Genomic DNA, 57671 nt, shown 5'->3' with positions numbered 1-57671 from the left:
ATCTGTGAGAACTTGATCTATTAATGGACCAATAAAATCCCAAATTTCCGGCCAGTATTCAGCGCCTTTTTGACCTAAAATATCAGGGTGTTTTCCTTCGTTTCCAAGACTTGGACGATACGCATCATTATAAAAACAAATATGCTCAGGCCCCCAAAATAAAAACATTGGGAATCGTGAATGCAAAATGATGCCTAAAGTCGTTCGAAGACTTTGAGGCCAGGTTTCAACTGCTCCAACGGGAGTTTTGCTCCAATCTTTGGCACGCGTCAGGGCACCCATTTCGCCTCCGTTTGAAAGAAAATCGTAGTTAGTATTGTTCATTAAAATTTGTTTTTTTGCGCTTTGTTGAAAACTAAATTTTATGTAATAAATATAGCACTTTTGTATGTTATGCGCTTTGAAAAATTAAAATTAATTAAAATATTCAGCATTAGAATTAGTCTTTTTTGAATGAGCTAATCTTAAAATCTATAGAGTTAATTTTATTTGCAGGCTATGATGAAATTTGATAAACATAGATTAGCATAAATGTTATTCAAATTTAAAGTCATGAAAAAAGAGCAAAAACACGAAACCGACTATATTCAGAAATATCAAGATGAAGGCTACACCGCAAATTTTTTATTTGATAACGGTGGCCTGATAGATTCTGATACAAAATATGCATATCAACCAGACGAAATCTACATTGTTGCGCACCACCGATACGAGGGAATGAGCAATCCAGATGATATGTCAATTTTGTACATAATTGAAACAAAAGATCATGTTAAAGGAACCCATTTAATAGGATATGGCCCTACAGCGGATTTAGACGAAGCCGAATTTTTTAAAGATATTCCGAAAAAGAATTATTCAAAAAACGCTGACATCAGCGAACTTACTTAAGATAAAATAAATAGGTATTTTTATTTTGCTGAGGAGCAGTTGTTCCAGATTTATCTGGGGCAGCTGTTTTTTTTTAAAGACGCTAAGTTTCTAAGATTCTGAGTTACTAAGTTTTTTAAACCTTTGCGAAACAATGGTTTTCACGTTTGCTAAATGACTTAGCATCTCAGAATCTTAGAAACTTAGAATCTTGTAAATAAAAATTATGAAATATCTGACTGAAATTGTGTAAGGGTTTGATTTACAATTAATACGAAATTTGGATTATACAAAATGAGAAATATTATAAACTCATTTTTATAAAACAAATTAAGTACTGACTGCTTTATTAAAACCAAACCAAAATGAAAAAACTATACATAAACAATGGTGAATTTGATACTGTTTTTAATGATCTTAAAGACAGTTTTAATGGCACGTTAAGTGCACAAAACAATGAATATAATTTAGATATTCAATCAAAATGGACAAAAGGCTCTATAAAAGGAACTCGCTTTGACGACAAAATTTTATTTATGCACTTTGATTTGGTTTTTCATCAGGATGTAAGTTTAAGTATCGAAGCATTTCAGTCGGCTCCAGTGTTTTTTGTTTACTGTGAAAACGGAAAAGTATGTCACAGTTTTGGAGCAAATGGAGAAAAGAAAATTTTAAGTAAAAACCAATCGGCAGTTTTAAACAATTCGTCTGTAATTAATAGTGTTTTGTATTTTGAAAGCCATAAACGCATTCAGTTTACTTTGTTAGGAATGCCAACGCTGGAGAATAAAACTACACCATTAGTTTCGCAGGTAAAACAGCATTTTACAAACGATTCTGGCAACTATATTTATATCGGAAAAGAGAATTCAAGAATTTCAAAAAAGATTCACCAATTCAAAACAATGCCTGAAAAAGGAGTTGTTGGCACACTTCTTAAAAAAAGCATTTTAAATCATATTGTTGAAATGGAATTAGAGCAACACGCTTTCAACTATTTGTCAACATTTGATCCTATCGTTGATTTTGCAGAAAGACAATTCGCAGAAATAAAACGAATTTCGACCATGAGTTTTTCTGATGTAATGGCATCAGTAAAACTTTTCAGAGCCAGACACCATTGGTCATTTAAACTTTATAACCAAAAATTAGCTAGCTGAGAAGCAACATATATTTATCTTGAGATACTAAGATGCTAAGATTCTGAGGTTCTGAGTTTTTTACTTAGGGTCTCAGGATTTTTTTTTTTGGTCTAATATCTTAGAACCTTAGTCCCTTAGTCCCTCAGAACCTTAGCCCCTCAAACTACTCTTTTTCATAATAAATAATAAAATAAACCATAATCAGATTAAGGCAAAGCGAAACACTATTGGTAATGATGATAGGAAGATCTTTTTTCAAAACGCCATAAATAATCCAGACCACAATCCCGAAAGTCAGAATTCCGAAAGTTTTAAGGGAAATATCCTTTACCTTTTTGGTTTTCCAAACTTTTAAAATCTGCGGAATTGTAGAAAATGTGATACACGCTCCAGCAAATAATCCTATAATGTCGATGTAGTTCATTTTTTTTAAGGTTCTGAGGTTCTGAGATGCTAAGGGACTAAGTTTTTTTTAACGATAATTATTGCGTACTTTTTGTCATTTCGACTGAAAGGAGAAATCGCACTAGAAACTCGACAACGATTGGCGATTCTCTTTGTAGACTTGCGAGTGTGATTTCTCCTTTCAGTCGAAATGACAAAAAACAGCGCAAACTCGTTTAATCCGTAAAATCTGCGGGCAAAATTAAATCACCCACCAACCAATTCCCCGCCATTAATATGAATAAATTGCCCCGTAATATAACTGCTGTCTTCGCAGGCGAGAAACACATATGCAGGCGCAACTTCTGAGGGTTGTCCCGCTCGTCCCATGGGGTTGTCTTTTCCAAAATCTGAAATTTTGTCAAAACTTGCTACAATCAGCGGTGTCCAAATAGGGCCTGGTGCTACGCCATTTACTCGAATTTTTCTTTTTGCAAGCATTGTTGATAATGATCGTGTAAAACTTACAATCGCACCTTTCGTACTTGCATAATCAGCCAAATGATCGCTTCCGCGATACGCTGTTACAGAGCTTGTGTTGATAATCGCATCGTTTCCATTCAAAAAAGGCAAAACCGCTTTTGTGATATAGAAATACGGATAAATATTGGTTTCAAAAGTCTTTTTAAGCTGTGTTGCCGTAATTTTCTCTAATTCGCTTTGCGGAAACTGAACCGCCGCATTATTGACTAAAACATTAATTTTTTTAAATGTGCTGACGCATTGTTTTACGGCACTTTTACAGAATTTCTCGTCCTTTAAATCGCCACTTATAAGTAAACATTGTTGCCCTTCTTTTTCGATTAATTCTTTTGTAAGCAACGCGTCTTTATCTTCTTTTAGATAAACGATGGCAATATTCGCACCTTCTCGGGCAAAATGAACCGCCACGCTTCGGCCAATACCGCTGTCACCGCCTGTTATAAAAGCAACTTTGTCAAAAAGCTTGCCGCTTCCTGTATAATTTTTACGAATTATTTCGGGTTCCGGATGCATTAGGTATTCATTTCCCGGAAGTTCTTGTTTTTGTTCTGGAAATGTTTTTGTCTTTTTCATAACATTTTGATTTGTAGTAATTTATTTCTAATATAGTTCTGTTTTAACCAAAAAATTGACTGAAATAGTTTTAAGATTGCCTCAAAAACGCTCATTTCTTAAACATGGGAATTATATAACGAATTGTATTTTGGATGAAAACTAGTTTTAACTTTTCTTTATAAATTTGAAGGTTGAGCCAAAGCTGTCCAAAATAGGATCAGATGTTTTGTACGACTTTTGCCTAATTAACATTTCAGACCAAAACAAATTCATAACGCTATTACCCCACACAGCATGGTATTAATTGTAGACGATATAAAGGCAAATATTATTGCCTTAAAAAAAACATTAGAGCTGCATAATATTGATGTCGATACTGCTGAGTCGGGGGAAGAAGCCCTGAGGAAAATCCTAAAAACAAACTATTGCCTCATTATTATGGATGTTCAAATGCCGGGACTTGACGGCTTTGAAGTGGTAAAAATCCTTTCGGGAAATAAACGAACAAAAGATATTCCGGTTATTTTCCTTTCTGCTTTAAATATCGAAAAAAAATATATTTTCAAGGGTTATGAAACTGGGGCTGTGGAATATATCACAAAACCAGTGGATACCGATTTGCTAATGCTGAAGGTCAAAACCTTCATCAAAATCTACGAACAGCAAAATGAATTGAAAGGCATTAAAGATCTTCTTTCAAAAGAAATAAAAATCAGAAAAGAAGCCCAAGACAATCTTGAAATTAAAATTGCCGAAAGAACAAGAGAACTAGTTCTGAAAAATGAAGAATTGGAGATGAAAAACCACGAACTCCAGCAGTTTGCTTGGGTGGTTTCGCACGATTTGAACGAACCAATCAGGAAAATCCAAATTTTTATAAAAATCATTAAGGATCTTTATTTGACTGCAGATGCAAAAGCAATTGATTACGTGGATCGTACAATAAAATCGGCGGAGCGAATGCAGACTTTGATTACGGATCTTTTGGCGTATTCGCGTTTATCGGCTCAGGTAAAACCAGAGAGTACCGATTTGAATGTAGTTTTGCAGGAAGTACTTTCAGATTTTGATTATTTGATTGACCGAAAAAATGCAACCATCAAAACATCAGAATTGCCAACAATCGACAGTATTCCGAGTCAGTTGCGCCAAGTGTTTCAAAATTTGATTGGAAATGCGATTAAATTCTCCGGAGCAAATGAGCCTCCGCTAATCGAAATCACTTCAGAATTAATTTCGGAAAAATCTATTGACAGTCCGACTTCGCCAAATGGAAAATATTGCAGAATTACGGTAAAAGACAACGGAATTGGTTTTGATGAAATTTACTTGGATCGGATATTTATTATTTTCCAAAGCCTAAATGACCGCCAGACGTATGAAGGAACCGGAATTGGACTGGCAATCGCAAAAAAAATCATAGAAAAACACAACGGATTAATCACTGCTAGAAGCGAAGTAGGCAAAGGTGCGAGCTTTATTATTGTACTTCCTTTAAAATATGAATAAAACAGTATCAACAAATATGAAGAATAATTTTAAAAGAAATCTGCTGATCAGTTCTTTAGTTTCGTTAATAGTACTTACAATCAGCTCTGTTGCGTCGTTTATCAGCATTAAAAGTTTGCTGAACAGTAATTTCTGGGTCAATCATACTCAGGAAGTAATTTATAATCTAAACGAAGGTTCGGCAATTATTACAGAGGCGCAAACTAGCATGCGCGGTTACTTGATTACTGGCGATGAACAGTTTGTGGACCGATACAACGAATCTGAAATTAAATCCAATGCCTATTTTGATAAATTGGACGAACTTACAGTTGATAATCCTTCGCAGCAGCAATCATTAAAGGAATTGCGTGTCATGCGTACCAATTTTTTCAAATATTTGAACAATCAGATAGTCAAAAAACGTCTGGGAAAAAACACAATGGTTTTTGATTTGAACGAAGGCCGACAGATGATGAATGAACTGCGTGCGGTGATCAAGAAAGTCGAAACAACCGAACAAGGACTTTTGGCAGAACGAAATTCAAATTCAGACAAATACGGAACTTACAGCTTGATATTGATTGTTGTGGCGTTTTTTATTGCGTTTATTATCTCAATAGTTTTCTTGATCCGTATTCTGAAAGATTATAACGAACGTTTGGGCTTGCAGCTTGAATTAGAGAAAAAAGACCGCGAAACAGCACAGCGAATTGAAGCGATTAGTACAATTGCAACCAATATTTCTAACGGAAATTATGACATTCGTGTTGATGACACAAAAGCCGATGCGCTTGGAAGCGTAGGAGAATCATTGAACACAATGGGCGTAAATCTTAAAAGCTCATTTGAGTTGTTGTCGCAAAAAGAGTGGCTTCAAACCGGTATTGCCGACTTAAATAATGCAATGCTTGGCGAAAAACCGATGCATAAATTATCAAAAGATATTATTGAGTTTTTATGCAATTATACCAACAGCAGCGCGGGTGTGATGTATGTGATCGAAGGCGAGGAGCTTGCCATTACTGCTGGTTATAGTTATATTCCGAGTAAAAACAGGGAGTTCATCAAAAAAGGTGAAGGTCTTATTGGTCAGGCAATTGCTTCCGGAAAAATATTGGAATTAAAAACCTTGACGCCAGATGATATTCAGATTGATTATGCTCTTGGTCAAATTAAACCGACTCATATTGTAGCGTTGCCTTTGTATGATAATAAAATTGAAGGTGCAGTTGAATTGGCAAGTATTTATGGATTCTCAGAATTGCATTTGGAGTTTCTGAAAACCGTTGCAAACAATATCGGAATTGCGATTCGATCAACGCAAAACAGAAAACGAGTTTTGGAACTTCTGGAAGAAACAAAATCACAGTCGGAAGAACTGCAAGTGCAACATAGTGAATTGGAAGCTATTAATGCCGAATTAGAAGCGCAGACCGAAAAACTTCAAGCTTCTGAAGAAGAACTTCGCGTGCAACAGGAAGAATTGGAACAAACCAATGAAGAATTGTCTGAAAGAAGTGTTTTATTGGAAGAAAAAAACAACGAAATTCAGAAAAAATCAGAGGCTTTAGAGCTAACAACACGTTATAAATCAGAGTTTTTGGCGAATATGTCTCATGAATTGAGAACGCCTTTAAATTCAATTCTTCTTTTAAGCCGATTATTGTCTGAAAACAATAATAAAAGCATGAACAATGAAGAAATTGAATTTGCAAAAGTGATTCAGAGTTCTGGAAATAGTTTATTAGGCTTGATTGACGAAATTTTGGATTTATCTAAAATTGAAGCCGGTAAAATGGAATTGGAATTTTTAGATGTTTCGACAAAAGAAATTACAGACACGCTTTGGAACTTGTTTAATTTGGTTGCGAAAGAAAAAGGAATTGAATTTGAAATTATTGCAAAAGAAGCGCCAATTGTCATCAAAACAGATAAAATGCGTTTGGAACAAATTCTGAAAAACTTGATTTCAAATGCAATCAAATTTACAGAGAAAGGAAAAGTAAGTCTGGAAATTAAGATTAATACAGACGACGACAAAATAATCTGTTTTATAGTAAAAGATACTGGAATCGGAATTCCGATAGAAAAACAGCCACTTGTTTTTGAAGCTTTCCAACAGGCCGACGGCTCAACTAAGCGCAAATATGGCGGAACAGGTTTGGGATTGTCAATCAGCAGGGAATTAGCAAAATTACTAAGAGGAGAAATTATTCTGCATAGTAAAGTAAATGAAGGAAGTTCGTTTACGTTATGTCTGCCCGTTTTCGGATCGGCGTACAATAAAGTGAATGTAGAGAAAATTCCACCAACAGAATTTACGGAAATTGAACCTGAAACCGAATCGGCTCCAGCAAAAAAATACATAAGCACAATAATTCCGGAAGAAATCGACGATGACAGAAACTCGATTAAAGTAGGCGACAAGGTAATTTTGATTGTTGAAGATGATGTCAATTTTGCAAAATCTCTTTTGAGTTTTACACGTCAAAAAGGCTATAAAGGCGTTGTTGCCGTTCGTGGTGATTATGCTTTGAATTTTACGGTGCTTTACAAACCAGTTGGTATTTTGCTGGATATCGAACTTCCGATAAAAAGCGGCTGGGAAGTTTTGGAAGAATTAAAAAATCATTCTGAAACGAAACATATTCCGGTGCATATTATGTCTTCGCACAAATTAAAACAGGAAAGTTTATTAAAAGGAGCAGTTGATTTCTTAGACAAACCAGTAGCTTTTGAGAAAATTCCTGATGTGTTTTTACGAATCGAGTATATCATAAATAAAGAAGCACAAAAGGTTTTAATTATCGAAGATAACCCAAAACATGCTAAGGCTTTGGCGTATTTCTTGGAAACCTACAATATCAATTCAGAAATCAAGAGCGAAGTTTCAGAAGGACTTCAAGCTTTAAACAAAACCGAAGTTGACTGTGTGATTCTTGACATGGGAATTCCGGACAAACAAGCGTATCAAATTCTGGATGGCGTAAAGAAAAATCCGGGCTTGGAGAACTTGCCGGTAATTGTATTTACGGGAAAAAGCTTATCGCTTAAAGAAGAAGTAAAAATTAAAAAGTATGCCGATTCAATTATCGTAAAAACGGCACATTCGTATCAAAGAATGCTTGACGAAGTTTCGCTTTTCCTTCATTTGGTCGAAGATAAAAAAGAAGGAAACGATAAAAAAGAGGGACATAAAAAGCTAAATTTACTGAACAATATTCTGCATGATAAAAAAGTGCTGATTGTAGATGATGATGTTCGAAATATTTATTCGTTGACAAAAGCTTTAGAAGTCTTTAAAATGAATATCATAACGGCTTTTGACGGAAATGAAGCAATAAAGATTTTAAACGAAAATCCAGATACAGACATTGTTTTATTGGATATGATGATGCCGAATATGGACGGTTATGAAACGGCCGAAAAAATACGATCAAACCCGAAACATCTGAATTTGCCGTTGATCGCCGTAACCGCAAAAGCAATGACCGGAGATAGGGAAAAATGCATTAAAGCCGGCGCATCAGATTATATTACAAAACCAGTCGATGTTGACCAGCTGTTGTCGTTGTTGCGCGTTTGGCTGTATGATAAAGTTTAAAATAAATGGTTTCAATAGAAACCTGACAGGTTTTAAAAACCTGTCAGGTTTAATAAATAGTATTAAATGAGTAAAAAACGACTTTTAATTGTTGATGACGATTCGAGGAATATTTTCGCATTAGAACATACTTTGCGTGTCAAATCATATGATTGTTTGTCTTGTACAAGTGCCGAGGATGCTTTAAAGCTGTTAAAATCAGACGAAAAAGTTGACGCAGTATTGCTAGATATGATGATGCCCGAAATGGATGGTTATGATGCAATTCCGCTAATAAAGGCGATACCGTCGCGAGAATCTCTTTTTGTTATTGCCGTAACCGCACAGGCAATGACAGGAGACAAAGAAAAATGTTTAGAGGCTGGAGCAGATGATTATATCTCAAAACCAGTAGATGTTGATAAGTTGCTGCTTATTTTGAGCAGAATTTGAGTAAAATTTGAATGAAGTATGATTGAGGATATTGAATTAGAAACGCTTATCAACGAGGTTTACGAATATTATGGTTTTGATTTTGGAAGCTATTCCAGAGCTTCATTAAAAAGACGCGTCAATAGAGTTTTTCATTTAGACGGGTTTACGCATTTTCATGAATTTCTTTCAAAAGTTCGTTCTGATCCAGAATATTACAAAAGAATGGTAGATGAAATTACGGTCAACGTAACAGAAATGTTTCGTGATCCGGCATTTTACAGTGTTTTGCGAAATCAAATTTTGCCGCTTTTAGGAACAAAACCTTTCATTAGATTATGGCACGCAGGATGCTCGACTGGCGAAGAAGTATATTCAATGGCCATAATGCTTAAAGAGGCTGGTTTGCTTCATAAATCTCTAATTTATGCGACAGACATTAATGCGACCGTTTTAGAGACAGCCAAAAAAGGAATTTTCCCGCTCCGAATGATGAAAGAGTATTCGCAAAATTATCGCGATGCAGGCGGGCAAGAAGACTTTTCGAGTTATTATACCGCAAATTATGGCATTGCAAAATTCAACGGAGATTTAGCAGAGAAAATGGTCTTTTCGCAGCATAATCTGGTTTCAGATACTTCGTTCAACGAGTTTGATATGATTTTGTGTCGTAATGTTTTGATTTACTTTGATGCCGATTTACAAAAACGCGTCATTAATTTATTCGACGAAAGTTTAGCTGTTCTAGGCTTCTTGGCTTTAGGAACAAAAGAAACCATTAAATATTCTGTCGCTCCAAACAAATACAAACAATTGGATAAAGATAAAATATGGAGGAAATTAAAATAATATCAGATTGTAAAGTAGTCATCGTTGGAGGATCTGCAGGAAGTCTGAATGCTTTAATGCAGATTTTGCCAGAACTTATCAAACTCAATGATTTTGCATTGGTAATTGTCCTTCATAGAAAAAGTACTGACGATCAAACGTTAGAAGATTTAATTACATTAAAATCCAACATACAAGTTAAACCTGTTGAAGACAAATTCCCTCTTTTACCAGGTTTTATCTACATCGCGCCGTCAAATTATCATTTATTATTTGAGAAAGAAGGGATTTTGGCATTAGATACTTCTGAAAAAATAAACTACAGCCGTCCAAGTATTGATGTGTCTTTCGAATCGGCAGCAGAGGTGTATGGATCTTCTTTAATCGGCATTTTATTATCGGGCTCAAATTCTGATGGAACTGAAGGTTTGAAAGCAATAAAAGCAGCGGGAGGAACAATTGTGGCTCAAAATCCGCTTTCAGCAGATATGCCTTTCATGCCTAATAATGCAATTTTATATTCTGATCCCGATTTTATTTTGAATACACAGGAAATACTTCATTTTATTGCTTCAATAAATACGAAATAGATCATAATCTGAGTTCGATTATTTTTTTTATCCCGCTAGGGATTAAATATTGGTAGAAAAAAATATCACAGTTTTGTTTTGTCCCATAGGGACTATATATTTAATGCCATTTTTATTTATTTATGCAAAATATAGTCCCTACGGGACAAATGAGCATTCGGTAAAACTAATTTCTACCAACATTTAATCCCTAGCGGGATAAAAAAACAGCTCCAGTGAGTTTTTACAATTTTAAGCAAATTTGATGCCCAACTTGTAGGTATTATTTCAACTCAAACACCTACAAGGTTTTGAAAACCTTGCAGGAATTTAAGTCTTAATTTTTAGGTTGCGGTTTTTCATCTTCCGGAAGAATAATTTTATTCAGTTCCGCTTCCTTTTCCGCTTTTTTTCTTGCTGCTTTTCCTTTTCCAATAGGCAATCCAGCCGTAATGTACCAAGAACGGTTGAATTGATTATTTGGTCCGTCGCCTTTCATTACTTGCACTAAACCATAATAATATTGAACTGTAAAATTCATTCCGTTTCCAACGTTTAAATGATATCCCACACCAGCGGCAAGTCCGGCATCAATAACGCGAACTTGATCGCGAATGTTTCTTTTGTAGATGATATCGTCTTTGTCGTATTCATTTTTGAACTCGTCAAACGCTTTGGCCAACAAACCAAATTGCGGTCCAGCTTTTACGTAAATATTATTTTTGAATTGATATTTAACCAAAATCGGAACATTGAAATAACGTATTTCACGGTTTACGCTTCCGCCGGCAAAAGTATTGTCCAAATTAGCATCGCCCGTAGGATAAACAGGAATTCCCTGCGCACCCATAGGAGATTTTACAATAACTCCAGTATTAAGCATCCAAGCCGGATTTTTTTTTGATTTGAGGTCAAAATAAAAGCCAAGGTTAAAACCGGGATTTGTTCCCGAGGAATCCATATTTGAAATAGTAGAAAAATTTACTCCTCCTTCCAGACCAAATTCCAAAAACTCAGAGTTTAACTTATCTCCAAAAATCAAGGAAATCAAAACTTGCGATTGGGCTGAACTGATAGAAAAGAAAATAAAAACGATTAATAAAATCTTTTTCATAGAATGGATGGATTACAGTCCAAATCGATATTGTAAACTTCCTAGCACTTGCGTACGGCTTCCTAAGAAACCACATTCTGCGCGAAACATAAAATGTCTATTGAATTGATATTGAGACCCAACAATGAAGTTCCACATGTCTTTTGGTCTTTTTTGAAGTGAATACTGAACAGATGAGTCACTAGCTGTGCTCAATGCTCCGTCCAGCGTTGCAAGGAAAGTTCCTGCACGATCTAAGGCTCTGTCTGCAGTCGTATGTTTAGCAATATTTACAGGATTTTTTTGTTCTGCCGGACTCAAGCTATCCCACCAGTTGTCAACTTTTGTTTGATTTTCAGCTACTTTTTGCAAACCGCTGTCCACTTTTGCTTGTGCGGTGCTTAGATCAATAAAATCAGATAAAGGCAAATCTCCATTTGTATCTCCAGAAATATGAACTCTAAATGCTCCAACCCAAACAGCAATATTTTGTTCTGATTTATTGAATTTGAAAGTTTTACCTAACCTCGGACCAAAAATATAGGAGAATGCAGGTTTATCCAGTGAACTGATATCTGTCCAAGCCATGTTCATATCGAGAGCAAACCAACCTCCGCCAATACCAATTGTCGGTGTCATACCAATACCAAAAGTAGTGGCGTTAAAATTTGCCTGTGTGCTGAAATTTGCAACTTCTGACCAGTTGTTATTGGCATCTGGAATCCAAATTCCGGCGTTTATTTTTGTGGATGTATTTGCTTTTCCAAAAATTCCATAAATATTTAGAAAGGGAAGCAGCCAAACATCTGGACGAACCGTAAGTGCGCCAGCTTCTACACTTGATTTGTCAAATCGAACAATTTCATCCAAGTTGTATTGCGGACCATGATTGAAACCAATATTCAAATCATTAATTACGATTTGGGATTCCTGCCAGAAATAATTAACAGAAACTCCAGCAGAATAGGGAAGTTTATATCCTTTTTGAGCTACTTTTTCTCCCCAGATCGGTAATGCATAAGGGTATTTCTCTACTTTAAGACTATCTTTTAATTCGGCATTTTTTTTTCCTACAATTTTGTCGGTATAAACCTGTCCAAAAATCTGCATGCTGAATAATAATAAAAAGGCTGATATTAGTGTGGTATTACATTTCATCGATTAGAGTGTTTTTAATGTTAATTAATTGAACTGCGAAAAAATATGTACTAATGCTATTTTGAAATCTTTTTATCTGTATGCTAAATAGGTTTTATTATAATTGGAGGTTAGGGCTTAATAATGTGTTAATTAATGTTAAAGTTAACGAAATTTTCTTACCTCTAACATTTTTTTTTGTGAAACTATAAATTCGATTAAAAATAAATTTATCACCGTTCACTATGCAGGCTAAAGTGTCAATAAGCATACAGATAACACTAGTGTTTAAATCTGTTTTTTATCTGTTTCCATCTGCGTTATTCGTATTCTATTTTAGTCAGTTTTACATTTTTAGCAATATCGATGATTTACATTTTAAAAAATAAATGCTAATTTTACAAGCATGAAATGGATTGCAGCAATCTTATCAATTTATTTGATGGCACTTTCAAATATGCCTTGTGCAGATATGGAAGTGAGCAGTGCTATGCATAAAACTGCCCAATTTTCATCTGAGGCAAATCATACTCATGACAAAGACAATGATTTATGTTCTCCATTTTGTGCCTGCAATTGCTGTGGAGCACAGGTTTTAAGTTACCAGCCTCCAGTAGTTTTCGAATTCTCTAAAGCTTGCAACAAAATAACTGCAGCTTTGCCAACTTATAATTCTGTTTTTATTTCCGATTTCTACGGAAGTATTTGGCAACCTCCTCAAATAGTATAATGACACTTGCCCGATAACTTCGGAGCGAGTTAACGACTTGTGGATTTTCCACAAAACTAGCAGACAAATTCTTGTCTCATTTTTCATGTCATTATATATTTCAAATGCTAGATAAAATCATTCAATTTAGTATACGAAACAAATTCGTTATACTATTATTTACCCTCGTTTTAATAGCTTGGGGAAGCTATTCGCTTAAAAATTTGCCACTTGATGCATTGCCAGATGTTACAAATAATCAAGTTCAGATTATTACAACAGCGCCAACATTAGCAAGTCAGGAAGTGGAGCAGTTGATTACCTATCCGCTGGAACGCGCTGTAAAAACAGTTCCAAATATTATAGAACTGCGAAGTATTTCCCGTTTCGGATTATCGGTTGTTACCGTTGTTTTTGAAGACAACGTTGATATTTACTGGGCGCGCGAACAAATTTTTCAGCGTTTAAAACAAGCCGAAGAAAACATTCCAGATTATGTAAATTCTCCCGAATTAGCACCAATTACAACGGGTTTAGGCGAAATTTATCAATATGATGTTTACGCCAAAAAAGGCTATGAAAACAAATACAGCGCAATCGAATTACGAACCATTCAAGATTGGATTATTATTCCGCAATTACAAGGAATTCGTGGTGTTGCTGATGTTAGTACTTGGGGCGGAAAACTAAAACAATTCGAAATCGCTGTTAACCCAAACATGTTGAACAGTCTTGGCGTGACCATTACAGAAATCTTTAACGCCTTAGAAAAAAACAATCAAAACACAGGTGGCGCTTATATTGAAAAAGAGCAATACACGTATTTTATCCGAGGTGTCGGAATGGCAAAAGGCGTAAAAGATCTTGAAAATGTAGTGGTAAAAAACCGAAATGGTTCGCCAGTTTTGGTTCGCAATGTAGCACAAGTCCGTGAAGGCGTTGCGTTGCGTTACGGCGCTTCTACAAAAGATGGTAAAGGCGAAATCGTTTCGGGTTTGGTTTTGATGCTGAAAGGTGAAAACTCCAACGCTGTTGTAGATCGAATTCACGAAAAAATGGCTCAAATCAACAAAAGTCTTCCCGAAGGCGTTGTTGCCGAAGCTTTTATCGATAGAGGAAAACTCGTTGATAATTCCATAAAAACCGTAACCAAGAATCTTTTGGAAGGCGCATTAATTGTGATTTTTGTGCTGATTTTATTCTTAGGAAATCTTCGTGCTGGGTTAATCGTAGCATCTGTTATTCCGCTGGCAATGTTGTTTGCCGTTATTTTGATGAATGCCTTTGGCGTAAGTGGCAACTTAATGAGCCTCGGGGCAATAGATTTTGGAATCATTGTCGATGGCGCCGTAATCATTGTTGAAGCAACCATGCATCATCTTCAAAAAGTTAAAAATAAAAAAGAGCTCACACAGAAGGAAATGGACGAAGAAGTCTATAATTCGGCTTCAAAAATTAGAAATAGTGCCGCTTTTGGAGAAATTATTATTCTGATTGTTTATCTGCCAATTCTGGCTTTGATTGGTACAGAAGGAAAAATGTTCAAACCAATGGCAATGACGGTTGGTTTTGCGATTATTGGCGCGTTTATTCTTTCATTGACGTACATTCCGATGATGAGTGCTTTGTTTCTTTCGAAAAAAACAGAACATAAATCTAATTTTAGCGACCGAATGATTGCTTGGCTGGAAAGTCATTATACGCCTCTTTTGAATAAAGCGCTAGAACTTAGAAAAGTATTTCTTTCTGTTGCCCTTGGATTATTTGCTTTGGCATTTATTATTTTCCAAAATATGGGAGGCGAATTTATTCCGACAATCGAAGAAGGAGATTTGGCCATCAACGCAAGTATTATGACAGGAAGTTCGCTTACGCAGATGGTAGAAACCGCCACAAAATATGAACAAATTCTGAAAGCTAAATTTCCGGAAATCAAAACCATTGTAACCAAAATTGGAAGTGGAGAAATTCCCACAGATCCGATGCCGATTGAAAGTGGCGATTTGATTATTGTTTTAAAAGACAAAAAAGAATGGAAAGGAAAATACCATAATTGGGAAGATTTGGCAAATGCGATGAAAGAAGAAATGGAAGTGATTCCGGGTGCTAACATTGAGATTTCACAGCCAATTCAAATGCGTTTTAATGAATTAATGACCGGAAGCCGATCGGATATTGCGATTAAGATTTTTGGCGATGATTTAGAGATTTTGGATGCAAAAGCCACAGAACTTATTTCTAAAATAAAAGGAATTGAAGGAATTGGAGATTTAAAGGCAGATAAAGTGACGGGATTGCCTCAAATTACAATCAAATACGACTACGATAAAATCGCGCTTTACGGACTCAATATTTCAGATATAAATCAAATTATCCGCTCATCTTTTGCAGGAGAAAGCGCCGGAAAAATTTATGATGAAAGCAAAAGATTTGATGTTGTTGTACGAATGGATGAAAACAATCGCGGTGATATTACAGATGTGAGCAATTTGTTTATTCCGCTTCCAAATGGCCAACAGGTGCCACTTTCTCAAGTGGCTTCTGTTGAATACGAACAAGGTCCCGTGCAGGTCATCCGCGAAGACGGAAAACGCAGAATTACTGTTGGGCTAAATGTTCGCGGACGAGATATTAAAAGTGTTGTTGAGGAAATTCAGCAAAAACTTGATAAAAACTTTAAACTTCCTTCGGGTTATTATGTGACTTACGGCGGACAGTTTGAGAATTTGATTGAAGCGACACAAAGACTTTCGGTTGCGCTGCCAATCGCTTTGGGGCTCATTTTGATATTGCTGCATTTTACTTTTAAAAGCATCAAACAGGCGTTATTGATTTTTACAGCGATTCCGTTGTCAGCAATTGGAGGTGTTTTTGCGCTTTCGCTGAGAGGAATGCCGTTTAGTATTTCGGCCGGAATTGGTTTTATTGCATTGTTCGGAATTGCGGTTTTAAACGGAATCGTTTTGATTTCTTATTTCAATCAATTAAAAACCGAAGGGATTTTAGAGCCATTGCAAAGAGTTTTAATCGGAACTAAAACAAGATTGCGTCCTGTTTTAATGACGGCGTCTGTGGCTTCGTTAGGATTTTTGCCAATGGCGTTATCGACAAGCGGCGGGGCAGAAGTACAGAAGCCTTTAGCAACGGTTGTTATAGGCGGATTAGTCTCAGCGACTTTATTGACGTTAATCGTTTTACCGATTTTGTATTTAATGCTGGAACGTGGATTTAACCGCAAAGATTTTAACCGCAAAGAGCGCTAAGGTTTACGCAAAGGACACAAAGAAAAATTTAAAAGAATGAAAAATTTACTATATAATTTAATAAAAATAACCTTTGCGAACTTCGCGCTTCCTTTGCGAACTTTGCGGTTAATTACGTTTCTATTGGCAAGCACAGCAACATTTGCACAGCAATCTATCAGCCTGGAAAAAGCTATAGAACTAGCCAAAACAAACAACATAGACTTAAAAATTGCCGATAAAGAAATTGAAAAACAAACACTTTTGAAAAAAGCCGCTTTTCAGCCCGATCCGCTTCAGGTGCAATATCAAGGTGGCCAGTTTAATAGTGCCGATTTTGACCATAACGTTTCCGTGCAGCAATTTTTTCCGTTAGGAAATATCACAAAAGCCAATAGACAATTGCAGGAAGAATTGGCAAAACTGGCAGAAAAACGTAAAGCTTTATCGTCATATGAATTGGAGAAAGCGGTGACATTGGCGTATTATCAATATTTATATGGAGTTTCAATTCAAAAGTTGAACTCCGAATTAAATGAGATTTACACCAAATTTCTAAAAAATGCCGAACTCCGTTTTAAAACTGGAGAAAGCGGAAATATAGAAGTGATTAGCGCCAAAGCAAAAGTGAAAGAAATTGAAACTCAAAAGGCACAATTACAATACGATTTGGCAATTTACCAGAAACAGCTGCAGTTTTTTGTTCAGACGGATGAAAATATAATTCCGGATGAAACCGTTTCCTTGAAGTTTCAATTCACCGAAAGTCAGAATACAAAAGCGGAAGTTTTAATGACCGATTTTTATCAGCAGCAAATTTCGGTTTATCAAAAAGAAGCCGGAACGTTTAAAGCTTTGCGTACGCCAAAAGTAGGCTTGGGTTATTTTGCCCAAACCATCAATACTGAATCACTTTTTCAGGGTTTTACAGCAGGATTGCAGATTCCGCTTTTCGGGGGCGTGAATACAACGAAAGCAAAAGCGGCTGAAATCAGTATTTCGCAGTCGGAAATGGCATTAAATAAGAATAAAATTATTCTGAATCTGCAAAAAGAAGAACTGCAGAACAACTTCCAAAAACAACAGAAAAACTTGGAATATTATCAAAACGAAGGCCAGCAATACGCCAATCAGATTATTGAAACCGCACAAAAAAGTTATGCAAATGGCGATATGAGTTATTGGTCGTACATCAGTTTTTTGAATCAGGCAATTGATATTAAAAAACAATACGCAGAAGCCACGCACAGCTATAATCAAAGCGCCATCGAATTGCAATTTCCAACCATCAAAAACAATTAATCATGAAAAATATATTTAAAAGTTTAGCCGAGTATTTAACCGCAAAGCACGCAAAGACAAAGCGTAAAGTTCGCAAGGGAATTAAACTTAGCGTCCTTTGCGTAATCTTTGCGCTCTTTGCGGTTAATTTAAGCTGCAATGAAAAGAAAACAGAAGAAACTCATGAAGAAGAAAAATCAAGTACAGAAGTTTCTTTAACCGAATCACAGTACAAAACCGTTGGAATTGAAACAGGATTTGTTGAAAATCGAAATCTTAATAAAATCATTAAAGCAAATGGTTATACGACAGTTCCTCCGCAAAACTCCGCTGAAGTTTCGACATTAATTGGCGGTACAGTAAAAGATATTTTTGTTTTGGAAGGGACTTATGTCAATAAAGGGAAAGTTTTGGCAACGATTCAAAATCTGGAAGTAATTGAAATGCAGGAAGAATATCAGTCGGCAATCGCAAATGTGGAATATCTGCAATTAGAATACAATCGCCAGAAAACTTTGAGTGATGAAAACGTAAATCCGCGAAAGACATTTCAGGAAGTAAAAGCAAAATTAGCGGCTGAAAGAGCTCGTGCGCAAGCAGCAAAAAACAAATTAGATGCTTTGCATGTTGCGGCTAAAGGAGGTTCGTCTTTAGTTCCAATCGTTTCACCAATAAATGGTTACGTAGGGAAAATCAATATTGCCAAAGGCGCTTTTGCAAATACTGGAATTTCGCTGTTTGAAGTCGTTGATAACAGTCAGATGCATTTGGATTTAAATGTTTACGAAAAAGATCTGGGTTCAATTTCAATTGGTCAAGTAATTGATTTTGTATTGACAAATCAGTCTAATAAATCGATCAAAGGAAAGATTTTCGGAATCAATAAATCTTTTTCAAACGAAAGCAAAACCGTTGCCGTGCATGCTAAAATTGATCCTGTCGACGCAAAAGGCTTGATTCCGGGAATGTATGTTTCGGCAAATATCAATATTACAAACGCGACAGTTCCGGCGCTTCCAAAAGATGCCGTTGTGAAAAATGCCGACAAATATTTTGTTTTTGCCGAGGAAGAAAAACAGACAAATGAGAAAACAAAAGAAAAGGAAATTCATTTTAAGGCGATTGAAGTAATTCCCGGCACAACCGATTTGGGTTTTACCGAAGTCAAATTTGTGAATGAAAAGGAACAAAATGCTAAAATCGTTATCAAAGGCGCTTTTTATTTATTGTCTGCACTGAAAGGCGGAGGAGAGCATGAGCATTGATTTTTTTAGGTGCTAAGGAGCTGCGGTTTTGAGGGACTGAGGTTTTTCTCATTTTATGTCATTTCGACGGAGGAGAAATCTCCGCAAGTAACTCCGTTCCTAAAATCCAATCTTTGTAGAGCTTCTCGTGGAGATTTCTCCTTCGTCGAAATGACAAATAGTACGTTTAATAATTATTTTAATAAAAAACTTTACTACAAAAGCCGTAAATTTAGAACATTATTTAGACAAAGTTTAAACTTGTAACTTGAAACAAACAAAACTTGAAACTTTCCCATGATACATCAAGATATAGAAGTAAAAAATATAAAAACGAAACCAAAAGCTTCCTGCGCTTGTTCGCATGATGATGAACCCACTCACGCAGAAAGCAATGGACACGACCATGATGGGCACGATCATGAGCACAATACCGATGGCAGTTTGTTTAAATTATTCCTGCCGTCGATTATTTCGTTTGTTTTGCTTTTGATTGGGATTGGGTTTGATAATTATTTTCCGCAGAATTGGTTTACCGGTCTTGTTAGAATTGCTTGGTATGTGATTGCGTATCTTCCGGTTGGACTTCCGGTTTTGAGAGAAGCGTATGAAAGCATCAGAAAAGGCGATATTTTCTCTGAATTTTTCTTAATGTGTATTGCTACAATCGGAGCATTTGGGATTGGTGAATATCCAGAAGGCGTGGCGGTTATGCTGTTTTATACGATTGGAGAAACTTTTCAGGGAATGGCAGTTAAACGAGCAAAATCAAGCATAAAAAGTCTGTTAGATCAGCGTCCTGATGAGGTAAATATTATAGAAAATAATACCACAACAAGAGTAAAGGCGAAAGATGTCAAAATTGGAGCTATTATTCAGTTGAAAGCTGGTGAAAAACTAGGTTTGGATGGCGAATTATTATCGGATTCGGCTTCGTTCAACACAGCAGCTTTAACTGGTGAAAGTACACCAAGCACAAAGAGAAAAGGCGAAACTGTTCTTGCCGGAATGATAAACGGAACTACGATTGCCGAAGTAAAAGTAACAACTGCTTATAACGACAGCAAATTGTCAAAAATTCTGGAATTGGTTCAAAATGCCACGACAAAAAAAGCGCCAGCCGAATTATTCATTCGAAAGTTTGCCAAGATTTATACACCAATTGTCGTTTATCTGGCAATCGCAATTTGTCTGCTGCCAATGTTTTTTGTTGAGCATTATGTTTTTGCCGATTGGCTTTACAGAGCATTGGTCTTTTTAGTGATTTCTTGTCCTTGTGCCTTGGTTATCAGTATTCCACTTGGTTATTTTGGAGGAATAGGAGCGGCGAGCAGAAACGGAATTCTGTTCAAAGGAAGTAATTTTTTAGACAGTATTTCTACGATTCAAAATGTTGTGGTTGATAAAACAGGAACCATGACCGAAGGGGTTTTTAAAGTGCAAGAGGTTGTTATTAAACCTGATTTCGATAAAGAAGAAATTCTGAAACTGGTAAATGTTTTAGAAAGCAACAGCACGCATCCTGTTGCAACAGCAATTCATAATTATGCTGGACCAACAGATTCGTCGATCGAATTGAAAAATATTGAAGAAATTTCCGGACATGGCTTAAAAGCTTCTTTGAATGAAAAAGAACTTCATGTTGGGAATTTCAAACTTTTAGATAAATACGGGATTTCGTATGATATTGACCCGTCTGCTATTGTTTATACCACAATTGCAATTGCATACGACAAAAAATTCGCGGGTTATTTAACGATTGCTGACGAAATTAAAGAAGATGCGCAAGAAACCGTTTCAAAATTAAAATCATTGGGAGTAAAAGTTACAATGTTAAGCGGCGACAAGTTGAATGTTGTGCAGTTTGTTGCTGATAAATTGGGTATTTCGAAAGTTTTTGGAGATTTGCTTCCGGAAGATAAAGTCAATAAAGTAAACGAAATCAAAGCAAAAAATGAAACTGTAGCTTTTGTGGGTGACGGTGTAAATGATGCGCCTGTAATTGCCTTAAGTACGGTTGGAATTGCGATGGGAGGACTTGGAAGTGACGCTGCAATCGAAACTGCCGATGTTGTGATTCAAGATGATAAACCAAGCAAAATTGCGATGGCGATCAATATTGGTAAACAAACCAAAAAGATTGTTTGGCAGAATATAACTTTAGCTTTTGCTGTAAAAGCATTTGTGTTAATTCTTGGCGCCGGCGGACTCGCAACTATGTGGGAAGCTGTTTTTGCCGATGTTGGCGTAGCTTTACTGGCAATTTTAAATGCAGTCCGAATTCAGAAGATGAAGTTTTAGAAGTAAAAAAGGGAGCCCTAATTCAAAGCAATGGATTAGGGCTTGTTTCTTTTAAGAGTTTAAGATTTAGAATCGATAGATTTTAAAAAGATTATCGTTCGATTTGAGGTTTTGGTAATTTTGCAATTACTTCATCTATTGAGAATGTCGCTGGTGCCTGACGCGGCGGAAATTTTCTATAGGTTTCCAAATAGTTTGCTACTTTAGATACAGCAGGCAAAATCAAAAATGCGCGATCCATCATCCATTTCTCGTATCCTATAGAACCATCAACGGAATATTCATAGGGGTCTGCTAATAAATCAATTATAAAAGGTCCTCTCAGCTTGACCATTGGGTTGCGCCATATTTCCATTCCTTTTGCATATTGAGCAGAAAAAGTATATTTAAAACGATCGTCACGGTATGCAACAAGATTGCCATCATCATCAAAATAAATAAAGTCATGTCGAACGCTTCCACTTTGTCCTTTAAGGTAAGGCAATTGATTATAACCATCAAGATGTACTTTAAAATTATTGCTACCTTCTTGAACTCCATTTTGAGCATTTTGGGCTAAACTTTGATCACCTCCCGCAGCTGCCACCAAAGTTGGCAACCAATCTTCTGCAGAAAATAATCCAGTTAAATTGCTTCCAGGTTTGATTACCCCCGGCCAGCGGATAACGGCTGGAGCGCGATATGCACCTTCCCAGTTTGTATCTTTTTCAGAACGGAATGGGGATGATCCTCCATCAGGCCATTGATTTTTCATCGCACCGTTGTCTGTTGTCCAGATTACAATCGTATTATCAGCAATTTTGAGATCGTCTAAAAGTTGCAAAAGCTCTCCAACCATTGCATCATGCTCGACCATTCCATCTGCTTGGGTGCCGAGACCTGTTTTTCCTAATGAGGAAGGCTTTAGATGTGTAAAAACATGCATTCTGGTACTGTTAAACCAAGTAAAGGAAGGTTTGCCAGCTTTAGCAGATTTTGTAATAAAATCTTTAGCAGCAGCTAAAAACTCCTCATCAACTGTTTCCATTCTTTTCTTAGTAAGTGGTCCTGTATCTTCAATTTTTCCGCCTGCAGTTGATCTTAATACACCACGAGGACCAAATGCTTTTTTAAATTCTTCTCCTTTTGGATAATCTGCATTTTCAGGTTCTTCTTCGGCATTTAGGTGGTACAAATTTCCAAAAAATTCATCAAACCCATGAGCTGTAGGCAAGTACTTGTCTTGATCACCAAGATGATTTTTACCAAATTGACCACACACATAACCTAGTGGCTTAAGAAATTCTGCTATTGTAGGATCTTCTTTTTGTAATCCTACTGGAGATCCTGGCAAGCCTACTTTGGTTAAACCAGTACGATAAGGAGATTGTCCTGTAATAAATGCGGCGCGTCCAGCAGTACAACTTTGTTGAGCATAATATTGAATAAAAACAGCTCCTTCATTGCCAATTTTATCAATATTAGGAGTTGTAAATCCCATTAATCCGCGACTGTAGAGACTAACATTCGAAACCCCTACATCGTCTCCAAAAATGACTAGAATATTAGGTTTTGATTTGTTTTTTTGAGATGTCACAGGTGTTGTAAATCCTACAAACGATAAAAAAAGCAATAGTACCTTAATTTTTTTTTGTTCCTGACTAAATTTTTTAAGTCTGCTCATGAGATTTTTTTTAATGGTTATAAAATAAGTTTGCAATGAGGTTAAATTAGAATCTTAAGAAAAATATGATATAAAGCTATATATTTAAATGTCTGTATTTTACTATTTTATGTTTCATTTTGTAATATGAAACATAAAAAAAAGTCCAAATTCATTTGAATTTGGACTTTTTTGTACTTATTTCTATTAAAAATGAACGCTTGAAAATTGCTCACAAAACTCTTTTATAGTTTGTCTGACGGTTCTAAATTCTTGTAAAATTTCTTCCTCAGTTCCAGTTGCTTTGGCTGGGTCATTAAAATTATAATGCAGTTTAGTTGCTTTTGAAGGAAAGAAAGGACAGCGTTCTTTAGCATTATCACAAACGGTAATCACAAAATCAAAATCAATGTTTTGATATTTGTCAATTTGGTTTGAAGTATGATTTGAGATGTCAATTCCGTCTTCTTTCATTGTAATAATTGCCCTCAGATTCACACCGTGCGTTTCGACGCCGGCACTGTAAACTTCGGCTTTATCACCTAAAAAATATTTTAAATAACCTTCGGCGATTTGACTTCTGCAGCTGTTTCCTGTGCAGAGCACTAAAATTTTTTTCTTCATAATTTAAACGAATAACCAAATGATATTGATAATACAGAATTTTGGATCAAAGCCAAAAATAAGCTGCAACACAATTACAGATGTTGTGATAATAATGGGTTTTTTGTATTTAACTACTTGTTTGTAATTCATTGAAATTTTTATTAAACACATAGAAACATAGATTTTATTTATAAAAAAGAAAGCAAAAAGAAACTAGTTTCTAACACATAGCAAGCGATGTTTGTTTTTAAAAAGTGAAACGTCTTTTTTAAGCTTTGTATAGCTATGTTTCAATGTGTTTGAATTAATTGCAGTCAAAAGATTTGTACTTGTTTGTTTCTTCACAATTAGCAACAGCCAGAATTTGGTGAACAGCTATTTGTTTCATTTTTGTGAAGTTCTTTCAGAGCGATTTTTTGTTTTGGCGAAGGAACTCCACAGGCTTCTTGCACCAAACATGCAGTTGTTTTGTTTTTTAAAATAAAATGAGTTCCATTGAAATCTAAATCATATCGCCCAATTGTTTCATTTTGATATTCGACTTCAATTTCAAAATCTTGAATGTTTAATTTTTCTTCAGATAGCTGAATGATATGCAAAAGCTTGTCAGGTTTTAAGCGGTGTTCGTAATCGTTGGCATTCCATAACTGAAAATTTACCGCATTTTCATTTCGGATCACGCCACCGCAATCAATAAAGTTTTTAGTAGTAATTCCAATTTCAGTTACATGAAAATGTTCTGGGACAAAAGCTCCATTTTCTAATTGAAAGGCAACATTATCCAAATTCGGAAGTATGTTTTTAATTTCTGATAGTTTCATATTTCTTTAATTATAGTTATAATGCAATATTGCGATATAGATGATTAAAAAAATGCTTTAACAGCATTTCTGGTTTTTTGTAACGGATATTATATTTGAAAAATAAGTATTTAAAATATCAAAAGTAACTTCGTCAATACAATAACAAATAGCATTTCCTTCGATATTTCCTTTTATCAGTCCTGCATTTTTAAGTTCTTTCAAGTGTTGAGAAACTGTTGGCTGTGCAAGCGGAAGCTCATTTACAATGTCACCGCAGATGCATTCGTTTACTTTCAACAGATACTCAATAATCGCAATTCTGGCAGGATGACCTAAAGCTTTTGCTATTGTCGCAATCTGATTTTGTTTTTCAGTAAAATGTTCTGTTTTAGTAGCTCCCATTTTTATTGTATTTTAATATAGCAATATTACGATATAGATTTCTTAAAAACAAATCTTTAAGCGAATATTTATTTTTTCAGATGCTTTTGTTCCTGAATTTCTCCATTTCCAAATGACCAATTTTCTAAACCGTTATTTTCCAAAAGGACAATAATAACATTATTGATCAAAATTGAAGTACTTGAAGCAATTCTTGTGGCAATTTGATGATATAGTTTATTTTTTTGTTCAAGAGTTCTTCCTTGTCCAGCAGCTATTTGAACAAAGATTATTTCATCAGAATGTGAAATTCCTAGATAACTTTCAGGATATTTTATTTGATGCGGCTCTAATTCTTCAATTACATGAAAATAATCGGCGACTGGGATATTAAATTCCTGAATTAAAGATTGATGAATGGATTCTGAAATATTATTTTTAGTTTCCAACGAAAGTTTTTTGGGAAGACTAATTCGGACAAATGGCATTTTGGATATTTTTAAGTTATTTTTTTATGATGTCAAGTTTCCATAAAAATAAGAAATATTTATGTGATCAGTTTTAAAAATAAAGCAAAAAAGTCCGTTTCATATGAAACGGACTTTAGGTTTTTCTTATATAAAATTAATTATTGCTTCAAATCAACCACCACTTTTTCGATTTTGCCTTGAAAAGTAAAAGGTGCATCGTAAGTTCTGTTTACCGGAGTTCCAAAATCTTCACCGACATCTAAAGTTTCATCAGCAGAGAAACGGCTTGGAACCGTTTTCGGAATATCGCCACTCGCTACTTTTTTGCCATCAACAAGTAAAGTTGCTTTTGCCGCTTTTCCGACACCACCGCCCGCATAATCAAAGTTCACAACAATTGTATGTTTTCCTGTTGTCAAAGGAGCAGGTGATTGTATGCTCCATTTATGATTCGGATAATGAGAGAAAGCATACGCAAAAGTTGGTTTTCCTTTTTGAAGCATTAAAGCCAATCCGGCAAAATAGCCTCCTTGCGTAATAATCATTCCTTCTTGACCTGCTTTTACATCAACATCGGCAGTGATGCTGAACGAAGTATTTTTCATGTTTGGCGCCATTCCTTCGGTAATACGAGATGTTCCTTGATGGAAAGTAAATTGTGTTCTGCCTTTGTTTAAATTAGGGCGGTTTTCTGGATTTACACGGTCGATATAACGATCGTCAAACGGAAAAACTTTGTATTTTTCAGCCTCTTCCATAAAAGCTTTCTGCATTTCTTTTAGTTTTTCTGGATTCTGCGCTGCAATGTCATTGGCTTGACTGTAATCTTTTGTCAAATCGTATAATTCCCATTTATAATCTTTTACTGGATCTTCTGTTGGCACAGGATGCCCTTGCCACGGAAGGTTTTTTGGAGTTGTACTTGCCATCCATCCATCTTTGTAATAGGCTCTGTTTGCAATAACTTCAAAATATTGTGATTTATGAGTTTCTGGTGCATTGGCATCATCAAAAGTATAAACAAGGCTTTTTCCTGCCATTGGTACTTGTTCAAAACCATCGACTTTTTTTGGTTGCGGAATATTTGCCGCTTCAAGAATGGTAGGAACAATATCCGTAATATGAGTAAATTGGCTTCGTATTTGTCCCACTTGTTTGATTCTTGCTGGCCATGAAATTACCATTCCAGTTCGGCTTCCGCCTAAATGCGATGCGATTTTTTTGTCCCATTGAAAAGGCGTATTCATCGCATGCGCCCAGCTTTGCGAGTAATGTTCTGCCATCCAAGGACCACCGAAATCATCTAAATGTTTCAGCATAAATTCCTCAGAGTCAACTTCTCCATTTACCATAATACCAATTTCACTAGTCAATCCTTGTCCAGTTGGATCTTCAGCACTGGCGCCATTATCTCCCATAATAAAAATAACAAGAGTATTATCATATTGTCCAATATCTTTGATGCTCTGCAATATTCTTCCTATTTGATAATCACAATGTGCAAGCATCCCGGCATAAACTTCCATTTCTCTGGCCGCGACTTTTTTCATTCCTGGCGATAAAGCATCCCATTTTTGATAATCTGGAGGTGTTGGTGCCAATAAAGCATCTGGCGGAATAATACCAAGTTTTTTCTGGTTTTCATACGTTTCAATTCGCTGTTTGTCAAATCCTTGATCGAATTTCCCTTTAAATTTGGCAATCCATTCTTTAGGCGCTTGATGCGGAGCGTGTGCCGTTCCTGGTGTATAGTACGCAAAGAAAGGTTTGTTTGGCGAAACGTTTTTTTGCGTCTGAATCCAATGAATGGCGTGATCTGCTAAATCTTTATCTAAGATATATTCTTGATTTACTTTTTCGCCTTCTAAGTAAGGATCTACAGGTTTTGTTCCTTCAAATAAAGCAGGTCTGAATTGATGCGCGTCGGCACCTAAAAAACCATAGAAATACTCGAATCCTAAACCTGTCGGCCATAAATTAAAAGGTCCCGCGGGAGTCGATTGCCAGTCGGGAACGTTATGATTTTTTCCAAACCACGAAGTTCCATATCCATTATCGGTTAAAATTTTACCAATCGTAGCAACGCTTCGAGGCACTAAACTGTTATAACCCGGATAAGGAGTCGAGAATTCCATGATAATTCCTGTTGCGGCAGTATGATGATTTCTACCTGTAATCAATGCAGCTCTCGATGGCGAACAAACTGCAGTGGTATGAAAACGATTGTAACGGAGTCCGTTTTTGGCAAGAGCGTCAAAATTTGGCGTAGGAATAGGACCTCCAAAAGTTGAGCTGGCACCAAAACCAACATCATCAATCATAATTAGTAAAACGTTTGGTGCGCCCTCTGGAGCACTAATTTCTTTAGGCCAATCTATAGGGTCAGAATCTTTAATTGTGGGCGCTACTTTCCCTACTTTTTGATAAGGTTCAATAGGCAAAACTGTTCTGTCAGGCCAATTCTGGGCATTTATCGAACCAAAAGCAAAAAATGCGATCAGTCCCGTGAGTAAAAAATTACTTTTCATAATAATACGTAGTTTATATTGATTGAAAAACAGTGATAATTTTTTAACGGATTGTATTTAAGTGAAATACGCTTATAAATGTACGAAAATTAAAAGCAGGAATGTTAAAAAATTATGATTTCTGAAATGGCGCATTTTTTAATATGAACCACAAAAAAAAAGCCTGTTTCATTTTTTTGAAACAGGCCTGAGAATTTATGACTATTTAAAAGAGCTTATGCAAAAAACTATAAGTTGCTGTAAAGCAATTGCAAGGTGTGAAAGTCTGATGATCCGCCAAAATATTTATGAAGCGCTTCTTGAAAAACTGGTTCAGTGTTTTGAATGCTTGCGAACAAAGTTAAGCACGACTGCAGTTTTTCGTCGTCTGGATTTCCAAAGATTTCTTCTGCGGTTTTTTCTTCGGTTTTGATTAGTTCAGAAGTGATTTCGACAAGATGTTTTCCAAGAATTGGATGTTCTAGAAAAGCAATAGCTTCATCGGCGTTCTTGATTTCATAGAATTTTGAGGTATCGCAAGAACCCAATCCTTTTATCTGCGGAAAAACAAACCACATCCATGGAGATTCTTTTTTACCCTTTTTGATTTCAGCCAGTGCTGACAGATAAAGTTTATTCTGAGCGTCTAAAAAACGCATTAATTCATTCGTATTGTAGGCCATTATGTACTGATTTTGATTTGGGGAATCAGATCATAAAACTACTCAAAATATGTTAAGTTGTATATTCTGAAACCGTTTTTTTAGGGCTTTTTTGTTAGAATTTTTACAAATCAAAATGATTATGAATGAACTGTAAAAATTTGGCTTCAAAATGAGATTTTTTTCTTGAAATAGATAAATAAAATTTTTTAAGCCAAAAAAGCTTTAGCAAAGTTATTCTTGTTAAGGAACGGATAGATTGTTATATATCGTAGTTTTTACTAGTAATCCTGTTATGTTTTTTCTAATTTTAAATACCACGGCTTTTTTTAAAAAATTTTTGAAGTGAATTTTTGACTAGAATTTATTTAAAAAAAGGTCTTTTTCTTTTAACGAGTTTCGCGCTCACAAAACCAAAATTTATGAAAATAGGACTAATCGGATTCGGAAAAACTGGAAAATCAGTGGCATCAATACTGCTGGAAAACAAAAAATTCTCACTAGAATGGGTTTTAAGACAAAGCAAAGTTTTAGAACACAGATCTGTTCCTGAATTTTTAGGAATCGAATCAGATGAACCTGGACTAATTTATTCAAGTACAAATACAAGTGTTGAAGAATTGCTAGAAAAACATCCTGTTGATGCCATTATCGATTTTTCGTCAAACGAAGGTATTTACACTTATGGCGAATCGGCAGCAATGAAGAATGTGAAAATTATTTCTGCAATTTCACATTATGAAGAAAAGGAATTAAGGCTGCTTAAAAAATTATCAGACAAAACAACCGTTTTTTGGTCTCCAAATATCACCTTAGGCGTAAATTATTTGTTGTTTGCGGCTAAGTTTTTAAAGAAAATTGCACCTTGGGTTGATATAGAAGTCAATGAAGAGCATTTCAAAAAGAAATTGGGAACATCAGGAACGGCGGTTAAAATTGCAGAAGCTTTGGATATTGGAAAAGAGAATATAAACTCGGTGAGAGCAGGCGGAATTGTAGGCAAACACGAAGTCATTTTCGGATTTCCGTATCAAACGGTTCGTTTAATTCACGAATCGATTTCAAGGGAAGCTTTTGGAAACGGAGTTGTTTTTGTAGCCGAGAATTTGAAAGACAAGAAAAAAGGACTTTATAATTTTGAGGATATTTTATCGCCTTATTTTGCTGTTTAATTGTGGTGTAGATTTTAATCTCGCAAAGTCGCAAAGTCGCGAAGTTTTTTGAAATTAAAGATATAGTTTGTCATTTCGATCCCGAAGCCTCGGGACCGAAATGACAAACTATACGATTAAACATTATTAATAAAAAAATCTTCGTGAGAAGCTATCACATCTAACTTCTCACATTTCACAGATAATCAATCAACAACAGCCGGTTTTCTAATATTCTTCCCCGTTTGATGGGTTAAATCATCACCAAGATCTACTCTGGCGGTTTCTGCTATTTTTTGAATTTGCTGTACAATTTCAGGATATAATTCCTGCACATCGCGAATTTCGCCGGGATCGTGCGCCAAATCATATAAAGCCATTGGAACTTCTGCCGTTGCGCCTTTGCCTCTAAAACCATCTTTTCCAGGTAAATTTTTGTTATAAGTAGTTCCTTTATGCGGAAACACTAATTTCCAATGTTTATATCGAATAGCTTCTAGATTATTGCTTCCAACTCCAAAATAGTAATAAAAAGTATCTCGTGGTCCTTTATCAGTTTTTCCCATCAACAACGGAAGAAAATTTAAACCATCAATTTTATTTTCCGGCAACGAAGCGCCTGTAATTGCTGCGATCGTTGGCAGTAAATCCATATTAGTAAAAAGCGAACTGTTTACCATTCCAGCTTCAATTTTTCCGGGCCAGCGGATTAAGAACGGCACTCTTGTGCCGCCTTCCCAAGTAGTTGATTTTCCTTCCCTAAAACCTCCTGACGAACCAGCATTATCACCAAAAACAAGCCAAGGGCCGTTGTCGCTGGTTATAATAAGAACGGTATTTTTAGAAAGTCCTTCATTTTCTAATGTTTTTAAGATTTCTCCAATCGACCAGTCTATTTCCATGATGACATCGCCAAAAAGACCTAAATCGCTTTTTCCTTTAAACTTATCTGAAACCGCCAAAGGCGCATGTGGCAAAGGATGAGTCAAGTACAAAAAGAACGGATTTTTTTTATTCTTTTTGATAAAACCAACCGCTTTTTCAGTAAAAAGAGTAGTTAATTTCGAAGCTTCTTTGATATTTCTGATTGTGTCGATTATCGTGGTATTGCTGATGAGCGGAAGTGGAGGAAAGCTCGAACGCATATCGTTTGGGTCAGTTACTAATGAATAGCCGTCATAATCAATTGGCCAAACATCATGTGAGTAGGGAATTCCATAAAACTCATCAAAACCATAATTTGTTGGCCAATACGGCAACTCGTTTCCTAAATGCCATTTTCCATAATTAGCTGTTTTATAGCCTATTTTTTTAAGCATGGAAGCAATAGTTGTTTCTTTTGGATTAAGAGCGTGTTTTGCGCCTGGAAGCAAAACGCCAGACATTCCAATTCGGTTAGGGTAGCAACCCGTAAGCAGAGCCGCTCTTGATGCCGTACAAATGGCTTGACCAGCATTGAAATTAGTAAATCGCATACCTTCCTGAGCGATTTGATTAAAATGCGGCGTCGGAATTCCAGTCATTCCGTAGGGTTCTGTATCGCCATAACCCATATCATCCATATTGATGATTACGATATTGGGTTTTGAAACTTGTTTTTTGTTTTGAGCAGTAATTCGACAATCAAAAAGGGACACGAATACTAAAAGCAGGATCAGAGTTTTTCTCATAATTTGCGTGGTAATTTTTGGATAGCAACATGCAAATATAATCCGCAAAAGCGAAAAAAAATCGGCTTGAGAAAACTCTTTTTTGGCAGATAAACAGAAAAATGTTACTTTTTTAAAAGCAAAGCCTTAGTATATTCATAATTCATTTTTGCGATAGAAAGCACGGAAATACTCTGCGGACATTCGATTTCACACGCTCTTGTATCCGAACAATTTCCGAAACCTTCAGCATCCATTTGGTTTACCATGGTCAAAACCCTTTTTGAAGCTTCAATTTGTCCTTGTGGGAGCAACGCCAAATGTGTGATTTTGGCACCAACAAACAAGGCAGCACTTGCATTTTTGCAAGTCGCCACGCAGGCACCGCAACCAATACAAGCAGCAGCATCAAAGGAAGCTTCAGCAGTTTCATACGAAATCGGAATACTATTGGCTTCTGGTGCTTGACCCGTTGCTGCGCCAATAAATCCGCCTGATTCAATAATCGAATCAAAAGCAGATCGATCAATTTTTAAATCTCTCAAAACCGGAAAGGCTTTTGCTCTAAAAGGTTCAATATAAATGGTTTCGCCGTCTTTAAAGCTTCGCATATGGAGCTGGCAAGTTGTAGTATTTTTTAAAGGACCATGCGCTCTTCCGTTTATCATTACGCCGCATTGTCCGCAGATTCCTTCACGGCAATCATGATCAAACTCAATAACGCGTTCTCCTTTTTGAATAAGAGATTCATTCAAAAGATCCAGCATTTCTAGAAACGACATGTGTTCTGATACTCCATCAATTTCATAATCTGTCATTTCTCCTTTTGATGAAGAGTTAAACTGCCGCCATATTTTTAAATAAAGTTTCATATATAATTGTTAATTATGAATTGTTAATTATGAATGAGTATTGTGAATTAATAATTAACAATTAACAATTCACAATTAATATTCACCATTTATTTATAGCTTCTCACTGCAAGTTCTACCGATTCAAAGGTTAAAAGCTCTTTGTGAAGTTCGGGGTTATTATTTAGCCCTTTCCATTCCCAAGCCGATACATAGCAAAATTCATCGTCGTTACGGACAGCTTCTCCATCAGCGGTTTGATATTCTTCTCTAAAATGAGCACCGCAGGATTCTTCACGCTGTAAGGCATCGTGGCACATTAATTCGGCTAATTCGATATAATCTGAAATTCGGCCGGCTTTTTCGAGTTCACTGTTTAAAGCAGTATCGCCAGTAATTCTGAGATCTTTTTCAAATGAAACTTTGAGTTCGCGAATTTCGATTAAAGCTTCTTCCAGTTTTTTTCGGCTTCTTGAAAGACCGCATTTCTCGTAAAGAAGACGACCGATTTTTTTGTGGAAATAATCAGCTGAAAGAGTTCCGTTGGTATGTAAAAAACGATCCAATTGTCTTCTGACTGCTTTTTCGGCTTCTTCAAAAGCAGGATGATTAATGTCAATTTTTGGCGTATTTAATTCACCGGACAAATAATTCGGAATGGTATAGGGTGCAATAAAATAACCATCAACGCAAGCCTGAAGCAATGAATTTGCGCCAAGTCTATTTGCGCCATGATCAGAAAAGTTAGCTTCTCCAAGAGCAAATAAACCCGGAATTGTAGTCATCAATTCATAATCAACCCAAAGTCCGCCCATCGTAAAATGTGCTGAGGGAGAAATGAGCATTGGTTCTTTGTAGGCATTGATTCCGGTAATTTTTTCATACATCGCGAAAAGATTGCTGTATTTGGCTTCGATTTTATCTTTTCCTTGCGCTTTTATGGCATCAGAAAAATCGAGATAAATAGCATTTTTCATTGGACCAACGCCATGTCCGGCATCGATTTGTTCTTTTGCGGCTCTTGAAGAAATATCTCTGGGAGCCAGATTTCCAAACGAAGGATATTTTCGTTCCAAATAATAATCACGTTCTTCTTCTGGAATTGAATTTGGATTTCGGTCGTCAGCGGCTTTTTTTGGAACCCAGATTCGGCCATCATTTCGAAGAGATTCCGACATCAAAGTCAATTTTGATTGATTCTCACCATGTTGTGGTAAAGAAGTAGGATGAAACTGAATCCAGCTAACACCGGCCATAAAAGCACCTTTTTTATGCGCTCTCCAAATAGCCGAACTATTACAGCCCATCGCTAATGTTGAGAGATAATATACTTTTCCGTAGCCACCAGAAGCCAAAACAACGGCATCGGCAGCATGACGTTCTAATTCACCAGTTTCAAGATTTCTTGCTATAATACCTTTTGCTTTTCCGTCAATAACTATTAGCTCAAGCATTTCGTGTCGGGTATGCAAATCTACTTTTCCAAGTGAAACTTGTCGAAGCAAACCTTGATAAGCCCCAAGCAAAAGTTGTTGCCCTGTTTGTCCGCGTGCATAAAAAGTTCTGGAAACCTGCACACCGCCAAAAGACCTGTTATTTAAATATCCAGCATATTCTCTGGCAAAAGGAACGCCTTGTGCGACTGCATGATCAATTAAAGCAGCAGAACATTCGGCTAAACGATAAACATTGGCTTCTCGAGATCTAAAATCACCGCCTTTTATGGTGTCATAAAACATTCGGAAAGTGCTGTCACCATCATTTTTGTAATTTTTAGCAGCATTTACACCGCCTTGTGCCGCAACTGAATGCGCTCTTCTGGCAGAATCCTGAAAACAAAATGATTTTATATTATAACCTTGTTCGGCCAGCGAAGCAGCACATGAAGCGCCCGCAAGTCCAGTTCCGACAACGATAACAGTAAGTTTTTTACGGTTTGCCGGATTTACCAATTTGGCTTTGGCTTTATAGTTGTTCCATTTTTCGGCAAGAGGTCCTTCGGGTATTTTTGATTCCATTCTTTTCAACGGTTTAAAATAATTGAGACAAAATTTTAAAGAAATCGAAATTGTAAGGGCACTCTAATTTACTATAAATTATTAATTTACGTGTTAATAAATGAAGATTTTTGTTTTAATTGCTAAAGATCTAAATATTGAAATAAAGGGTTTGAGTTTTACTTTCCAATAATTTCTTTTCGATGAAGTTCTCCCCATTCCTTCAATGCCATAATAACATTGCCTAATGATCTGCTGTGTTCCGTTCTTCTGTACTCGACAGTAGGAGGGAACGTATCATAAACAGTTCGAACTACGAGTTTATTCATTTCTAAATCCTTTAGTTCTTTAGAAAGCATTTTATCTGTAATTCCGTCGATATCTTTAGAAATTTCCTTGAAGCGTTTCGGGCGATCTCCAAGAGCAATTAAAATTGGCAATTTCCATCTGCCATTTAAAACTTCCAAAGCGTCTCTTACAGGTAACAAGGACGCTATGCACGCATTTTTTGAGCATTCTACATCTTCTGTGTTTTCTAAGTTTTTATTAAACATTTTACCGAATTTATGTTACTATACTGAAAGATAGCGCTATCCTTTAGGATAGTACTATAAAATGTATAGCAAATGTAAATAAGTTTGTATTGTAAACAAATAATATTAAAATTATGAGCCAGAAAATTCTAAAAATAATAACAAGCACCAATGGTGAAACGTCTTTCAGCAACCAATTGTCAAACGCAGTGATCGAAAAACTGACTTTGCAATATCCTGAAAGCGAAGTAACGACATTGGATCTTTCTAAAACACCGCTTCCATATTTGACAAATTCGCATATCAGTGCTATTTACGCGCCCGTAGAAAGTCATACTGCAGAACAAACTGCTGCAATTAAATATTCAGATGAAGCGATACAGAATTTACTTGATTCGGATATTCTAGTAATTGGCGTTCCTTTATACAACTTCGGAATTCCAGCTGTTTTAAAAGGATGGATTGACCAAATTGCCAGAGCAGGAAAGACTTTTAGTTATGGTGCCGAAGGTCCAAAAGGATTGGTAACCAATAAAAAAGTGTACTTGTCAATTGCATCTGGTGCTGTTTTTTCTGAAGGACCAATGAAAAGCTACGACTTTTCTGAATCGTATTTGCGTACGGTATTCGGTTTTTTAGGAATGACAGATGTAACTACTTTCCGTGTAGAAGGAACTGCAATTCCTGATTTCGCTGCAAATGCATTGCCAAAAGCGTTGTCATCTGTTGAAGAATTCGTTTTTTAAGATGAAGTAAAAAATAACGATTTGTTTTTTTATAGTAAACCTGACAGGTTTTAAAAACCTGTCAGGTTTGAATATCAGTGTTATTTCTCAATAATCATTGTGACACCTTGTCCACCCGCTGCACAGATTGAGATAAAACCTCTTCCAGAACCTTTTTCATTTAAAAGTTTAGCCATTACGCCAATAATTCGGCCTCCAGTTGCGGCAAAAGGATGTGCTGCTGCAAGACTGCTTCCTTTTACATTCAGCTTTTCTCGGTCAATAGCGCCAAGAGCCTTTTTCAAACCTAATTCGGCGCTGAGTTCTGGGCTCTCCCAAATTTTTAAAGTGGCCAAAACCTGAGCAGCAAAGGCTTCGTGAATTTCATAATAATCAAAATCCTGAAGATTCAATCCAGCTTTTTCCAACATTCGCGAAGCAGCGAATAAAGGAGCCAACAAAAGATTTTGCTGTTTTTTGACGTATTCAATTGCCGCAATTTCAGCAAATGTAATGTATGCTAAAATTGGCAAACCTTGTTCTTTTGCCCATTCTTCGCTTGCTAAAAGAATACAAGATGCGCCATCAGTTAATGGAGTTGAATTTCCTGCTGTCAACGTTCCGTTTGCTTTGTCGAATGCGGGTTTCAATTTGGCTAATTTTTCAATCGAACTGTCTTTTCTTAAGTTATTGTCTTTTTCAAGTCCGTTGAAAGGGGTGATCATATCATCAAAAAAGCCTTCGTCATATGCTTTTGCCATATTCAAATGACTTTTAAGCGCCAATTGATCTTGGTCTTCTCTTGGGATTTTATAATATTTGGCAGTAATTTCAGTATGTCCGCCCATCGAAAGTCCGGTTTGGGATTCTTCGTTTCGAGGAACCAAAGGCGCTAAATCTTTCGGACGAATTTTAAGAAAAGATTTAATTTTTCCACCAAATGATTTTGCTTGTCGCGCTTCTAATAGAATTTTTCGAAGCTTTTCGCTGAATGCCATCGGAATATCACTGATTGAATCTACACCGCCCGCAATTCCACAATCAATTTGACCGAGAGCAATTTTATTGGCAATATAAACCGCACTTTCAATTCCGGTATCGCAAGCTTGCTGTAAATCGCAGGCAGCAGTTGCGGGATCAAGAGACGTTTTCATTACACATTCTCTGATCAAATTCATATCATAAGAATGTTTTATAACCGCTCCGCCAGCGACTTCGCCCAATAATTTTCCTTTTAGATTGTATTTGTCTATAAGTCCGTTTAAGGCTGCGGTCATCATTTCTTGATTTCCAACATTTGAATAGGCTGTGTTTGCGCGCGCAAACGGAATTCGGTTATAGCCAACAATGGCAACTTTTCTGATCGTTGTGGTATTGTTCATATCTGGATTTTGTTTCGATTTTCTAGATTAAAGATAAGGAGATTTTTTTTGAGGCGGGTTTTAATTTATTGCCCACGGATTTAGCGGATGAAACGGATTAAAACGGATTTTTTTTTAAACGCATAGAAACATAGAATTTTCGTCTCTTTTTTGAGGTTATTTAAAAAGCACGCTTTCACACATAGAATTGATATTCGTTGCGGAGACGCACTGCTGTGCGTCTCTACGGAGTAAAATGGGGATAAAAATATCAACACAAAGCATATCGTAGAGGCGCACAGCAGTGCGTCTCCGCAAAGTAGAGCACGAACGATTTTCTATAACGGCATTCCAAAATTATCGAAGAGACAAAACAATTATTTAATTATCTAATTGACAAATTATCAAATTGCCACATTGTCACATTGTCAAATTCTATTTATTCATCGCAATATAATCCGAAGGCGACATTGAAAAATGCTTTTGAAAATTTCTTCCAAAGCTTGTTTGCGATTTATACCCCACCATTTCAGCGATTTCGTACATTTTATAATTTTCGTTTAAAAGCAATTCTGCGGCACGTTTTAAGCGAACAAGATTAATCAGTTCATTCGGACTCAAATTAGACAAATCTTTGATTTTTCGGTACAAAGTAGAACGGCTCATGTTCATGATTTCGGCCAGAGATTCAACACTTAAATCAGGATCCGTGATATTTTTAAGGATTTCGTCATCCAACTTTTTAAGGAATTTTTCGTCTGTTTTATTGTGTGCAATGCTTTTGATGTGCGAAAGCGGCGAACTCGCATAATAATTCATAATCTGTTTTCTGTTTTCGATTAGATTATTGGCCTGAACCTTCAAATAATCCATTGAAAAAGGTTTCGCGACATACGCATCTGCGCCCACTTCAAGACCGTCGATTTGCGATTTCAGCGAATTTTTTGCCGTCAATAAAATAACCGGAATATGACTCGTTTCAAGATTCGTTTTAATCTCTTTGCACATCGTAATTCCGTCCATATTTGGCATCGAAACATCACTAATCACAAGCTGAATATTTTGATTATGAATTATTTTTAACGCTTTTTCTCCATCTTCTGCCTTTAAAATGGTATAAGTTGAAGCCAACTCTGACGTAATGAAATTTAAAAGATCCAGATTGTCTTCAACAATTAAAATTTGAGGTTTTTCCAGTTTTGTTTCTAGTTCTGTTTTCTCAAATTCTGATTCATTTGTTTCTTTTTCGGTTTCCGTATATAGCATAAATTCTTCTTCCTGATGCAACGGAACCGTAAGTTCGAAAATATTTAATTTAGGATCTGCAATCAATTGCAAATTTCCGTTATGAAGCTGTGCAAGCGAATGCGCTAACGATAGCCCAATTCCGGTTCCCGATGTAGTATCCATATTATCTACTCTGAAAAACGCCTCAAAAATCTTGTCTTTCAGCTGAAACGGAATCAAATTCCCATCATTTTTGACAATCAGCGTCAGTTTTTTATCATCTCTGAAAAGTGAAATAGAGACTTTGTCTTTTGAATATTTTATCGCATTGCTAATTAAGTTGCTCAATATTTTCTTGAAAGCTTCCTTATCAACAAAGGCAAAAATGTCTTTTTCGCCCAATTCCAATTCAAAATCAATCCCACGTTCTTCAATTAATGGTGTAAATCTCAAATGCAGATTTCTGATTATCGACGAAATATTTGCTTCGACGAAAGTCAATTTCAAGCCACCAATTTCAGATTTTCTAAAATCCAGTAATTCGTTCACCAATTTTAATAATCGGGAGGTATTTTTTTTCATAATCGAAAGATTATGAGGTGCTTCTGCAGATTGGTGTTCCATTGCCAATAACTTTTCCAAAGGTCCTTTAATAAGCGTTAAAGGCGTTCTGATTTCGTGTGCGACATTGGTGAAAAAATCAATTTTAGCCTGATAGATTTCTTTTTCCTTTTCATCATTCAGATGCTTTATTTTGCGGTTATTCTTAATCTGCGTCAGATTTTGAGAATAACGAATGATGTAGTAAAACGAACCGCAAATCAGAAGAAAATAAAAGAAATACGCATAAGAACTCGCCCAAAATGGAGGTAAAATTCTGATTTTTAATTCGACTTCTTTACTCCAAACACCAAAACTATTCAGCGATTTTACTTTAAAAACATAATCGCCTGGAGCTAATTCTGTAAAGAAAACTTTATTGTTTCGTTCTAGATAAACCCAGTCGTTATTGACGTTTTCCAGTTTGTACCAATATTCTGTAAGTTCTGGTGCTGTGTAATTTAAAGAAGCAAATTCCAAGTTAAATGACGATTGATCGTTGTTCAATTCGAGTTCATCTAAATGTGAAATAGATTGTTTTATAGGCGAATCATTTTCATTGGCATCAATATCTTTATTATTGATTTGCAGATTGGTAATAAAAATAGAAGGTGTATATTTATTTTTAGTGAAGTTTTTCGGATTGAAACTGATCATCCCATTTAAATTTCCAAAATACATATCGCCATTTGTATCCATAAAAGCCGACGCATAATTGAACTGATCGCTCAATAATCCGTTTGCTGTGGTGTAAATTTTAATGCTTTTATGATCTGGGCCAAATTTCACCAAACCTTTTGAAGTTGTCAGCCATAAATTTCTGCTTTTATCTTCTAAAATCGAATAAGCAACATTACTCGGGAAACCGTCTTTGGTGGTGAACTTTTTGAAAGTTCGGGTCTTTTTATCAAATAAATTCAGTCCGTTTTCAGTAGCGAACCAAAGATTTTTTGCGCTGTCTTCAAAAATATAATTGATAGAGTTATTGCTTATTCCGTTTGGGTTTTTATAATCATAGGTAAAAACCTCTTTTTTTCTCGTTTTCGGATTGTAATAAAACAAACCATCGCGGTAGCTTCCAGCCCAGCAATTTCCATCGTGATCTTCTTTGTAAGTTGTATAATGCGTTGTTTCAGGGAAATTCTTTAGAATATTAAAATTATCACTAGATTCATTATAACGATATAATCCCATTGTGGTAATCACAATTACTTCTTTATTTTTGGTTTCGTAAAAAGAAAAAATAAAGTTGCTATGCAATCCAGAAGCCGGATTATTAGCGCTGTAATGCTTAATTACTGCGCCAGAATTTCGATCTAAAACATCCAAACCATGCTCAAAAGTTCCTACCCAAATTTTGTCTTTTCGAGGCATTAAAGCGTGAATATTATAGTAAGAAACTTGATAAGAAGTAAATTGCTGCGTTTTAGGATTGAAACGATTTACGCCCGCATCTTCAGTTCCAATCCACAAATCACCGTGATCATCTTTGTGAATTTCTCTGACGGCGCTTCCGCTGATGGAATTTTGATTCTTCTGAGGGAAATATTTTTTGAACTGCGTGTATTGTTTTTGGTGGTAATTAATTCCTCCAAAATAAGTCCCAATCCAGATTCCGTTTTCTTTATCAATTGAAATAGAGTAGGCCGCGTTGTCTGAAATCGCGTACGGATCGTTGTAATTCTTTTTCAGATTAATGCTTGATTTTGTTTTCAGATTGTACACATAAACACCAGATTCGCTGGCAATCCAGATTTCGTCGTTTCCACGCTTTTTAAATTGACGCACAAAAACAGGTTCTTTACCTGAAAATTGCAAAACCGATGTTGTTTTGTCCTTTATATTATAAACCAAAACGCCATGATCTTGTGTGCCAATGAGAATGCTGTTTTTATTTAAAGCATAAAGAACTGTAATCCTAAAATTGGCTTTATTTGCCGGCGGATTAATATTCATGCTTTCAAACGAAAGGCTTTCTTCAGAATAATGATATAATTTATTTAGAGAAGAAGCCCAGATTTCGCCATTTTCATCGCGTGAAATTGAAGTTGTAATGAAGTATTTATTCGGATTAAAAGTTTTTGTCTCTTTTTTTGACGGTGAATATTTGTAGAGAATATTTCCCGAAACAAACCAAATATTGCCTTTTTTATCATGATTAATATCGTTGATTCTGTCGTTTATGGCTTCGTTGAGAACCTTAAACTGATCTGTTTTTTTGTTGTATTGATACAAACCCTTGTCAGTTCCCACCCAAATAATTCCGTTAAAGGCATGAATTGATTGTATGTAATTGCTTCCGAGGCTGTTAATTGGGTCAGATTGGCTTCTGTAGGTTTTAAAACGATAACCATCAAATCTGTTTAATCCATCTTTAGTTCCGAACCACATAAAACCATCTTCGTCTTGCGTAGAAGTTATAACGGTGTTGTTAGAAAGTCCTTCTTCAACCTGAAAATGTTTAAAATAATATTCCTGCGCGTGAATAAAATTTTCAGAAAAAATAAATAAAAATGTAAAAAGAAAGAATTTACGCATTGCTATGTTTTTTTATAAAAAAATAAATTTCTTCAAATCGTCTCAATATTCTACCAAATGTTGCAAGCCTCGTATTTTTTGACCTTTTTTCTACAATTTGAATCATTTGAGAGAGATATTGACACAAATGAAGCATTTTATTTTGAATTAAAATCATCTACTTTGAATTTTCAAATAAACGGTATTGATAATTTTTAGGCTGAAAAAATATAGTATCAATAAAAATACATTTGAAAAAAAATACCAAATACAATTTTGAAACCAAATGAACACATTATTATCAATGAGCAGAATCAATTATTGTTTTGCTCGAATCAGAGATGATTAGAAATTTAAGAATTTATTGTAAAACCAACCAAAAAATGAAAACTATCTAAAATGAAAAATCAATGAAAACAAAGTTCACTCAAATTTTAAAGCAGAGATATTACCTCTTGTTTTTCTTTAGTTTATTATTACAGCAAACGTATGCGCAGCAGCAAATTACTATCAGCGGTAAAGTTTTGGCAGCGTCAGGAGAACCAGTCCCGTTTGCAAACGTTTTAATCAAAGGCACAACAAACGGCGCCGTTACAGATTTTGACGGAGCGTATAAAATTACGGCAAGCTCAAATCAAACTTTGATTTTTAGCTCGCAAGGTTATAAAACAACAGAAATTGCAATCAACGGCAGAACTTCTATAGATGTAAAGTTGGAAGAAGACGCAATGAAACTTGATGAGATAGTTGTTGTGGGTTATGGATCACAACAGAAAAAAGATCTTACCGGAGCAGTTTCTTTAGTAAAACCAGATGAAATTCAGAAAAGACAAATCACAACAGTTGCAGATGGACTTCAAGGTTTAGTTACCGGAGTAAAAGTTCGCGGTGGCGGGCGTCCGGGACAGGAAGCCAGTGTTGAGATTCGTGGTTTGAAGAACCTTCAAAATACTAATCCGCTTTATGTTATCGACGGTTTGGTAACTTCTGCAAACAGAGATTTCAATCCAAATGACATTGAAAGCATTCAGGTTTTGAAAGATGCATCGGCAGCGGCAATCTACGGTTCTAGAGCGGCAAATGGTGTAATCATCATCACAACCAAAAAAGGTAAAAAAGGACCGCTTCAGGTTGAAGTTTCGGCAAAAACCAGCTTCCAAGTTATGCCTCGTTATGATTTAATGGGAACTGAGGAATTTGCGAAATACAACAATATGGCGTATGACAATGCAGGTTTTCCAAGACAAAATCTAAACATGGCTGTAAATACAGACTGGCAAGATGCGGTTTTCAAAACTGGAATGATGCAAGATTATAATGCTAGTTTTTCTGGAGGAAATGAAAATTCAACATTCTTTATGTCTGGAAATTATTTTGGAAACGAAGGGACTGTTGTTGGAACTGATTTCGACAGAATCTCTTTCCGTGTAAACTCAAGCGGTACAAAAGGAATTTTCAGTATCGGAGAAAACTTGGCAATCAGTAATTCAAAAACAGATGAAATGTCTGGAAACCCAATTATTGATGTGTACAGAATGACGCCAACAATTCCGCTTTACGATCCTGCGAATCCAGGTGGTTATGGTTATGGAAAACAAGGTGTTGCAGATACTTTTGGAACAAATCCTTTAGCAATTGCTGATTTTGCAAATACAATGAATGAGAATTTCAGAATTAGAGGAAATATTTGGTCGGAATTAAAATTCGCACCTTGGTTGAAATACCGTTTCAATTTTGGATACGAAACAAGTTTCGACTCCTATAAATTCATGAGAAAAGTTGGAAACTGGTCTTTAAATCAGCCAATTGATCAATCATATACTGATCAAAACAAAGGAAGATCAGAAACTTTGTTGTTTGAAAACACATTGACTTTCAAAAAAGCATTTGGCAAACATGATATTACATTTTTAGTAGGTCAGACGTACCAAAAAGACAACTACAACCAAATTTATGGAACAAAGAGAAATCTTCCGATGAATTCTGGAACAGGTGAATATTATGAAGTTCTAAATCAAGGAGATTCGCCAGTTGTTGGTGGTTTTATTAATGAGGCTGCTTTGGCTTCTTATTTAGGAAGATTAGAATACAATTATGACAATCGTTATTTATTTAATGCCGTTTTAAGACGTGATGGATCTTCAAGATTCAGCGATGCAAACAAATGGGGTAATTTCCCTTCACTTTCAGCAGGATGGAGAATAAGCAATGAGTCTTTCTTTAAATCAGAATTCATTAAAGATTTGAAATTAAGAGCTAGTTATGGAGAGTTAGGTTCTGGAAACATTGGAAATTACGAATACAAAAGCTTCGTGAACAATTTTGGACAGATCGTAATGGGTAACGAACAAAAGTTATATCCATCTGCAACTCAAGTAAAATTGTCAAATTCAGAATTGCGTTGGGAAAAATTAAAACAAACGAATTTTGGTTTAGATCTTGGCGTTTTAAACAATGATTTGCGTCTTACAGCCGATTATTTTATTGCTCGTACAGAAGATGTATTATTTGGTTTCCCAATTTTGTTGACTACAGGAAATGATGGAGGAAATCCAATTTCGAATGCTGCAACAGTTGAAAATAAAGGTTTTGAATTAGAATTGGCTTACAGCAAAAAAATCAATGACTTCTCGTTTAACGCTTCTGTGAATTTTACAAAAGTGAACAACAAATTGGTTTCATTGGGTAACGGACAAAACGAAAACTTTTCTGGAAATACAGTTACTAGAGCGGGTATGCCAGTAGGAATGTGGTATGTTTTAGAAACAGATGGTTTGTTCCAAAATCAACAAGAAATCGACAATTATAAAACGGCAAGCGGAAAAGTAATTATGCCAAATGCGGTTCCTGGTGACATTCGTTTTAAAGACAATAACGGCGACGGACAAATAACAAATGAAGACAAAGCTGTTGTTGGAAGTCCGTGGCCAGAATTTGAAATGGGATTCAATGCTGGAGCAGATTACAAAGGTTTTGATTTTTCTATGAACTGGATTGCTTCACACGGAGCTACTGTTTATGACGGATTTAGAAGTGTTGTGGATCGTTTTGACGATAACAGTAACTACAGAACTGGTATTCAGCCTTGGACGCCAGAAAATCCAAACACAGATTTCCCTAGAATCACAAAAGGTTCTACTTTAAACTCAAGAGGAGACAGTGACCGTTTCTTAGAAAGCGGTGATTTCATCAGATTGAAATACATCGGATTTGGATACAGCTTGCCAAGTTCTATTTTGAAAAACTCTGGTATTACAAGAGCGAGATTAACGCTTTCGGCACAAAACATCATTACCATTACAAAATATCAAGGACTTGATCCTGAGTTTACAAACGGTAATATTTTTGAAAGAGGCGTTGACAATGGTGCTTTCCCAAATCTTAAGACATATTCTTTTGGTGTAGAGTTTAGCTTTTAATTTTAAAAAAATAGCATAATGAAAAAATCAATACTAATAACCGTAGCTTTTCTAGGTCTCATTTTTGCTTCATGCGAAAAAGAACTTGACCTAAATAGCCCAAATGATATTACAGTAGATCAATATTGGAAAACTGAAAGTGACGCACAAGCAGGAGTAAATTCTATTTATGCCATGTTTTATAAAGATGGTTTGTGGGCGAGATGGATTTACTTCCGTTTAGATTTAACTTCTGATGAAGGATTTAGCGTGAGTCCGTGGACAGAATTGGCAGATTGGACACGATTCAATTACATCAATTATAATTTCTGGGAAGGAAACGCTGTAACATGGAGAGATACTTACAAAGCGATTTTTAGATGTAACCAAGTTTTGGCAAATGTTCCAAATATTACTTTCCAAAATGAAGATGCAAAAAAGAGAATTATAGCGCAGGCTAAATTTTTAAGAGCCTTGCATTACTATTATGCAGCGGTAATTTGGGAAGATATTCCGTTGGTTTTAGATCCATCTACGCCAGCAGATTTGCCAAAACAAGTAAAAGTGACTGAAATTTTTGCTCAAGTTGAAAAAGATTTGAATGAAGCTTACGCCGATTTGCCAAGAGATTGGACAGGTGCAGATATTGGAAGACCTGACAAAGGAGCAGCAAAAGCTTTTCTTGCAAAAGTGTATATGCAGCAACATAAATGGGCCGAAGCAAAAACAGCTTTAGACTATTTGATTTCTGGAGCAGGAGCAAAATACAGCTTGCAAGCCAACTACAGAGACAACTTTACAGATTTACATGAAAACAACAGCGAATCTGTTTTTGAAATCCAATTTGGAGATCAAAGAAAAGGAGGAACTGGTGAAGATCAAAACGCTGCAGTTTCTAGCAACCGTTGTCAGTTTTTTGCGCCAAGAGGAATTGGATGGTCTGACGGACAAGCACGTTTTTGGTTAGTAAATGCCTTTAAAGAAGAAAAAAATAAAGATGGAAATCTTGATATTCGTTTAAGATGGACATTGTACTATCCTGATTTGTTGGCTGATTTTGGAGACAAAACATACAACAGAAACTGGGAATGGAACAATAACGAAGCTTGGTTCAGAAAAGGAAGCCGTGATTATTACAGAGATAATGAAGATTACTATTCTCAAGTAAACTACAGATTAGTTCGTTACGGTGATATTTTGTTGCGCTACGCAGAAGTTTTGAACGAATTAGGAAATACAGCTCAGGCGTATCAATATGTTGACATGGTAAGAGCGCGTGCTAACATGAACACGTTAGCCGTAGCACATCCTGAAATTGGAAATAATCATGATTTGTTCTTGGAAAGATTAAAAATGGAAAGAGTTTTAGAATTAGCTGGAGAAAGTGTTCGCTGGGAAGATCTAAAACGTTGGGGAGATTTGAATACTCAAGCTTCTGTTGATAAAATTTCACTTCGTGATCCCGATTTTAAAAACTTTAAAGTGGGTAAAAATCACAGAATGCCAATTCCACAAACAGATGTAGATAATAATCCAAATCTAGATCAAAACTCAGGATATTAACAAAATACCTTGGGTGAAATTGAGCAGAATTTAATTTTAACACATAGTAACATAGTCTTTAGGAATCTATTAAAGGCGTTTAACTTAGAATAGTGCACATAGCACTCTGTGTTAAAGCTTGCTTTTTCTATAATCTTTAGCAGAATAATAAAAATCTATGCTTCTATGTGTTAAAAATAATCTCACCCTACGAATTAAAACTGATTTTTTGAGGGAATCAGATACTTCAAATCTGATTCCCTTATCATAAAGAACAATTGTTCATAATAACAATATTGAAAATGAAGAAAGTAAAATTGTGTCTGACATTAATGTTGGCAGGGCTAGTATTGCTTAGCTGCAACAATAAAAAAAGTAATTCTGAAGAAAATAAAACCGAAACCACTTCAGTAGAAAAAAGAGAAATCTGGACTAAAGATCAGGCCAATAAATGGTACGCAGAACAGCCTTGGTTGGTTGGAGCAAATTATTCTCCTAGCACAGCTATAAATCAGTTAGAGATGTGGCAGGAAGATACTTTTGACCCAAAAAGAATCGATCAGGAATTGGGCTGGGCAGAAGGTTTTGGTATGAATGTAATGCGCGTCTATTTGCACGATTTATTGCACCAGCAAGATGCTCAAGGTCTTTACAAACGCATGGATCAGTTTTTAGAAATTGCAGATAAACATCATATTAAAATACTTTTTGTTTTGTTTGATTCTTGTTGGGATCCGTTTCCGGCTTTAGGAAAACAACGTGCTCCAAAACCACACACACATAACTCAGGTTGGGTGCAGGCGCCAGGACAAAAAGCGCTTCAGGATAAAACGCAATATCCTCGTTTAGAGAAATATGTGAAAGAAACGGTTGGGCATTTCAAGGATGATAAACGTATTTTAGGCTGGGATGTTTGGAACGAACCAGATAATATGACAGGACCATCTTACGAAAAAGTAGAAATCAAAAACAAAGTTGATTTGATTTTACCGCTTTTAAAAGATGTTTTTGTTTGGGCAAGATCAAGCAATCCGTCTCAGCCATTGACTTCTGGAGTTTGGGTTGGAGATTGGAGCGATGAAGCTAAAATGCAGCCAATGCACAAAATGCAGATCGAACAATCTGATATTGTTTCTTTCCACAATTACAACACACCTCAGGATTTCGAAAAAGTAATCAAACAATTACAGCGTTACGGAAAACCTTTATTGTGTACGGAATATATGGCAAGACCAAACGGAAGTACTTTCGAAGGATTTTTGCCAATAGCAAGAAAATATAATATTGGTATGATCAACTGGGGATTTGTTGATGGAAAAACACAAACTAAATACGCTTGGGACAGCTGGACAAAAACGTATAATGCAGAACCAAAAGTTTGGTTTCACGAAGTATTACACACAGACGGAACGCCTTACATTCAAGCTGAAACAGATTTGATTAAAAAGATGACTTCTGAGGCGAATAAGAAGTAGCTTTTTTAGCCACAGATTCCACAGATTAAAGGGATTAAGTCTGAGGTAAAAAAATCAAACACATAGAAACATAGATTTTGAAATTATTAAAAAGAATGTAAAAGAAACTACTTTCTACACATAGTTCTCGCGTAGTTTGTCATTCCGAGGAACGAGGAATCTCCGCAAGTACCTCCGTAGCGAATTTCCAATCTTTGTAGAGTTTCTAGCGGAGATTCCTCGTTCCTCGGAATGACAAGATTGTGTAAGCTATGTTTATTAATGCAAGTGAAACGCCTTTACAGGCAAAGTAAAGCTATGTCTCTATGTGTTAAAAAAATCATTTTAATCCTTTTAATCTGTGGCAAAAAAACGACCCACGGAAACCCGTTTAATCCGTTCAATCCGTGGGCAATAAAATAAAACCGAACAGCAATGAAAACACACACAATAAAACAGCTCTTTTTTCTAGCGGTGATTTTGATTGGATTTTCTGCGAAAGCACAACAACCAGATCCGCCGGGACAAGTCAAGGGAAATGAAAAACCGAAAAACGAAGCCTATCTTTTTGCGCACATGACGCACAACGATTACGGCAGATTGTATTATTCAGTTAGTTTGGACGGACTTCATTGGGAAAATTTAAACAACGGAAAACGCGTTTTCGAAGAATATAAAGGACATCCCGACATTTGCAAAGGTCCCGATGGGAAATATTACATTGCCGGAAACACAGGAGATGATGCAAAGGCGATCAATATTTGGGTTTCAGATGATTTGATTACTTGGAAAAAACATTCGGATTATACGCCAGATTTAAAAAGCACTCCCGATTATTCTAACGCCTTACAGCGAATTGGTGCGCCAAAATTATATTACGACAAAGATTCTGAAAAGTTCATCATGACATGGCACACGCCACATTTAGAAGGAACAAAAGAAGATGGAGAACGTTATTGGGCAAGTCAGCGTACATTGTATGTTTTGTCTAAAGATTTAAAAACTTTCGAAGGAACGCCAAAACGGTTATTCGATTGGGATATGGGAACAATAGATGTTTTTATTCGTAAAGTTGGCGATTCCTATTACGCTGTGATTAAAGACGAAACGTACCCAACCTTGTATTGGACAACCGGAAAAACTATCCGAATTGCCAAATCAAAATCCCTTTTAGGACCTTATTCTTTGCCCCAGCAATCTATCAGTCCAAACTTTAGAGAAGCTCCAATGTTGATTCCTTCTCCAGATGACAAAATATGGTATATGTATTACGAACAATATCCAGGCGTTTCATACGGATTATCAATTGCTGATAACCTAAACGGACCATGGTTTCAAGCCTCAGGCTACACTTTTTTCTCGGATTGGGACAAATACAGTCTTCCAGAAAAAGTACGCCACGGCTGTATGATTACAATTTCAAAAAAAGAATACGACAGTTTAGTGAAGAAATTCGGATTAAGTAAAAAGTAAAAAAGTTAGATGTAAAAAGTGAAAAGTTGAGACTATGATATTTCTTGAATTCGCATTATGCGTTTCACATTTCACATTTCACATCTCACTCAAGAATTGGTTAGTTAAGTTAGTTTGAGAATTTACCAGGCTTATGTGGATATAAGTCTGGTAATTCATTTTGATTTAGAAGAAACATTATGGCATTATTTCAAATAAAAATGCCCAACACATATATAGCATGAAAAGAAAAAGCATCGTTTTTTTAGCCTTATTTTCAGTATTTGCTGCAAATGCGCAATGGAAACCGCAAGGAGATAAAATCAAAACAAAATGGGCAGCACAGGTTGATCCGAATAAAACGTTACCTGAATATCCTCGTCCGATTATGGAGCGTGGCCAATGGAAAAATCTGAATGGTTTGTGGAATTACAGCATTCAGGAATTTGGAAAAGCAGCGCCTTCAAAATATGACGGGCAAATTTTGGTTCCGTTTGCGGCCGAATCAAGTTTGTCTGGTGTTATGAAAAATGTTGGAGCCAAAAACGAACTTTGGTACGAAACCAATTTTTCGATTGAATCAAATTGGAACGGAAAAAATATTCTTTTGCATTTTGGTGCTGTCGATTGGAAAACAGAAGTTTTTATAAATGATGTAAAAGTAGGTTCGCACACAGGAGGTTATACACCATTTTCATTTGATATTACGCCATTCATCCAAAAAGGAAAAAATCAAAAACTGGTTGTGAAAGTTTGGGATCCTTCAAATGACGGACCACAACCAAGAGGAAAACAAGTCAAAAATCCAGAAGGAATTTGGTACACACCGGTAACCGGAATTTGGCAAACCGTTTGGATTGAACCGGTAAATGCTAAAAACATTTCAGAATTAAAAACAACTCCAAACATTGACCAAAATACAATAAGCATAAAAGCCGATGTAAATGGTGCTGAAAAAGGAGATTTGGTAGAAATTTCTGTTTTTGATGGTGGAAAAGAAATCGCAAAAGAAAAAGCCGTCGTTGGCGAAAGCAATGATATTGTTTTAAATTCACCTAAATTATGGTCGCCTGAAAGTCCGTTTTTGTATCAGACAAAAATTCGTTTAATCAGCAAAAATAAAGTGGTTGATGAAGTGAAAAGTTATTTTGCAATGCGAAAAATTTCATCAAAAAGAGATGAAAACGGCATCATGAGAATGCAGCTGAACAATAAAGATTATTTTCAATATGGTCCATTAGATCAAGGCTGGTGGCCAGACGGTTTATACACCGCACCAACCGACGAAGCATTGAAATATGATATTATTAAAACCAAAGAATTAGGTTTTAATATGATTCGCAAACACGTAAAAGTAGAGCCGGAACGCTGGTACACGTATTGTGATCAATTAGGGATTTTGGTTTGGCAAGATATGCCGAGCGGCGATGATCAGCCGATTTGGCAAAATAGAAAGTATTTTGAAGGAACAGAATTACAGCGTTCGGCAAAATCAGAAGAAATTTACAGAAAAGAATGGAATGAAATTATGGATCATCTGTATTCGTATCCAAGTATTGTGGTTTGGGTTCCGTTTAACGAAGCTTGGGGACAATTCAAAACGGTTGAAATTACAGAGTGGACAAAGAAACACGATCCAAGCCGTCTAACAAATTCAGCAAGTGGAGGAAATCATTTCCAAACGGGCGATATTTTAGATTTACACAATTATCCGGGGCCTGATATGTATCTTTATGATGCCAGAAGAGTCACTGTTTTAGGAGAATATGGCGGAATCGGACTTCCTTTAGAAGGACATTTATGGCGTGCAAATGATAACTGGGGTTATATCAAATTTAAAAACGAAGCCGAAGTTACTGCTGAATATATTAAATACGCTCAAATTCTGAAAAATTACGTGAAATCAGGTTTTTCGGCAGCAGTTTACACACAAACTACAGATGTTGAAGGCGAAGTAAACGGTTTCATGACCTATGATAGAAAAGTAGACAAAATGGATTTTAAAGCGGTAAATTCAATTAATACAGAAGTAATAAATGTTTTGAATAAATAATTTTTTTAAACACATAGAAACATAGTCCCGAAGCTTCGGGATTGTGTTGAAAAAGGAAGTAGAAGAAACTAGTTTCCACACATAGTTTTATGTACATGGCCTAAAAAGCATTTCTCCAAAGTTTGTCATTCCGAGGGACGAGGAATCTCCGCAAGTAGCTCCTCATAGAAAATCGCCAATCTTTGTAGAGTTACTCATGGAGATTGCTTCGCCAGTTCGCTATCGCTCGTGTCCTCGTTCCTCGGAATGACAAGATTGCGCAATCAATACACTATGTTTGTTTAAAACAAATGAAATGCCTTTTTTACAGACAAAGCAAAACTATGTCTCTATGTGTTTAAAAAAACCACGCCCAACAATAAAAAAAGTAAAAATGAAAAAATACCTAATCCTTTTGCTTCTCACAACAATAAGTTTTGCGCAACAAAAAACATTCACAAATCCCATTCTTCCATCGGGCGCAGACCCTTACAGCACGTATTATAAAGGCTATTACTATTACACCAATACCCTAGGAAATAAATTGGTTTTATGGAAAACAAAAGACTTATTGGACATTAAAAATGCCGAAAGCAAAGTAATCTGGACGCCACCAAAAAACACCGATTATTCGGCAGAAATCTGGGCGCCGGAATTTCACATTATCAACGGAAAATGGTACTGTTATTTTGCCGCAGATAATGGAAATAACAACAATCACAGAATGTATGTTTTAGAAAATAAATCATCAGATCCGTTTAAAGGGAATTTTGAATTCAAAGGAAAAATCGCTGCTAAAACAGACAAATGGGCGATTGACGGAAATGTCTTTGAATATAAAAAACAGCTGTACATGATTTGGGCTGGATGGGTTGGCGACACAAACGGACAGCAAAATATTTACATTGCCAAAATGAAAAGTCCGCTTGAGATTGAAGGTGATCGCGTGATGATTTCTGCACCAACAAACAATTGGGAAACACACGGAGCTTTGCATGACGACGTAAATCCGGCGCAAGTAAATGTGAATGAAGGTCCCCAGTTTTTAGAAAGAAATGGCAAAATTTTCATTGTGTTTTCGGCAAGTGGCTGCTGGACCGATTTCTATTCTTTAGGATTATTAGCTTTTAATGGAAGTGATAACTTATTAGATGCTTCGGCTTGGAAAAAGTCTCCAGAACCAATTTTCAAACAATCAGATAAAAACAAGGTTTATGCGCCGGGACATAATTCTTTTTTCAAATCTCCAGACGGAAAAGAAGATTGGATTTTATACCACGCCAATTCAAATCCGGGAGAAGGTTGTGGCAATAAAAGATCGCCAAGAATGCAAAAAATCAATTGGGATGCAAACGGATTTCCGGTTTTAGGAGAACCAGTAAGCGAAGAAACTAAATTGGCAATTCCATCAAAATAAAATTTATATAGTATTAATCAGAGGAGATTTAGCTTACGCTCAGTTCGCTGGCGCTCGAGTGCTTCGTTCCTCGTAATGACATAAAAATGAAAAATATTCAAATTGCTGCGGTTATTTTGCTGGCACTTTTTCAATTTAATTGTAAAGACACTAAAAAGGAAGATTCTGTTTCAAAAGAAACTACAGAAATCAAAAAAGATTCAGTTAAAACGGTTTTAGAAACTAAAAATTTCGATACCATAATCGATGGTAAAAAAGTCGGATTGTATTGGATAGAAAACAAAGAAATCAAAGCCGCTTTTACTAATTATGGAGGAAGATTAATTGGACTTTGGGTAAATGATAAAAACGGAAAACCAACCGATGTTGTAGTTGGGATGAACAGAGCGAAAGGTTTTAAAACGTCAACAGAACCTTATTTTGGCGCAACAATCGGTCGAGTTGGAAATCGCATCGGCAAAGGAAAATTTACTTTGGAAGGAAAACAATACCAAGTGCCTTTAAACAATGGGAAAAATGCTTTGCACGGTGGAATAAAAGGTTTTCAGGACGTAGTTTGGAATGCTGAAAAAACAGATGGAAAAACATTGGTTTTTACGTATGTTTCGCCAGATGGAGAGCAAGGTTTTCCTGGGAATTTAAATGTAAAAGTAACCTATACCATTACAGATGATAATTCGGTTAAAATGGAATACGAGGCTACGACCGATAAAACGACGCTTGTCAATTTAACGAATCATGCTTTTTTCAATTTAAATGGAGAAGGAAGCGGGACAATTTTAAACCATGAATTGCAAATTTATGCGAATGAATTTACGCCAGTTGATGAAGGTCTAATTCCGTCTGGAGAATTGAAAGCAGTAAAAAATACTCCTTTTGATTTTACTTCAAAACACACCATTGGCGAAAGAATCGAAACCAAAGACGAACAATTGAAATTCGGAAAAGGTTACGACCATAATTATGTTTTAAACGGAACCAAGAAAAACGGATTAAATCACGCTGCAACAATTTCTGGAGATAAATCTGGAATCACGCTTGATATTTTTACCGAAGAACCAGGATTACAGTTTTATAGCGGAAATTTCATGCAATCAAAAAACACGTTTAAATCGGGTTCAAAAGATGATTTTAGAACGGCTTTTGCATTAGAAACACAGCATTTTCCAGATGCACCAAATCAGCCAAAATTTGCACCTATTGTTTTGAAAAAGGGAGAAAAATATCATACAGTTTCTTATTATCAGTTTTCTGTGAAAAAGTAGTAACGAGTTTAACCGCAAAGAGCGCTAAGATTTACGCAAAGTGCGCTAAGGTTTTTATAACTTTTGTCACCCTATGCGATCCCGAGGCTTCGGGAGAAGGGCACAAAGTAATTCCTCATTTTTCAAATTCATTGCGTTCTTTGCGTAAATCTTAGCGCCCTTTGCGGTTAAAAAACATAAACCCATAAAAATGAAAAAAATATTAACTGTAATAAGTTCGCTATATATGTTCGTTGCGTGTTCGCAGGAAAAAAATAATGACAAACCAAAAGAAGTAAAATCAAATGCTATTTTACTTGCTGATCCAACTATATTTTACGACAAAGGAACCTATTATTTGTACGGAACCACAACTGGAGATATTCCAAATGGCGAAGGATTTCAGGTTTACACGTCTTCTGATTTAAAAGATTGGAAAGGTCCGGTTGGCGCGCAGAATGGTCTGGCTTTGAAAAAAGGAGATTCTTTTGGTGATAAAGGTTTTTGGGCACCACAAATTCTTTCGTATAAAAACAAATTTTATATGATTTATACGGCCAATGAAAATATTGCTTTTGCAACGAGCGACAGTCCGCTTGGGCCATTTAAAAACGAATCAAAAGAGCCAATTATTAAAACAGGAAATCAAATTGATCCCTTTATTTTTATTGATGAAGATGGAAAAAAATATTTGTATCACGTTCGTTTGACAAACGGAAACCGAATTTTTGTTGCCGAAATAAACGATGATTTTCAAAGTATAAAACCAGAATCTTTAACCGAATGTATTTCTGGAGTTTTGCCTTGGGAAAACACGCAAAATGTGAGTTGGCCCGTTACAGAAGGCCCAACCGTTTTGAAACATAACGGTTTATATTACATGATTTATTCGGCAAATGATTTCAGAAATATCGATTATGCTGTTGGTTATGCAACAAGTAAAAGTCCGCTTGGACCTTGGGAAAAAGCTTCAGAAAGTCCAATTATCAGTAGAAAAAACACGAAACAAAACGGCATAGGGCACGGCGATGTATTTTGGGACAAAGACAACAAAATGCATTATGTACTGCATACACATTTTAATGAAAGTGCTGTTTCGCCTAGAAAAGCTGGAGTAATTTCAATTGATTTTAGTGGTGATAAATTAATTGCAAAACCCGAAAGCTTTGTGTTTTTAGAGAAGCAATAAATCGAAACAAACGTCTATTAAAAAAAACTGCTCCCAATATTTTGAGAGCAGTTTTTTTGTATCTATTTTTTATCATTTTATCTGTATCTGAAAACTATCCTTTTTTGATTAACGGGATCAATTTTGTTCCAATTAATTCTATTGCGTTCATTAATTGTTGATGAGTCAATCCGGCGTTGTCCATTTGGAAAGTAAATCTTGAAATACCGCCGAGTGCTTCGCTGTGGCGTAAAATTTTCTCTGCAGCGCGTTCAGGGCTTCCAACAATCAAGACACCAAGGTCATCAATTAATCCGTCAAATTTTCCTTTGGTTACAGGGGGCCAACCACGTTCGTAGCCTAATTTTGTCCACAATTCGGCATAACCGGGATAATATTCATCAATTGCTTTTTCGGTTGTTGTTCCAACGTAGCCAGGCGAATGTAGGCCAACTTTTAATTCTTCAGATTTATAACCTGCTGCTTTTCCGGCTTCTCGATATAAATCAATTAAAGGGCGAAAACGGTGTGTCTGTCCGCCAATTATAGCCACCATCAATGGCAAACCTAATGATCCGGCTCTAATAAAAGATTCTGGAGTTCCTCCAACGCCTAGCCAAACGGGAAGTTTTTCTTGTAAAGTTCTTGGATAAACCGGAAGATTGTTTAGAGCAGGACGAAATTTTCCTGACCAAGTAACAAATTCGTTATCTCTGATTTGCAAAAAAAGATCTAGTTTTTCTTTGAAAAGCGCATCATAATCGTTTAAATCAAATCCGAAAAGGGGATAAGCTTCAATTGAAGATCCGCGACCAACCACAATTTCGGCTCTTCCTTTCGAAATCAAATCCAATGTTGCGAAACTTTGATAAACACGAACTGGATCAGCAGCGCTCAAAACCGAAACCGCACTCGATAAACGTATATTTTTTGTTCTCGCCGCCGCCGCACTTAATATCACAACGGTAGCCGAATCTAAAAATTCTTTTTTATGATGTTCTCCAATCCCGAAAACATCAAGACCAACCTGATCTGCAAGTTCAATTCTTTGGAGTAATTGTTCCATTGCATCAACACTGCTCAGCGTGTTGTTGTCTCCGTACATTGCGGAAGCAAAACTGTCAATTCCTATTTCCATTTTTTTTTGCTTTAGGCTATAAGCAATAGGCTTTAAGCTTTTTTGAAAGTCTGTAACTATGCTTTTAGCAATTATTTTTTTGCTTTAAGCTTTAGGCAATATGCTTTAAGCTTTTACTTATTATTTTTAACACTAGCTTTATGCAATAGATATCACGCTTTTTTTGAAAGCCTAAAGCCTACTGCTTATAGCTTAAAGCTTCATCAATGTGAGAAGCCGAATGAAATACTGGTAATTATAATTAAAATGACGATTAATGTTATGACAACATATAAATAATCTCTTTCAACAAGAAAAGAGAATAACGATAGCAAAACCCTGAAAACTGGGGTAAGAAATAATAATATAATTCCGAAGAAAATTAAAAATTCGCCATTTCCTTGGATTACGCCATGATAAACATCGGCAATTACTTCAAATATATTTCGGTCATTTTCCTTGAAAACAGAATAATCTTCGATGTCATTTCCGTGATGCATCAAATAAACAATACCGCCTATAAAAGCCACAGAAAGCGAAATCCAAACGCCATATCGCAATAAATTTCCAACAATTGTCTGAAAATCTTTTTCTCCAAATTTTTCGTGCTGCATAACTTTAGATTTTTCCATTAAGTCCGTTATAAATCATATTAATTGCTAAAACAAAAATCAAGCAGGCAAAAAATATTCTTAGTTTTTTAGGGTTTGTTCGAACTAAAACTTTGGCACCGGCCATAGCGCCAAAAAGCACGCCAATAACCACAGGCATACAAATTCCAGGTTCAATATATCCTTTTTGAATATAGATTACAGAACTCGCCATTGCTGTAACACCCATCATAAAATTACTTGTAGTAGTCGAAACTTTAAAGGGAATCCTCATAATATTATCCATCGCAATTACTTTAAAAGCACCAGAACCAATTCCGAGCAAACCAGACATCATTCCGGCAAGTCCCATCATGCTGAAACCGCCAAGTACATTTTTGGTTCCGTAATGCACAACTTCTCCATCATGCGTTGGATACGTTCCGTCCAATTTTAATTTTTTTGCCAAAGGACTAGATTCTAAAACAATATGTTCTTCTTTTTTTCGAAGAGAATTTATTGCCGAGAAAATCAAGGTAAGTCCGAACAAAACGGCAATAAAAGAAGTTGGAGCAATTGCCGAAAGAAGCGCACCACAAACAGCGCCAATTGTAGTGGCGATTTCGAGAAAAATTCCCAATCGCATATTGGTAATTCCTTCTTTTACATAAGCCGCAGCCGAACCTGATGAAGTCGCAATTACCGAAACTAAAGCCGCACCAATTGCATAATGAATATCAACGCCTAAAATGACAGTTAAAAGTGGAATAATAATAATACCGCCTCCCAATCCTGATAATGAACCAATAAAACCTGCTAAAAAAGCGCCAAGAATCATAATCAGCGTAAACGTAAGTACTGTCATTCGAATAAATTTTGTTTTTGCTAATTTACGAATTGATATTTGGCGACGGAATTTTTAGGGGCTTAAAAAATCCTTAAAAATCCGAAAACGTTTTTTTCTGAAAGTAATTTTGATTTTTTAAAGATTTGAAATGTTTTTTTTTAAACACATAGAGACATAGTTTTTCTTTGTCTGTAAAAAGGCGTTTCACTTGTTTAAACAAACGTAATTGTTCGTAATCTTGTCATTTCGATTTCTATGATAAAACCAAATCTTTTTCATAAAAGGTTTGGTTTTTTATTACTGCAAAAACACGATGGATTATTT

At 35.9% G+C, this 57671-nt stretch carries 43 protein-coding genes (1 of these 43 running past the window's edge); 22 read left to right on the top strand and 21 right to left on the bottom strand.

Translation table 11 applies throughout. From position 1 onward, the window contains the following. Window positions 1-324: the 5' end (the start) of a PAS domain-containing protein gene (locus FND99_RS13640; protein ID WP_144338503.1), read on the bottom strand. It extends 2883 nt beyond the left edge of the window; only the first 324 of its 3207 coding nucleotides appear in the window; the start codon lies at window positions 322-324; the stop codon falls past the left edge of the window. 228 nt (window positions 325-552) lie between these two features. On the opposite strand from FND99_RS13640, the gene FND99_RS13635 reads away from it, so the two are divergent. Both FND99_RS13635 and FND99_RS13630 read left to right on the top strand, forming a co-directional pair. Next, complete coding sequence (locus tag FND99_RS13635; protein WP_144338502.1) at window positions 553-891, top strand: hypothetical protein; 339 nt, start codon at window positions 553-555, stop codon at window positions 889-891. A 344-nt stretch (window positions 892-1235) separates the two neighbouring features. Further along, window positions 1236-2030, top strand: a complete 795-nt coding sequence (locus tag FND99_RS13630; RefSeq protein ID WP_144338501.1) for a hypothetical protein — start codon at window positions 1236-1238, stop codon at window positions 2028-2030. A 145-nt stretch (window positions 2031-2175) separates the two neighbouring features. Here the strand turns inward: FND99_RS13630 and FND99_RS13625 are convergent, their stop codons facing one another. Then, window positions 2176-2436 carry a SemiSWEET family sugar transporter gene (locus tag FND99_RS13625; RefSeq protein ID WP_144338500.1) on the bottom strand — a complete coding sequence of 87 codons (261 nt, stop codon included), beginning with the start codon at window positions 2434-2436 and terminating at the stop codon, window positions 2176-2178. Window positions 2437-2663: 227 nt separating this feature from the next. Next, window positions 2664-3512, bottom strand: a complete 849-nt coding sequence (locus tag FND99_RS13620) for an SDR family oxidoreductase (protein ID WP_144338499.1) — start codon at window positions 3510-3512, stop codon at window positions 2664-2666. A gap of 276 nt (window positions 3513-3788) precedes the next feature. Here FND99_RS13620 and FND99_RS13615 point away from each other — a divergent pair, with 276 nt between their 5' ends. The 5 genes from FND99_RS13615 (at window position 3789) to FND99_RS13595 (ending at window position 10418) form a co-directional block, all read left to right on the top strand. Continuing rightward, the gene (locus FND99_RS13615) at window positions 3789-5003 is read left to right on the top strand and encodes a hybrid sensor histidine kinase/response regulator (RefSeq protein WP_144338498.1); all 1215 of its coding nucleotides are present in this window, start codon (window positions 3789-3791) and stop codon (window positions 5001-5003) included. Then, complete coding sequence (locus tag FND99_RS13610; RefSeq protein WP_246074216.1) at window positions 4996-8589, top strand: response regulator; 3594 nt, start codon at window positions 4996-4998, stop codon at window positions 8587-8589. Before FND99_RS13615 ends, FND99_RS13610 begins: the two co-directional genes overlap by 8 nt. A 66-nt stretch (window positions 8590-8655) precedes the next feature. After that, entirely contained in the window at window positions 8656-9021 is a 366-nt protein-coding gene (locus tag FND99_RS13605; protein ID WP_144338497.1) for a response regulator, read from the top strand. Window positions 9022-9039: 18 nt separating this feature from the next. Next, on the top strand, window positions 9040-9849 hold the full coding sequence (locus FND99_RS13600) for a CheR family methyltransferase (protein ID WP_144338496.1): 810 nt from the start codon (window positions 9040-9042) through the stop codon (window positions 9847-9849). After that, the gene (locus FND99_RS13595; protein WP_144338495.1) at window positions 9831-10418 is read left to right on the top strand and encodes a chemotaxis protein CheB; all 588 of its coding nucleotides are present in this window, start codon (window positions 9831-9833) and stop codon (window positions 10416-10418) included. The genes FND99_RS13600 and FND99_RS13595 overlap by 19 nt, the downstream gene beginning before the upstream one ends. A gap of 316 nt (window positions 10419-10734) precedes the next feature. Here FND99_RS13595 and FND99_RS13590 read toward each other — a convergent pair whose 3' ends face one another. Both FND99_RS13590 and FND99_RS13585 read right to left on the bottom strand, forming a co-directional pair. After that, window positions 10735-11511 carry a porin family protein gene (locus FND99_RS13590; RefSeq protein WP_144338494.1) on the bottom strand — a complete coding sequence of 259 codons (777 nt, stop codon included), beginning with the start codon at window positions 11509-11511 and terminating at the stop codon, window positions 10735-10737. Window positions 11512-11523: 12 nt separating this feature from the next. After that, window positions 11524-12648 (bottom strand): hypothetical protein, encoded by a 1125-nt coding sequence (locus tag FND99_RS13585; protein ID WP_144338493.1) that lies wholly within the window; start codon window positions 12646-12648, stop codon window positions 11524-11526. Between the two features lie 385 nt (window positions 12649-13033). On the opposite strand from FND99_RS13585, the gene FND99_RS13580 reads away from it, so the two are divergent. The 5 genes from FND99_RS13580 (at window position 13034) to FND99_RS13560 (ending at window position 21404) form a co-directional block, all read left to right on the top strand. Then, complete coding sequence (locus FND99_RS13580; protein WP_246074215.1) at window positions 13034-13357, top strand: DUF6660 family protein; 324 nt, start codon at window positions 13034-13036, stop codon at window positions 13355-13357. Window positions 13358-13461: 104 nt separating this feature from the next. After that, on the top strand, window positions 13462-16599 hold the full coding sequence (locus FND99_RS13575; RefSeq protein ID WP_144338492.1) for an efflux RND transporter permease subunit: 3138 nt from the start codon (window positions 13462-13464) through the stop codon (window positions 16597-16599). 36 nt (window positions 16600-16635) lie between these two features. After that, window positions 16636-17880 carry a TolC family protein gene (locus FND99_RS20385; RefSeq protein WP_144338491.1) on the top strand — a complete coding sequence of 415 codons (1245 nt, stop codon included), beginning with the start codon at window positions 16636-16638 and terminating at the stop codon, window positions 17878-17880. A gap of 2 nt (window positions 17881-17882) precedes the next feature. Then, window positions 17883-19124, top strand: a complete 1242-nt coding sequence (locus FND99_RS13565; RefSeq protein WP_144338490.1) for an efflux RND transporter periplasmic adaptor subunit — start codon at window positions 17883-17885, stop codon at window positions 19122-19124. A gap of 276 nt (window positions 19125-19400) precedes the next feature. Next, window positions 19401-21404, top strand: a complete 2004-nt coding sequence (locus FND99_RS13560) for a heavy metal translocating P-type ATPase (protein ID WP_144338489.1) — start codon at window positions 19401-19403, stop codon at window positions 21402-21404. A 91-nt stretch (window positions 21405-21495) separates the two neighbouring features. On the opposite strand, the gene FND99_RS13555 is transcribed toward FND99_RS13560, so the two are convergent. The 7 genes from FND99_RS13555 to FND99_RS13525 all read right to left on the bottom strand — a co-directional run bounded on the left by FND99_RS13555 (window position 21496) and on the right by FND99_RS13525 (window position 28496). Next, window positions 21496-23067 (bottom strand): arylsulfatase, encoded by a 1572-nt coding sequence (locus FND99_RS13555; protein WP_144338488.1) that lies wholly within the window; start codon window positions 23065-23067, stop codon window positions 21496-21498. A 186-nt stretch (window positions 23068-23253) separates the two neighbouring features. Beyond that, window positions 23254-23670 (bottom strand): arsenate reductase ArsC, encoded by a 417-nt coding sequence (locus tag FND99_RS13550; RefSeq protein WP_144338487.1) that lies wholly within the window; start codon window positions 23668-23670, stop codon window positions 23254-23256. Between the two features lie 329 nt (window positions 23671-23999). Further along, complete coding sequence (locus tag FND99_RS13545) at window positions 24000-24473, bottom strand: DUF6428 family protein (RefSeq protein WP_144338486.1); 474 nt, start codon at window positions 24471-24473, stop codon at window positions 24000-24002. A gap of 57 nt (window positions 24474-24530) precedes the next feature. Beyond that, window positions 24531-24857, bottom strand: a complete 327-nt coding sequence (locus FND99_RS13540) for an ArsR/SmtB family transcription factor (protein WP_144338485.1) — start codon at window positions 24855-24857, stop codon at window positions 24531-24533. A 68-nt stretch (window positions 24858-24925) separates the two neighbouring features. Beyond that, the gene (locus FND99_RS13535) at window positions 24926-25324 is read right to left on the bottom strand and encodes a tautomerase family protein (RefSeq protein WP_144338484.1); all 399 of its coding nucleotides are present in this window, start codon (window positions 25322-25324) and stop codon (window positions 24926-24928) included. A gap of 140 nt (window positions 25325-25464) precedes the next feature. Beyond that, window positions 25465-27834: an arylsulfatase gene (locus FND99_RS13530; RefSeq protein WP_144338483.1), complete on the bottom strand. Its 2370-nt coding sequence runs from the start codon at window positions 27832-27834 to the stop codon at window positions 25465-25467. Between the two features lie 227 nt (window positions 27835-28061). Further along, the gene (locus FND99_RS13525; RefSeq protein WP_144338482.1) at window positions 28062-28496 is read right to left on the bottom strand and encodes a DUF1810 domain-containing protein; all 435 of its coding nucleotides are present in this window, start codon (window positions 28494-28496) and stop codon (window positions 28062-28064) included. A 401-nt stretch (window positions 28497-28897) separates the two neighbouring features. On the opposite strand from FND99_RS13525, the gene FND99_RS13520 reads away from it, so the two are divergent. After that, entirely contained in the window at window positions 28898-29647 is a 750-nt protein-coding gene (locus FND99_RS13520) for a 4-hydroxy-tetrahydrodipicolinate reductase (RefSeq protein ID WP_144338481.1), read from the top strand. Window positions 29648-29832: 185 nt separating this feature from the next. Here FND99_RS13520 and FND99_RS13515 read toward each other — a convergent pair whose 3' ends face one another. The 4 genes from FND99_RS13515 to FND99_RS13500 form a co-directional block, all read right to left on the bottom strand. After that, window positions 29833-31296: a sulfatase family protein gene (locus FND99_RS13515; protein ID WP_144338480.1), complete on the bottom strand. Its 1464-nt coding sequence runs from the start codon at window positions 31294-31296 to the stop codon at window positions 29833-29835. A 104-nt stretch (window positions 31297-31400) separates the two neighbouring features. Next, a complete protein-coding gene (locus FND99_RS13510) occupies window positions 31401-32147 on the bottom strand; it encodes a succinate dehydrogenase/fumarate reductase iron-sulfur subunit (RefSeq protein ID WP_144338479.1) in 747 nt (248 codons plus the stop codon). Between the two features lie 89 nt (window positions 32148-32236). Further along, window positions 32237-34144, bottom strand: a complete 1908-nt coding sequence (locus tag FND99_RS13505; protein ID WP_144338478.1) for a fumarate reductase/succinate dehydrogenase flavoprotein subunit — start codon at window positions 34142-34144, stop codon at window positions 32237-32239. Between the two features lie 158 nt (window positions 34145-34302). Next, window positions 34303-34677 (bottom strand): winged helix-turn-helix transcriptional regulator, encoded by a 375-nt coding sequence (locus FND99_RS13500; RefSeq protein ID WP_144338477.1) that lies wholly within the window; start codon window positions 34675-34677, stop codon window positions 34303-34305. A 113-nt stretch (window positions 34678-34790) separates the two neighbouring features. On the opposite strand from FND99_RS13500, the gene FND99_RS13495 reads away from it, so the two are divergent. Next, entirely contained in the window at window positions 34791-35402 is a 612-nt protein-coding gene (locus FND99_RS13495; RefSeq protein ID WP_144338476.1) for an FMN-dependent NADH-azoreductase, read from the top strand. An 80-nt stretch (window positions 35403-35482) separates the two neighbouring features. Here FND99_RS13495 and FND99_RS13490 read toward each other — a convergent pair whose 3' ends face one another. Both FND99_RS13490 and FND99_RS13485 read right to left on the bottom strand, forming a co-directional pair. Next, window positions 35483-36763 carry an acetyl-CoA C-acetyltransferase gene (locus FND99_RS13490; RefSeq protein ID WP_144338475.1) on the bottom strand — a complete coding sequence of 427 codons (1281 nt, stop codon included), beginning with the start codon at window positions 36761-36763 and terminating at the stop codon, window positions 35483-35485. Window positions 36764-37177: 414 nt separating this feature from the next. Further along, window positions 37178-41107: a hybrid sensor histidine kinase/response regulator transcription factor gene (locus FND99_RS13485; protein ID WP_144338474.1), complete on the bottom strand. Its 3930-nt coding sequence runs from the start codon at window positions 41105-41107 to the stop codon at window positions 37178-37180. Window positions 41108-41496: 389 nt separating this feature from the next. Here FND99_RS13485 and FND99_RS13480 point away from each other — a divergent pair, with 389 nt between their 5' ends. The 8 genes from FND99_RS13480 (at window position 41497) to FND99_RS13445 (ending at window position 54814) form a co-directional block, all read left to right on the top strand. Beyond that, window positions 41497-44505, top strand: coding sequence for a SusC/RagA family TonB-linked outer membrane protein (locus FND99_RS13480; RefSeq protein WP_144338473.1), 3009 nt, complete (start codon window positions 41497-41499; stop codon window positions 44503-44505). Between the two features lie 18 nt (window positions 44506-44523). Continuing rightward, window positions 44524-46047 carry a RagB/SusD family nutrient uptake outer membrane protein gene (locus FND99_RS13475; RefSeq protein ID WP_144338472.1) on the top strand — a complete coding sequence of 508 codons (1524 nt, stop codon included), beginning with the start codon at window positions 44524-44526 and terminating at the stop codon, window positions 46045-46047. Between the two features lie 281 nt (window positions 46048-46328). Beyond that, entirely contained in the window at window positions 46329-47501 is a 1173-nt protein-coding gene (locus FND99_RS13470) for a glycoside hydrolase 5 family protein (protein WP_144338471.1), read from the top strand. A gap of 414 nt (window positions 47502-47915) precedes the next feature. Continuing rightward, window positions 47916-48953, top strand: coding sequence for a glycoside hydrolase family 43 protein (locus FND99_RS13465; protein WP_144338470.1), 1038 nt, complete (start codon window positions 47916-47918; stop codon window positions 48951-48953). A 220-nt stretch (window positions 48954-49173) separates the two neighbouring features. Continuing rightward, window positions 49174-50985 (top strand): glycoside hydrolase family 2 protein, encoded by a 1812-nt coding sequence (locus FND99_RS13460; RefSeq protein WP_144338469.1) that lies wholly within the window; start codon window positions 49174-49176, stop codon window positions 50983-50985. Window positions 50986-51358: 373 nt separating this feature from the next. After that, the gene (locus tag FND99_RS13455) at window positions 51359-52381 is read left to right on the top strand and encodes a glycoside hydrolase family 43 protein (protein ID WP_144338468.1); all 1023 of its coding nucleotides are present in this window, start codon (window positions 51359-51361) and stop codon (window positions 52379-52381) included. Between the two features lie 86 nt (window positions 52382-52467). Further along, a complete protein-coding gene (locus tag FND99_RS13450; RefSeq protein ID WP_144338467.1) occupies window positions 52468-53646 on the top strand; it encodes an aldose epimerase family protein in 1179 nt (392 codons plus the stop codon). A 190-nt stretch (window positions 53647-53836) separates the two neighbouring features. Continuing rightward, on the top strand, window positions 53837-54814 hold the full coding sequence (locus tag FND99_RS13445) for a glycoside hydrolase family 43 protein (RefSeq protein ID WP_144338466.1): 978 nt from the start codon (window positions 53837-53839) through the stop codon (window positions 54812-54814). A 94-nt stretch (window positions 54815-54908) separates the two neighbouring features. Here FND99_RS13445 and FND99_RS13440 read toward each other — a convergent pair whose 3' ends face one another. The 3 genes from FND99_RS13440 to FND99_RS13430 all read right to left on the bottom strand — a co-directional run bounded on the left by FND99_RS13440 (window position 54909) and on the right by FND99_RS13430 (window position 57365). After that, on the bottom strand, window positions 54909-55931 hold the full coding sequence (locus tag FND99_RS13440) for an LLM class flavin-dependent oxidoreductase (RefSeq protein WP_144338465.1): 1023 nt from the start codon (window positions 55929-55931) through the stop codon (window positions 54909-54911). A gap of 203 nt (window positions 55932-56134) precedes the next feature. Continuing rightward, complete coding sequence (locus FND99_RS13435) at window positions 56135-56542, bottom strand: DUF1634 domain-containing protein (RefSeq protein WP_144338464.1); 408 nt, start codon at window positions 56540-56542, stop codon at window positions 56135-56137. Continuing rightward, window positions 56529-57365: a sulfite exporter TauE/SafE family protein gene (locus FND99_RS13430; RefSeq protein WP_144338463.1), complete on the bottom strand. Its 837-nt coding sequence runs from the start codon at window positions 57363-57365 to the stop codon at window positions 56529-56531. Before FND99_RS13430 ends, FND99_RS13435 begins: the two co-directional genes overlap by 14 nt. Window positions 57366-57671 lie beyond the last annotated feature (306 nt).

Origin of the sequence: Flavobacterium daemonense (genome assembly GCF_007341385.1) — a bacterium.
In the GTDB taxonomy this organism is placed as follows: Bacteria; Bacteroidota; Bacteroidia; order Flavobacteriales; family Flavobacteriaceae; genus Flavobacterium; species Flavobacterium daemonense.
The sequence above is the reverse complement of the archived record's forward strand: the minus strand, read 5'-3'. Positions and strand labels throughout refer to the sequence as shown.

Bases quoted from the DNA above. Each gene is read 5' to 3' on its own strand.
- FND99_RS13635 (WP_144338502.1), top strand. From the start codon at position 553: ATGAAAAAAGAGCAAAAACACGAAACCGACTATATTCAGAAATATCAA.
- FND99_RS13630 (WP_144338501.1), top strand. From the start codon at position 1,236: ATGAAAAAACTATACATAAACAATGGTGAATTTGATACTGTTTTTAAT.
- FND99_RS13625 (WP_144338500.1), bottom strand. From the start codon at position 2,436: ATGAACTACATCGACATTATAGGATTATTTGCTGGAGCGTGTATCACA.
- FND99_RS13620 (WP_144338499.1), bottom strand. From the start codon at position 3,512: ATGAAAAAGACAAAAACATTTCCAGAACAAAAACAAGAACTTCCGGGA.
- FND99_RS13615 (WP_144338498.1), top strand. From the start codon at position 3,789: ATGGTATTAATTGTAGACGATATAAAGGCAAATATTATTGCCTTAAAA.
- FND99_RS13610 (WP_246074216.1), top strand. From the start codon at position 4,996: ATGAATAAAACAGTATCAACAAATATGAAGAATAATTTTAAAAGAAAT.
- FND99_RS13605 (WP_144338497.1), top strand. From the start codon at position 8,656: ATGAGTAAAAAACGACTTTTAATTGTTGATGACGATTCGAGGAATATT.
- FND99_RS13600 (WP_144338496.1), top strand. From the start codon at position 9,040: ATGATTGAGGATATTGAATTAGAAACGCTTATCAACGAGGTTTACGAA.
- FND99_RS13595 (WP_144338495.1), top strand. From the start codon at position 9,831: ATGGAGGAAATTAAAATAATATCAGATTGTAAAGTAGTCATCGTTGGA.
- FND99_RS13590 (WP_144338494.1), bottom strand. From the start codon at position 11,511: ATGAAAAAGATTTTATTAATCGTTTTTATTTTCTTTTCTATCAGTTCA.
- FND99_RS13585 (WP_144338493.1), bottom strand. From the start codon at position 12,648: ATGAAATGTAATACCACACTAATATCAGCCTTTTTATTATTATTCAGC.
- FND99_RS13580 (WP_246074215.1), top strand. From the start codon at position 13,034: ATGAAATGGATTGCAGCAATCTTATCAATTTATTTGATGGCACTTTCA.
- FND99_RS13575 (WP_144338492.1), top strand. From the start codon at position 13,462: ATGCTAGATAAAATCATTCAATTTAGTATACGAAACAAATTCGTTATA.
- FND99_RS20385 (WP_144338491.1), top strand. From the start codon at position 16,636: ATGAAAAATTTACTATATAATTTAATAAAAATAACCTTTGCGAACTTC.
- FND99_RS13565 (WP_144338490.1), top strand. From the start codon at position 17,883: ATGAAAAATATATTTAAAAGTTTAGCCGAGTATTTAACCGCAAAGCAC.
- FND99_RS13560 (WP_144338489.1), top strand. From the start codon at position 19,401: ATGATACATCAAGATATAGAAGTAAAAAATATAAAAACGAAACCAAAA.
- FND99_RS13555 (WP_144338488.1), bottom strand. From the start codon at position 23,067: ATGAGCAGACTTAAAAAATTTAGTCAGGAACAAAAAAAAATTAAGGTA.
- FND99_RS13550 (WP_144338487.1), bottom strand. From the start codon at position 23,670: ATGAAGAAAAAAATTTTAGTGCTCTGCACAGGAAACAGCTGCAGAAGT.
- FND99_RS13545 (WP_144338486.1), bottom strand. From the start codon at position 24,473: ATGAAACTATCAGAAATTAAAAACATACTTCCGAATTTGGATAATGTT.
- FND99_RS13540 (WP_144338485.1), bottom strand. From the start codon at position 24,857: ATGGGAGCTACTAAAACAGAACATTTTACTGAAAAACAAAATCAGATT.
- FND99_RS13535 (WP_144338484.1), bottom strand. From the start codon at position 25,324: ATGCCATTTGTCCGAATTAGTCTTCCCAAAAAACTTTCGTTGGAAACT.
- FND99_RS13530 (WP_144338483.1), bottom strand. From the start codon at position 27,834: ATGAAAAGTAATTTTTTACTCACGGGACTGATCGCATTTTTTGCTTTT.
- FND99_RS13525 (WP_144338482.1), bottom strand. From the start codon at position 28,496: ATGGCCTACAATACGAATGAATTAATGCGTTTTTTAGACGCTCAGAAT.
- FND99_RS13520 (WP_144338481.1), top strand. From the start codon at position 28,898: ATGAAAATAGGACTAATCGGATTCGGAAAAACTGGAAAATCAGTGGCA.
- FND99_RS13515 (WP_144338480.1), bottom strand. From the start codon at position 31,296: ATGAGAAAAACTCTGATCCTGCTTTTAGTATTCGTGTCCCTTTTTGAT.
- FND99_RS13510 (WP_144338479.1), bottom strand. From the start codon at position 32,147: ATGAAACTTTATTTAAAAATATGGCGGCAGTTTAACTCTTCATCAAAA.
- FND99_RS13505 (WP_144338478.1), bottom strand. From the start codon at position 34,144: ATGGAATCAAAAATACCCGAAGGACCTCTTGCCGAAAAATGGAACAAC.
- FND99_RS13500 (WP_144338477.1), bottom strand. From the start codon at position 34,677: ATGTTTAATAAAAACTTAGAAAACACAGAAGATGTAGAATGCTCAAAA.
- FND99_RS13495 (WP_144338476.1), top strand. From the start codon at position 34,791: ATGAGCCAGAAAATTCTAAAAATAATAACAAGCACCAATGGTGAAACG.
- FND99_RS13490 (WP_144338475.1), bottom strand. From the start codon at position 36,763: ATGAACAATACCACAACGATCAGAAAAGTTGCCATTGTTGGCTATAAC.
- FND99_RS13485 (WP_144338474.1), bottom strand. From the start codon at position 41,107: ATGCGTAAATTCTTTCTTTTTACATTTTTATTTATTTTTTCTGAAAAT.
- FND99_RS13480 (WP_144338473.1), top strand. From the start codon at position 41,497: ATGAAAACAAAGTTCACTCAAATTTTAAAGCAGAGATATTACCTCTTG.
- FND99_RS13475 (WP_144338472.1), top strand. From the start codon at position 44,524: ATGAAAAAATCAATACTAATAACCGTAGCTTTTCTAGGTCTCATTTTT.
- FND99_RS13470 (WP_144338471.1), top strand. From the start codon at position 46,329: ATGAAGAAAGTAAAATTGTGTCTGACATTAATGTTGGCAGGGCTAGTA.
- FND99_RS13465 (WP_144338470.1), top strand. From the start codon at position 47,916: ATGAAAACACACACAATAAAACAGCTCTTTTTTCTAGCGGTGATTTTG.
- FND99_RS13460 (WP_144338469.1), top strand. From the start codon at position 49,174: ATGAAAAGAAAAAGCATCGTTTTTTTAGCCTTATTTTCAGTATTTGCT.
- FND99_RS13455 (WP_144338468.1), top strand. From the start codon at position 51,359: ATGAAAAAATACCTAATCCTTTTGCTTCTCACAACAATAAGTTTTGCG.
- FND99_RS13450 (WP_144338467.1), top strand. From the start codon at position 52,468: ATGAAAAATATTCAAATTGCTGCGGTTATTTTGCTGGCACTTTTTCAA.
- FND99_RS13445 (WP_144338466.1), top strand. From the start codon at position 53,837: ATGAAAAAAATATTAACTGTAATAAGTTCGCTATATATGTTCGTTGCG.
- FND99_RS13440 (WP_144338465.1), bottom strand. From the start codon at position 55,931: ATGGAAATAGGAATTGACAGTTTTGCTTCCGCAATGTACGGAGACAAC.
- FND99_RS13435 (WP_144338464.1), bottom strand. From the start codon at position 56,542: ATGGAAAAATCTAAAGTTATGCAGCACGAAAAATTTGGAGAAAAAGAT.
- FND99_RS13430 (WP_144338463.1), bottom strand. From the start codon at position 57,365: ATGACAGTACTTACGTTTACGCTGATTATGATTCTTGGCGCTTTTTTA.